This is a genomic window from Mesorhizobium sp. Cs1299R1N1 (genome assembly GCF_037179655.1).
In the GTDB taxonomy this organism is placed as follows: Bacteria; Pseudomonadota; Alphaproteobacteria; order Rhizobiales; family Rhizobiaceae; genus Mesorhizobium; species Mesorhizobium salmacidum.
This window is the reverse complement of record NZ_JAPYKR010000013.1, coordinates 1-53981: the sequence shown is the minus strand read 5'-3', so window position 1 is coordinate 53981 and position 53981 is coordinate 1. Positions and strand designations below refer to the sequence as shown.

Genomic DNA, 53981 nt, shown 5'->3' with positions numbered 1-53981 from the left:
GCGTTCCAGCAGCTTTCGTGGCCGGCCGCGCAAGCGGCGCAGGGCAGGGGGCCTCGGCCGGAGGTGCGCGTCGACATCGGCGCCCGCATGCGCGGCATGTGGAAATAGCCGAGGCCATGTCGCAGCCGCCGATCAGGATCGCCATATCAGGCGCGCTCGGCCGCATGGGACGCCAGATGGCGGATGCGGTGCGGGCCGATGCGCGCCTGGCGCTTGCCGCCCGCTTTCACCGCCCGGGCAGTGTCGGTGATGGGCTGGTGAGCCGCGACGAGGCGCTTGCCGTGGCCGATGTTGTCATCGACTTCACCACGCCGGCCGCCTCCGCCGACCTGGCCAGCTTCTGTGCGGAGCGCGGTGGACCAGCGCTGGTAATTGGCTCGACGGGTTTCGATGCCGCCGAACTGGCCACCATCGCCGCCGCCGCGAAAACCGTCGCCATTGTGCGGTCCGGAAGCTTCTCGCTCGGGCTCAACATGTTGGTCGGATTGGTCGGGCGGGCAGCGCGGGCGCTTGGCCCGCAAGACTGGGATGCCGAGATTTTCGAGGCGCATCATCGCCACAAGGTCGACGCTCCATCGGGCACGGCGCTGATGCTGGGGCAAGCCGTTGCCGGCGGACGCGGCGTCGAACTGGACGCGGTTGCCAGGCGCGTCCGCGATGGCGTCACCGGCACGCGGCCGGCGGGCGAGATCGGCTTCGCGGTGGCGCGCGGCGGCAGCATCATCGGCGAGCACAGCGTCAGCTTCTGCGCCGAGGGCGAAACCGTCACCGTGTCGCATGCGGGTGGCGACCGCATCATGTTCGCGCGGGGCGCCATCGCCGCGGCACTCTGGGTGGCGGGCCGCGCTCCCGGCGAGTACGACATGCGCGACGTGTTGGGGATGAGCGCTCGGGCGTGACGCTGCGAACCAATTTTTTGCCTCGCGGTTGAAAGCCAGCTGAAAGCTTGGGCATGCCATGACAGTTTTGCGGTGTCACCGCATGTCCGGCCCACGACGGTCGGCGAGGGAGGAATGCGGCGCGGCTTCATAGCGCGTCGCCCAAATGGAGGAAGTTTTGTGACCGGTTTCATCTCGAAGTGTGCCTTGCGCACCGCCGCCTTGACGCTTGCCATCACCGCCACGGGCGCCACAGTGGCATCGGCGGCCGACGAAAAGATTTCCATCATGGTGGGTGGCTATGAAAAGCAGATCTATCTGCCCGCCAAGCTCACCGAAGCCCTGGGCTACTTCAAGGACGAGGGCCTCGACGTCGAGTTGCTGAACGAACCGGCCGGCGTCGATGCCGAAAACGAGATGCTGGCTGGAGCCGTGCAAGGCGTTGTCGGCTTCTACGATCATTGCATCGACCTTCAGGCCAAAGGCAAATTCGTCGAGTCCGTTGTCCAGTTTAGCCAGGCGCCCGGCGAGGTCGAACTGGTTTCGACGAAGCATCCCGAAATCAAGTCGCCGGCCGATTTCAAGGGCATGAATCTTGGTGTCACCGGCCTCGGCTCGTCGACAAACTTCCTGACCGAATACCTTGCCGTGAAGAATGGCCTGAAGCTGGGTGAATTCACCTCAATCCCCGTCGGCGCCGGCGATACGTTCATTGCCGCGATGCAACAGGACAAGATCCAAGCGGGTATGACGACCGAGCCGACCATCACCCGGCTGCTCAAGACGGGTGAAGCCAAAGTCCTTATCGACATGCGTACGATAGAAGGCACCAAAGCCGCGCTCGGCGGCACATACCCGGCCGCCTCTCTTTACATGCAGACAGATTGGGTCGAGGCCCACAAGGATGTGGTGCAGAAGCTGGCCAATGCGTTCGTCAAGACACAGAAATTCATCAATAGCCATAGCGGCGCTGAAATCGCCGACAAGATGCCGAAGGACTACTATGTCGGCGACAAGGAAGGTTATGTGAAGGCCCTCAATGCCGGCAAGGCGATGTTCACCGCCGATGGCATAATGCCCGAGGGTGGCCCCGAGACGGTGCTGACTGTGCTGTCGGCCTTCAAGAAGGAACTGCAAGGCAAGCAGATCGACCTGTCGAAGACCTACACGACGGAATTCGTCAAGAACGCGAAGTAACCCGTCTGCCGGCGCGATGCACCGCATCGTGCCGGCAATCGTCTGGTTTTCATGTCCAGCGGCCCTGGCCGATGGCGGTTCTTCGTTCGAACCCGGAGTTAGCCCAGCATGGCACAAGAAAAAAGCGCACCGGCAATTGAGCTGATCAATGTCAGCCGCCGCTTCCTGTCACCAACCGGCAAGTCGCTGACCGCGATCCGTGATTTCACCATGACCGTAGAGCGGGGCGAATTCGTCGCCGTCGTCGGCCCGACCGGCTGCGGAAAGTCCACCACCCTCAACCTCGTCACCGGATTGGCGAGCCCAAGCGCGGGCGAGGTCCGGGTCATGGGCGCACCCGTCAAGGGCATCGATTCCCGCATCGGCTTCGTCTTTCAAAGCGACGCGCTGTTTCCATGGCGCACAGTGATCGAGAACGTCATGGCTGGGCCGCTCTTCCGTGGCAGGGCCAAGGCAGAAGCGATGGCGGCTGCGCGCGACTGGCTTGCGCGCGTCGGCCTGGGGCGCTTCGAACATCACTATCCGCACCAGCTCTCCGGCGGCATGCGCAAGCGCGTGGCACTGGCGCAGACCTTCATCAATGGCCCCGAGATCCTGCTGATGGACGAGCCGTTTTCCGCGCTCGACGTGCAGACGCGTGTTCTCATGCACGAGGAATTGCTGCGTCTTTGGTCCGAAGCCAAGGCCTCGGTCGTTTTCGTTACCCATGACCTGGAAGAAGCAATAGCGCTGGCCGACAAAGTCTATGTGCTGACCGCTGGGCCGGCTACGGTGAAGTCGGTCTACACCATCGACCTGCCGCGCCCGCGCGTCGTCGCCGACATCCGCTACGAGCAAAGCTTCATCGATTATTCGCGCACCATCTGGGCCGATCTCAAGGAAGAGGTCGAGACCAGCTATGCCCGCGCTGCCGCGTGAGGGAGGATACAATGACCGATGCCACCATCGACATCAGAGCAGGAAGCTTCAGGCCAGGAACCTCGGACGCCGAAATAGAAGCCGCCGCCGCCAAGGCTGCGCAGCATCGCCGCCGCACAGTGATCTTCTGGCGATACGCCATCCTCATCGTCTTCCTCGCCACCTGGGAAATCGCCGGGCGCAAGGCCTTGATCGATCCGTTCTTCTACGCCACGCCAAGTGCGATCGTGCAGAGGCTCTATGAATGGACGACGGAAGGCACGTCCGAAGGGCCTCTCTGGTACCATCTCTATGTCACGATGGAGGAGTCCGTCCTGGGCTTCGTCACAGGCTCGGTTGCCGGCATCATCATCGGCGTCGCGCTTGGCCGCAACCGCATGGCCGCCGACATCTTTTCCATCTACATCAAGGTGATCAACTCCATCCCTCGCGTGGTGCTGGCGCCGATCTTCATCATGATCCTCGGCCTTGGCCTTGCTTCGAAAGTGGCGCTGGCCTTCATAATGGTGTTCTTCGTCGTCTTCCACAACGCTTTCCAGGGCGTGCGCGAGGCCGACCGGGCGATGATCGCCAATGCCCGCATCCTCGGCGCCTCCGACTGGCAGCTGACCCGTTCGGTGATCGTGCCGTCGGCTATGAGCTGGATCTTCGCCAGCCTGCACGTCAGCTTCGGCTTCGCCATCATCGGCGCCATCGTCGGCGAGTTCGTCGGCTCACGCTACGGTATCGGGCTCTTGATCAACATCGCCAAGGGTTCCTTCGATGCCGCAGGCATGTATGCGGCGATCGTCATCATCATGGTGGTGGCGCTGGGCGCGGAATATCTGATGACCATGGTCGAGAACCGGCTGGCGAAATGGCGTCCGCAGCCACTGCACGAGACGCAGTAAGCAGATCCAACCGGGCAGTACCCTTAGCCGCCGGCCAATGGCAGGCGCACCTCGACCACCAGGCCGCCGGCCGCGCCATCCGCAAGGGTGATGCGGCCGCCGGCATTTTCCACCACCTCGCGCACGATGGCGAGTCCGAGGCCGCTGCCTTCGTCGGCCGCGCCGGCCAGCCGGTAGAAGCGCTCGAAGACATGGTCGCGCTCATCGGCGGGTATGCCTGGCCCGTCGTCGGTGACCGTCAGCACGGCCTCGCCATCGGCGGCGGCGAGTTTTACTGTGACGCTGCCGCCTGCCGGTGTGTAGCGCAGCGCGTTGTCGACCAGATTGACGATCATCTCCCGCAGCATCGTGCCGTCACCGATGACCTGCACGGCGCCGGTCTCATCGAGCCCAAGATCGATGTTGCGATCGATGGCCCTCGGCGCATGCGTTTCCAGCACTTGGCGCGCGGCTTGGGTCAGGTCGATGCGGTCGGCGCGCGGTCGCCGGCTGCCTGGTTCAGCACGCGATAAGGTCAGGAGCTGTTCGGCCAGTCGAGCCAATCGGGCGGAGCTTGCCTGCATGGCGACAAGCGCTTCGCGGCGCGCATCGACGGCGGTTTCGCGCAGCGCGTAGCTCGCTTGCGTCGACAACAGCGCCAGTGGCGTGCGCAGTTGATGCGCGGCATTGGCGATGAAACGGCGCTGCGCCGCCATCTGCGCCCGCACCCGTTCCATATAGGCGTTGAGCGCATCGACCAGCGGCCGGATTTCGCTCTGCGCACCGGCGACTTCGATGGGATCGAGTTCGCTGCGTTTCGGTGACCGCACTGCGTCGCGCAGCCTGATGAGTGGCGCCAACCCTCGCCGCAGGCCGAGCAGCACGAAGACACCGGCAATCGCCACCAGCGTCAGTTGCTGTGTGAAGGCGCTGAACCAGAGATGTCGCACCATCGCGTCGTGGCCGAAAAGCGTGACGCCAACGGTGACCGATATCGGTGAGTCTTCGCTGGCGCCGACCACCGCGTGTGTAAACGTCAGCAGCCGCAGCGCCTGGTCGCGATAGGTCGCTTCCATACTGGGGTGTCCGGGCGTCTTGGGCAGCCCGGGATAGCCAGTCAACAGCCGCCCACCCGCGGTCTCGACACCATAGTAGACTCTGTCGCGGTCGCCGGTGTCGAACATCTCGAGCGCTGCCGGCGGCACCGTGGCGTTGATCACTCCGTCGGTCATTGCGACCTGCTCGGCGATCATCCGTGCCGACCCGACCAGCATGCGGTCGGTGACCAGATCGGCGGTTGCCAAGGCATTGCCGTGGCTGGTCCACAGATTGATCGTGACAAGCCCCACCAGCGGCAGCACCACCCAGGCCAGCAATTGCAGGCGAAGACTGTTAATCCTCATGGCGCCAGGTCATCGTGGCGCAAGAGATAACCGAGGCCACGCAAAGTGGTGATCTGGACCCGCGAGCCTTCAAGCTTCTTGCGCACACGGTGCACATAGATCTCGATGGCGCTTGGATCGGCGTCGGTCTCGAAGTCATAGATCGCCGCGGACAAGGCGGCCTTGCTCACGGTGCGTCCCGCCTTGATCATCAACTGCTCGAGCACGGCATGTTCGCGCGGCGTCAATGCCAGCGTCTCGCCGCCGAGCGAAAACAGCCTGGTGTTGGTGTCGAAGATGAGGTCGCCGCAGGCAACGACCGGTGCCGTCCGGTCATTGGCGCGACGCAGTTGGACGCGGATGCGTGCTTCGAGCTCCTCGATCTGGAAGGGCTTCGGCAGATAGTCGTCGGCGCCTTCGTTGAGGCCTTTGACCCGGCCATCGAGGCTGGCATTGGCAGTCAGTACGATCACCGGCACCCGGTTGCCGCGTGTTCGCAGCATACGCAGCACTTCCAGTCCACCCATGCGAGGCAGCGCAAGATCGAGAATGACAAGCGCGTGGTTGCCGGCGGCGAGCGCATGCTCGACATCCTCGCCGTCATGGACGATGTCGACGACATAATTCGCCTGGCGCAAGGTCTTGCCTAGCCAGTCCGCCAGTTCGCGATTGTCCTCCACAAGCAGCAATCGCATGTCTATTGCCGTTCCAGCATCCGCCCACTTTTGGTCTCAAAGGCCGCCTCGGGCTCGATTGGCGGCCCATTCGGCAATCGGACCCGAAATGATCGATAGTCTCGATCGCAACGCAAGGCAAATGCGGCTTGGCCGCGGTCGGGATCCGATTTTTGCAGGCTCAGACACCCCGTTTTGAAGATTAAATCGAACCGAACGGTTCGGTTCTGGTTGACGGATTGTATCGCAAACGGTGAACAATGTCCTCCGATCTGCTCTGGCATGCGCCCGGGACGGAAACGCTAACCATCTGAAAACATGTGATAAAGAAGATTCAAAATGCTGCGGTGCAATATGCATTGTCCATAATGTAATGAAATGCTGCAAAACCGATGCGACTAGAAATACCAAAAGGCCTTTCCCATCTGGAGGTGGTCCGAGCGACGCGAAATCCTCCCAAGGGCACGCCACTAGACGGACAGAACAAAGAAATTCTGGAGTAAATAAAATGACCAAGATCGCTCTTGCCGCCGCCGTCATCCTCGTTGCCACGGGCACTGCTTTTGCCGGCAGCGACAATTATGGCTCGGCCAACGCCAACCAGCCTGCCGCCACTGTCGACCATTCGGTCACCGCTTCGACCTCGAAGTCGACGGCAGCGTCGGTCCAGGCTCCGCAGGGCGCTGACCGCAACCTCTTCGGCCGCTAATCGCGACTGCCAATCCATCCACCTTTGAATTCAGGAGTACTTGAAATGACCAAGATCGCACTCACCGCCGCCGCCATCCTCGTTGCCACGGGCACCGCTTTTGCCGGCAGCGACAACTACGGCTCCAACAACGCCAACCAGCCGGTTGCCAGCCAGTCGACCTCCAACGTCGACACCTTCCGCACCGGTTCGATCCTGAAGGCGGACAAGGCGCAGGCTGACGCCAATGCCAAGGTGCCTGCTCAGTCGGGCCAGGGCATCTGGGGCCGCTGATCCCTTCAAGCATCGCGTGACGACAAAGAGCGGTGGGCCTGGCCCGCCGCTCTTGTTTTTTGCCAGAGGGGCCGGTTGAGCCAACCGGGCCGGCCATGCCGGACAACCATCGAGCGGGCGCACCCCCGCGTGCTGATCACGGATCGAACCAATCGGTTCAATTAATGTTGACGAGCCGTGAGCGCAGCGCGAATCGAAGCTCGGCGAAATACAACGCAATGCCCCGTGAGATATTCAGTAACTATCTATTATTGCTGATGAAAATCGCATTATTTTCAAATTCCTTGTCGACCTTTGAGGTCCGGAATCGGGCCGTGAAGGAACATCTTCGTGATTGGAAGCCGGCGAACGAAAAACCCACTTGCAGGTGGTCCGAGCGACGCGAAATCCTCCCAAGGCACGCCACTTGACGGACAGACCAGAACTATTGGAGTAAAGAAAGTGAACAGGATCGCACTTACCGCCGCCGCCATTCTCGTTGCCACGGGCAGCGCCTTCGCCGGCAGCGACCACTATGGCTCGGACAACGTCAATCAGCCGGCTGTCACCGCGCCTGCGGACAGGATCGACCACAGCTATACGGCTTCGATCCGCAAGCCGGTCGAACACCGCGGTTTCAAACTGACGCCCGATTCCAATCAGCCGGACCCCGGCCAGGGCAACTGGGGCCGCTGATCCCGCGCGGGCCTCGACTAACTCGACGTCAAAGAGCGGTGGGCCTGGCCCGCCGCTCTTGTTTTTTTTTATGAGCCCTGGGCATTGGCCGTATCAGGCGATCCTCGCAGTCGGCAAAAACATTTCACGTTCAGGAATAAAACCAGGCTGCTTCTGGTCTTGTCCTCAGCGGAACCGTCCTCCCAAGACGCCGCCCAACGGATGAACCTGGAGATTGAAATGAACAGACTTGCTCTCGCTGCCGCCGCTATGCTCGTCGCAACCGGAGGTGCACTCGCCGGCAGCGACCATTATGGCTCGGACAATGCCAACCAGCCGGTCGCCCCGGTCGCCGGCGTGGACCACGCCGCCACCGGCGCCGTCGACAACAACACCAATATGACCAGGCACAAGGCTGCCGACACCAAGATCAACCCCGGCATCGACTGGCCGGAGCCCGGCCAGGGCATATGGGGCAACTGATGTCAGGGGTGCGGCAGGTCTGATCTGCCGCACCCGTCTAGCTCAGATCCTTCAGCCGCAGACAGTGCGTCAGCCGGGCGGCCGACAGGCCAGACCAATCGTGTTCAAAGACGAAGCGCGCGAGGGCTGCTGTCGGAAACTTTTGCTCGAGCCTCTTGCGCGCCTTCGCCTCCGATCCCGGTCCGGCAAGCTGTTTTGCCAGATCCTCCAGGCCTGGATTGTGGCCGAGAACCAGCAGGCAGCCGCTCGACGGGTCTGCTTTGCGTACCTGGCTCAGAATATCCGCCGCTGGGGCATCGTAAAGCGCCTCGGCAAACGCGACCCGAGGCTGCGCGGGCAGTTCCGCGGCCACCAACCGCCACGTATCGCGGGTGCGCAGCGCCGGCGACACCAATGCAAGGTCCGGCAGCCAGTCGCGCGCGGCAAGCTCGCGGCCGATCAATCGGGCTGCCTTCAACCCACGTTCCGCGAGCGGCCGGTCGAAATCATCGAGATCAGGATCATCCCAGCTCGATTTGGCATGGCGTAGGAGGAGCAGCTGTTTCATCGCCGTGTCCTCGGCTTAAGGCGTGATCCGCGCCAGATGCTCGAGGTCGGCTTCCTCGCGCAGCGGGTCGGGTGCCATCACCACCGAGGTGCCGTTGTCGGCATCGTCGGCGAAGTGGGCGAGCACGGCGCGGCCCGCCTCCATGCGCGCCTTGCCTTCGGCCACCAGTCCAAGCGCCAGCGGATAGAGCCGATGCTCGGCCTTCAGCACCCGGGCAGCCAGCGTATCGGTATTGTCGCCGACCATCACCGGCACCGCAGCCTGGGCGATGATGGGTCCGTCATCCATCTCGGGCGTCACGAAATGCACCGTGCAGCCATGAATGCGGATGCCGGCGGCCAGCGCGCGGGCATGGGTATCGAGCCCTTTGAAGGCCGGCAGCAGGGCAGGGTGGATGTTGATCATGCGGCCCTGCCATTTCTGGACAAAGCCGGGGGTCAGGATGCGCATATAGCCCGCCAGCGCCACGATGTCGGCATTGAAGGCCGCGAGTGCCGCGTCGATCGCCGCGTCATGCGCCTGCTTGCTCCCGTGGTCGGCGCGCGAAATGACTTGTGTGGCGATGCCGCGTGCCCTGGCGATGACGAGGCCGGCGGCGTCCGCCTTATCGGAGATGACGCCTGCGATCTCGGCCGGGAAGGACGGATCGCTGGCCGCCGCGATCAGCGCGGTCATGTTGGAGCCGCGCCCCGAAATCAGAACGACTGTGCGTTTCCTCCGCGCGCTCATAGGCCGATCGAGCCCCGATAGATGACGCCGGCGTCGCGGCGCGGCACGATGCGGCCGATCGGCGTCACCGTCTCGCCGGCTTCCTGCAGGACGGCCGCAACCTGCGCCGCCTGACCCGAAGCGACAGCCAAAATCATGCCGATGCCGCAGTTGAAGGTGCGCATCATCTCTTCCGGCGCCACGCCGCCGGTCTTGGCCAGCCAGGAGAACACCGGCGGCACGTCGATGGCTTCGAGGTCGAGCTCGGCCGAGAAATCCTTGGGCAGCACGCGCGGGATGTTTTCCGGGAAGCCGCCGCCGGTGATGTGCGCCAGCGCCTTGATGCCGTGCGTGTTGCGGATCGCCTTGAGGAGCGATTTCACGTAGATGCGGGTCGGCTCGAGCAGCGCCTCGGCCAGAGTCGCCTCGTCGTTGAACGGCGCCGGATCGCTCCACGCCAGGCCGCTCGCGGCAACGATGCGGCGCACCAGGGAAAAACCGTTGGAATGGAGACCGGAGGAGGCAAGGCCGAGCAGCACGTCGCCTTCGACGATGTCGTCCGTGGGCAAAAGCTGCCCGCGTTCGGCCGCGCCCACCGCAAAGCCGGCAAGGTCGTAGTCCTTGCCGTGATACATGCCGGGCATTTCGGCGGTCTCGCCGCCGATCAGCGCGCAGCCGGCCTGGCGGCAACCCTGCGCGATGCCGCCGACGATCGCGGCACCCTGTTCGGGATCGAGTTTGCCGGTGGCGAAATAGTCGAGGAAGAACAGCGGCTCCGCGCCCTGCACGACGATGTCGTTGACGCACATGGCGACGAGGTCGATGCCGATCGTGTCGTGCTTGCCGGCATCGATGGCGATCTTGAGCTTGGTGCCGACGCCGTCATTGGCTGCGACCAGCACCGGATCGGTGAAACCGGCGGCCTTGAGATCGAACAGGCCGCCGAAGCCGCCGATCTCGCCATCCGCGCCTGGTCGGCGCGTCGCGCGCACCAGCGGCTTGATCTTCTCCACCATGAGATTGCCGGCATCGATGTCGACGCCGGCCTCGGCATAGGTGAGCCCGTTTCTGCGCTTGGCCGTTTTGTTCTGGCCCGTTTTATGCTGGCCGGTTTCGCGCTTGCTCATCGCAATGTTCCTGCTCGTTTGCGGGCTCTTCGCATGAACGGTTTCGGTCCGCAAGGATAACGGCCGAACCGGGCGCCGTTTGGTCGACAAAAGCGTGGATAGCCAGCGCATCGCGCACTGCGTCTGCCGCTGGCCCGTCCTGCTTCTCCCTTGCCTCGGCCCTCCATCTCCCTCATCTATCCCGAGGCATAATACGGCGGGACAATGCGTTGACCATCCCCAACCTAATCACCATCCTGCGCTTTGTGCTGGTGCCTGCCGTGGTGCTGGCCATGTTGCAGGCACGTTGGGAATGGGCTTTTGCCGGCTTCGTCGTTGCCGGCGTTTCCGACGGTGTCGACGGTTTCATCGCGCGCCGCTTCAACCAGCAGTCCAGGTTCGGCGCCTATCTCGATCCGATCGCCGACAAGCTGCTTTTGGTTTCGGTGTTCGTCGTCATGGGCTTCATCGGGCAATTGCCGCTGTGGCTGGTCGTCACCATGGTGTCGCGCGACGCGCTGATCGTGTGCGCGGTCCTGTTGTCCACGGTGATCGGCCATCCCGTCGAGATAAAGCCGTTTCTGGTGTCGAAGGCCAATACCGCCATACAGATCGCGCTGGCGGCGGTTGTGCTGGGCGAACTCGCCTTTGCCGGGCACCTCGACCCTCTGCGGCCCACCCTCATATTGCTGTCCGGGGTCTTGACCGTGGCTTCGGCCGCGGCCTATCTCGTGGCTTGGCTGAGGCATATGAGCGGCTATGGCGAAGGCGGTAAATCAGGCTGACAAGCCCATCGACGGCAAGGCTGCCCGCAAGCCGGCCGCCCGCAAAGCGGTGGCGCGGGGCAAGACCGTGGACGACCAGACGGTCGTCGTCGTGCCGGCCGGCGAGACGGCGGCGGAGGCCGAGGCGTCGGCCACGTTCCGCCGCCAGATCTTCTTCTGGCTGGCGGGTGCCGCGATCCTGGCGCTTTTTCTTTATGTCTTCAGCGCCATCCTGTTGCCCTTCGTCGCCGGCATGGTGCTTGCCTATTTCCTTGATCCGGTCGCCGACCGGCTGCAACGGCTCGGCCTCAGCCGCTTCATGGCGACCGTGGTCATCCTCATCACCTTCCTCATCGTGCTGGTGCTGGCCTTCGTCATCCTCATTCCGGTGCTGGCGACGCAGATGGCCGATTTCGCCGGCAAGCTGCCGGAGTACCTGACGCGGCTGCAGAGCTTGATCACCTCCTTTGATCCGAAGTGGCTGGAACAGAAATTCGGCGTCAACGCCAATGGCCTGCGCGACGGGTTGAACTCGCTGCTGACCTCCGGTTTCGGCCTGCTCACCACGGTTTTCACTTCGATCTGGAGTTCGGGCGTGGCGCTGGTCTCGGTGGTCAGCCTGTTCGTGGTGACGCCCGTGGTTGCCTTCTACATGCTGCTCGACTGGGATCGCATGGTGGCGGTTATCGACAGCTGGGTACCGCGCGACAACGTGGCGACGGTCCGCGCCATCGCGCGCGACATCAACACCGCCACCGCCGGCTTCGTGCGTGGCCAGGGCACGCTCTGCCTGGTGCTGGCCGCCATGTATGCCACCGGCCTGACGCTGACGGGGCTGAACTTCGCCATCCTCATCGGCCTGTTCGCCGGGCTGATCTCCTTCATCCCCTATGTCGGCTCATTGACCGGGCTGGTGCTGGCCGTCGGCGTTGCCTTCGTCCAGTTCTGGCCGGACTGGACGATGATTGTCGCCGTTGCCGTGGTCTTCTTTATCGGCCAGTTCGTCGAAGGCAACATCCTGCAGCCCAGGCTGGTTGGCAAAAGTGTCGGCTTGCATCCGGTGTGGCTCATGTTCGCGCTGTTCGCCTTCGGCGCGCTGTTCGGTTTTGTCGGCCTGTTGATTGCCGTCCCTGCATCCGCGGCGGTTGCCGTTCTGGTGCGGTTTGCCATCGCCCGCTATCTGGAATCGCCGCTCTACAAGGGCCACGCGACAGCACCCGCGCCGCCGTTGCCGGCCGATCGCGGTGGCGGCCATCGCACGCAACCGCGTCGTTGACGTGACTGCCCAGCGAACAGATCCGCCGCGCCAACTGCCGCTCGATCTCGGCCACGGCACCGGTTATTCGCGCGACGAGCTGGTCGTCTCCGGCACCAACAACCAGGCGGCCGCATTGGTCGACCGCTGGCCGGATTGGCCAGCACCAGTGGTGGTGCTGGCAGGCCCCGCTGGTTCGGGCAAAACGCATCTGGCCTCGATCTGGCGTGCTCGCGCCAACGCGGTGGCCATCGACGCCAGGCGCATGGGTGACAGCATCGCCAATCTCGGTGCGCGGCCGGCGCTGATCGACGATGTCGATATCGGCGCGGTCGATGAGCAAGGCCTGTTCCATTTGATCAATACCGTGCGCGGTGCTGGCTCGACACTGCTTCTGACGGCGCGGCGCTTTCCGTCGGCCTGGGGCGTCAAGCTGCCTGATCTTGCCTCGCGGCTGAAGGCGGCGGCGACCGTCGAGATCCACGAGCCTGACGATCTCTTGCTCGCCGGCGTCATCACCAAGCTGTTCGCCGACCGGCAGGTCGAGGTCGAGCCGCATGTCGTGCAGTATCTGGTGCGGCGCATCGAGCGTTCGCTGGCAACCGCGATGCGTGTAGTGGAGCGCCTGGATCGCACCGCGCTGGAGCGCAAGATGCCGATCACAAGGGCACTGGCCGCCGAGACCGTGAGCGCCATGGACGAGGGGCAGGGTGAGTTCGAGATTTGATGGCTTCAGGGCTCCAGCGATTCTCCGTCTCCACCTCGGTCCCATTTTGGCACACAAGATTGGCACCGGTCTTGCAGCGTGAGGTTGCCGGCTGACCCCGGTCCTGATTGCGTTCCAAATCAGGTTGTAGGCTCGCCGGGAATGAGGGCGGTTGGGGTTCTCGCCCGGCGAGCTTGCCTTCAAGAATGTATCGAGCGGGTGCCGCCGCAGCGGACATTCACCCAACAACACGGACCACTCGCATCGTCGAAACATGTCGGAGCCGATTTTTCGAAAACCGATATCGAGGGTGTGCTCTGAACGTGGCACCGTCAGCCGGTGAGCTTGCGGTCACAGCCATAGCCTGACGAAATGCCGGACCACCACATAGACGGCGGAATGCGCGGCGATGTAACAGGCCGCGACCAGCACGAACATCCCGATGGTGGCGGGCCAGGAATGGGAGGCGGCTATGCCCGGGGCCAGCCTGGCCTGTCTGCGGCTCTCGCGATTGTTCCACATCGCCAGGGCCGCGCAGGCGATCGCCCACGTCACCATGAACGGAACCGTCACGCCCGCATAGGCAAAATAGGCCGGCCCGAACAGCGACACCCAAGCATCGATCCCAAGCACCGCAAATCCCCCGTTTGCCGCAGCTTAGGCCGGCAATGGCGAGGGACGCGAGCCTGAAATGGTGAAACGCGAATAGGGGCAAAACCCCTGCGGTGCCATCGGTATCGCATTTTAGAGAGAAATGGTCGGAGTGGAGAGATTCGAACTCCCGACCCTCTGGTCCCAAACCAGATGCGCTACCAGGCTGCGCTACACTCCGAACGGTCTGTTGCCTATTCATTTCGGTGCTACATGGCAAGTGCAAAAACCTTGCCGCCGGTGCCAATGCGCAGTAATGACGGCCTACGGGCGGCGACGCTGCCTCGCACAACAAAGAGGTGGCCATGTCCGCGCGCATTTTCAGCCCAGCCAAAACCGCGATGCAGTCCGGCAAGGCCAAGACCGGCCATTGGGTGCTGGAATTCGATCCCGAGATGCGCAAGAAGATCGACCCGCTGATGGGCTACACCACCTCGGGAGACATGAGAAGCCAGATCAGGCTCACCTTCGACACGCGCGAAGAAGCGGTTGCCTACGCCGAAAAGGAAGGGCTTGCCTTCCGCGTCGAGGAGCCGAAAGAGACCAAGCGCCGCCAGATTTCCTATGCGGAGAATTTCCGCTATGACCGCAGGACGCCCTGGACGCATTGACCGGCGGCCAGCGCCAAGTATTTCAGCCGGCCCATTGGCCGGCCAACGGTCCCGTAGCTCAGCTGGATAGAGCACCGGCCTTCTAAGCCGATGGTCACAGGTTCGAATCCTGTCGGGATCGCCACAATTTCAGTTACTTAGTGCCGCTGTGGGTGAAAAGTTCCAACTCGCTGCTGTTGTGGAACGTCCAGCGCGTGCCGATCAGGGTGGCGCAGCGCGCTGCGCCTTCCATGATGCGGTCTCGACCGCTGGCGGGCAGGCCGGGTCGGGCGCCATGCTCCCATTGCTTGAGGCGCGCCGGCCGATGCGCACCGGTCTCGGATCGAGCCTCGATTCCTACAAAGTCCGAGCTTCTTCAGGAACATTCCTCCTATCGCGGAGTTTGGGCAGTTGGCCCGCGATCGGGTGCCAACAGGTGATGCCGGCGGGCTTTTGGGAGAAAGCTATGATACGTGCCATCCCCTCACTCCACCTTTCTCGTCGGCGGGCATTGCAGTTTGGGCTGGGAGCCAGCCTCGCTGCGACGACGGGCGTGGCGCCAGTTTCTCGCGCCTATGCCCAGGAGAAAATGCAGGACGAAGACATTTTCCGTTTTGCGCTCAACTTGGAATACATGGAGGCCGAATACTACCTGCGCGGCACCACCGGAAAAGGCATTGACGCGGCCGATGCCGGTTCGAAACCCGGCGAGGTCGTTGGCGGAAAGAAGGTGTCGTTCGACACCCCAGCCATCGGCGAATTCATGCAGGAAGTTGCTGAAAACGAACTCGCGCACGTTCGGTTCTACCGCAAGACGCTGGGAAAGAACGCCGTCGACAGACCGGCCATCGATTTCGATGCAGGATTCAAGGCTGTCGCGGAGGCAGCTGGCCTTGGACCGGACTTCGATCCCTTCGGCGACGAAACCAACTTCGTTCTCGGCGGCATGTTGTTCGAGGATGTTGGCGTCACCGCCTATGCCGGTGCGGCGACGGTTCTGAAGAACAAGGAATTCCTCGCCGCCGCTGCCGGCATATTGGCGGTCGAGGCCTACCATATGGGAATGGCGCGTTCCACCTTATACCGGAAGGGAGAGAAGGCCTGGAAGGCCGCCAACGCTGTCTCCGATGCACGAGACAAGATCGACGGGCCGGAAGACAAGGACCAGGGCATCCAGGTGAATGGCAGAGCCAACATCGTACCCTCGACTCCCGACGCGATCGCGTTCACCAGAACGCCGCAGGAAGTGCTACGGATTGTGTATCTCACCGACAAGGACGGCGTGAGCAAGGGCGGCTTCTATCCGGAAGGAATGAACGGTACGCTGAAGAGCACCTGAGCCGCTCACGAGGGGATCAGATCGCGCAGGCGAGCTCAGGAGCGGCACTCGGGGCGCGCCTTCCTCATGGCGCCGCCGCTCAACCGCCGCCTGCCGATGTGAACACTGCGGCCATAACGTCACAATCATTCACCTGATCGCCAATTCCATACCGAACGGTTATGGGAAAACCAAGGGCGTCTAGCTTCGTCGCATAGTTCCAAGTTTCTTATTCTGTTCCACATGCTGCAGAGTGTCGCAAGTTGGAACACTGCTGAGAAAGGTTCATGTTCTTTCGACCTTCTAAGCCGATGGTCACCGGGTCGAATTCTGTCGGTATTGCTATTATTTCAATGACTTACGCCGCATGACTTCACGCGGCCGCTTGACCTTCACTCTTGTCTACCAGTGCTGCCACGCCGTGTGATGGAATCTGGAACACGAGTTCCGGGCCCGCCGGGCTCTGGAATTATTTCGTGATCTGGCCGTGTTGGAACCTTGGCCAAAACTGCGCGTTCGGGGCCTTGTATTCGTGGAGCCTCATAAAGGGCAATGTGCGGGCAAGCGAATGGGTGGGCAAAACAAGCACGGGTTGGGGGAGGAGAAACCAGGTTATGTCGAAACGTGAGATTGGAACGTCCCCTGCCTTGGGGCGGCGTATCGCCGAACTCAGGGCCCGAATGCAGGATGCCGAAATTTCCGGCCAAGAGATGAAAATCTTTCACAAGGTCGCGGCCATCATGGGATCCGGCGGCGATTCCTTGCAACTGGATGCCGACGACCTGATCGCGGCATCCTTCGTCGCCGAGGCGGTTGGGCCGGCGTCCAGCCGCTGACTTCGGAAATTCTCCCGGTCCGAAATGCGGAGAGTAAATTTGCTTCCATGACCGGGGCACGGCCGCCTGTTGGGCGATCGTGCCCCGGTAACTGGCCATCTGATCTCGTCTCCCCGTCATCCGATCTCGAATTGAAAGGAAAGTCTTATCATTTTGTTTGCGTTGGCACGTCATAGTAGGGACGGCTAACGGAGTGGAAGGGATGAAGCTGGACCTGTCGCCGACCAGCTGGGGCAGGGTGATCGCCGTCACCGGCACCGGCACGGCATTCTTTATTGGCGTGGCGTTTTTCGTCGATTCGTTCAATTTCCCCTATCTTTCGCCCGAGTCTGTCTGGCGCGCGAAGCTGACCGACCTACTGCTGCCCTTGGTGCTGGGTGGCTCGTTTCTGTTTTTCCTGATGTGGAAGATCCGCCAGCTGGCGATAGCCCAGCGCGACCTCAGCGTCATCGCCGCGACGGACAGCCTGACGGCGGTATTGAACCGCGGCGCCTTCTCGATGCTGGTCGAGGCCTATCTCGAGCAGACCCGCAAGCAGGAAGAGACCCGTTCCGGCGCGCTGCTGATCATCGATGCCGACCACTTCAAGTCGATCAACGACCGCCTCGGCCATGATTGCGGCGACCAGGCGCTCAAACTGATCGCGCAGGCGATCAAGGGCCAGCTGCGTGGCGGCGATATCGTCGGCCGGATCGGCGGCGAGGAGTTCGGCGTATTCCTTCCCGGTGTCGACCCCTCACAATCATGGCTGGTTGCCGAAGGCATCCGCCGACGGATACGCGAAATGGACTTTTCCCCGGGCGGCCGCTCCTGTCCGCTTTCGGTCAGCATCGGCGGCACCAGCTTCAGCGGGCCGACGACCTACGAGGCGATATTCTCCGCCGCCGACAGACGGCTCTATGCCGCCAAGTCGAACGGGCGCGATCAGGTCAGCTTCGATCCGGCGGAAGCCGCCCTGGTGTCTCTGCCCAGCATAGCTACCGTCCACTGACGGCGGCCTCGCAGCGAGCTCGCACCGGCCGCTTCCTTGACGCTTGCTTGTCTGTGTGCTTCCTCCGGGCAAGCAATGTAGGAAGTATCGCCGGAAATAGTCCTGCCTCTTAAACCCCTCGATCGTGCGGTTCGCGGGTACAGCACGACCCTTGGGTGCAGGCAATGAATGGCGAAACGCGCCGGGATAGAACCCAGTAAGCACCGCGATCATGATCCATTTATTCAACGGCTTTCAGAACCCGTTTGGCGGCAGTGAGCGCGAAACCCTGGAGTTGTATCGGCTGTTGAGCGCCGGCTCGCAGGTGCGCCTCTGGGCAACCTCGTCGCGCGTATGCGAAGACCTGATGCGGGAATTTCCGATACGCCGCGTCTCCCCGGCAACACGCAATGTGCCGGATGGCGGCACCTATGTCTTTCTTGGCGCGCATTGGCGCAACAAGATGTGGCCTTATCTGATCCCGCGGCCGCACCGGCTGATCTATGTCTTCAACACCTTTCATCCCAAGATCATCGCTCTGACGACACGCAGGCCGCGCCTGCTGGGTTGGCCCGCTGCCGAACTGGTGCTGATCTCCGACTTTCAGAGGCGCATGCTGGAGGTCGAAGGCGTCGTCCATGCCTCGCCGATCGATATCGAGCGCTTCTCGCCACTGCCGGCGAGGCCAAACGGTCCGTTCACCGTGGGGCGGCTGAGCCGCGACACGGCGGACAAGCATCACGCCGACGATGTGGCGCTCTATGAGGCATTGCTTGGCGATGGCATTGCGGTGCGGATTCAGGGTGGCATGCCACTCAAGGACAGGCTTGCGCCGCATCCGCAACTCGAACTCCTGCCGCAGGGTGAAATTGCCGCCGAACAGTTTCTGCCGACGCTCGACGTCTTTTATTATCGCACCGGCTCCCATCTGGAGACGTTCGGCCGTGTGGTGTTCGAGGCGATGGCCTGCGGTTTGCCCGTGGTCTGCCATGCGAATGGCGGCTACGCCGACCACATCAGGCATGGCGAAAACGGCTTCCTGTTTGAAACGACGCAACAGGCGGCACGGATCCTTGCGGGTCTCAAAGCCGATCCCGGCCTGCGGGCGACGGTCGGGCGCAAGGCGCGGCAGACGGTCGAGCAGCTGTTTTCACCGCAGGCGTTGCAGCAGCGGTTGGATTTCTATCGGCGTTAGCGGCACCCGCGCATCTGCCTTCAGATACTCTCCGCCAATAGTCACGTAGCCGTTTGGCATCAATCCCGACATCGCGCTAAAGCTGGGATCACGTGAATCGCGGGCGGCCGGCATCGGTGCGCGGACAGATCAAGCAGGGCTTCTACCGATGACATTGACGGGCGCCGCGGCACTGCTGATCCTGGTCCTCACCTATGCCGGAGTGGCCATCGGCCGAATACCTGGCCTACGGCTTGACCGGGCAGGCATTGCGCTGCTTGGCGGCGCCGCGATGATCGCCATCGGCGCGCTCAGCATGGAAGACGCCTATCGCGCCATCAATTTCGACACCATCACGCTTCTGCTCGGCATGATGATCGTGGTGGCGCATCTGAAGGTATCGGGCGCCTTTCGCGGTCTCGGCGCAATCGCCATCGAGCACGCGCATGCGCCGTTCATGCTCCTGGTGATGGTGACGCTCCTGACCGGCGTGCTGTCGGCCTTCCTGGTCAACGATGCCATCTGCCTGGTCATGGCGCCGATCGTCGTCCACGTCACCCGCGTCATCAACCGCAACCCGATCCCCTATCTGATCGCCACCGCCACCGCTTCGAACTGCGGCAGCGTCGCCACCATCACCGGCAATCCGCAGAACATGGTAATCGGCGCGCTATCTGGCATTTCCTATCCGGCCTTTTCGGCGGCGCTCGCGCCGGTCGCCTTGTTCGGCCTTGTCGCCGTCATCGTCATTGTGCGCATCGTCTATCGCGCCGAATTCACCCGCAACGGCGAACTGACGCCGCACATCTCGCGCGGCCGCATGCATCGCGGCCAGGTGCTCAAGGCGGTGGTCGTCTGCATCGGATTGGCGATCGCCTTCTTCGCCGGTGTTCCCGTAGCCAAGGCGGCGCTCATCGGCGGCGCCATTCTGCTGCTCACCCGCGCCATCAAGCCATCGCGCATCTACCGCGAGATCGACGGACCGCTGCTGTTCATGTTCGCGGGTCTGTTCGTGGTGGTTGCGGGCGCGGAAAAGACGCTGCTGACATCAGACATGATCGCCTCGGCCAAGAACATCGGGCTCGACGATGTCTGGAGGCTGTCGGGTTTCACCGCCGTGTTATCCAACATCATGAGCAATGTTCCGGCCGTGCTGGCGCTCAGGCCATTCATCCCCGGCCTGGAGAACCCCGAGCGCGCCTGGCTGGTGGTGGCCATGAGTTCGACGCTCGCCGGCAACTTCACCTTGCTCGGCTCGGTCGCCAACCTGATCGTCGCCGAACAGTCCAAGTCGGCAGGCACACCGTTGTCATTCGGTGCCTTCTTCAAGGTCGGCCTGCCGCTGACGCTGATCACGCTCGCGTTCGGCACTGCCTGGCTGGCGATGATGTCTTGACCGGTCCTGCGGCTGGACCGGTTCAGGGTGCCACATCGAGATGGCCCCTCATGTTCGGATGGAAGCGGCAGAAATAATCCACCGCCCCCGCTGTCTTGAGGGTCACTTGTCCCTTGGAGTTCGGCGGGATCATCACGTCCCAGCCACCCTTCACGGTAGCCGTGTGGGCGACCACGTCCTTGTTCACCCATTCGATCGTGTCGCCGACTTTGGCCTGGAGGCTTGCCGGCGAATAGACGAGCCTGTCGATCGTCACCTGGATGGTTGCGGCCGTCGCCGGCGCCGCCGCAAGGGTCAGCGCCAGCATTGCCAGCCACGCCAGATGATCCAAGGCGCCCGCTTTCATTTCAGCATGCCGGCGACGTGTTCGGCATGCTGCTCATGGCCCTGGAAGATCTTGAGGCCGGTCTCGAGCAGGCTCTTCAGCTCGGCATTGCTGGCCGAGGGGATGAGCAGGGTTTCGAGCGCGCCATCGACCTGCTTGTGATAAGCGACCTCGTTTTCGATATAGGCCTTGTCGAAGGCCGCGCCTTTCAGCTTGGCGAGCTTGGCGCGTTCCTCTTTCGCGGCCTTCGTCAGCGCCTGGCTGGTGGCGTTGTCCTCGGGCTTCACCTTGAGCTTCTTGACGAGGTCGAGCGCCTGCTTGTTCACCGCTTCGTGGTCGCGCTCCATGTCCTTGGCGAAATCGACGACCTCCTTGTTCTTCGATGTCTTGATCGCCTGCTTGGCCGCCTCGATATCGAGGACGCCTGCCGTATAGGCGATATGGGCGATCTGCGGGTCGGTCGGCTTGTCGGCGGCTTGCGAGACCGGGGCGGTGCCGACGAGAAGCAGGGCGGCAAGGGCAACGGTATATCGGGTGAACATGGCATCCTCCTTGGCCCGACCGCGAAGAGGCGCCGGGCTCAAATCTTTCAGTTGACGCCCATTGGATGCGGGGCGGAGAGAAACGTTCCCGAAAATCAGGACCGCATCATTCGAAGCCCAGCCGTTCCATCACCGCCCGGGTCAGTCGCTCGCAGCGCCGCCCGGCGAACGGGAAGGCATCGAGCAGCACAGGGCCGATTTCATCGTCCAGCGCCTTGCGTAGCAGGACACGGGCCCGGTGCAGCCTCGTCTTGATGGTCTCCGGCCGCACGCCAAGCAAATCGGCGGTTTCTTCCATGCTCAGGCCCTCGATGACGCGGGCGACGAAGACCATGCGGTAAATGTCGGGCAAGCTGTCGGTCGCCCGTTCGACAAGTGCGAGAATCTGCCGCTGCGCCATCGCGCGCTCCGGATCATCATTGGAATTGAGGGGAAACCGGATGATTTGCGCTTCCGGGTTGTCGGGCATCTCCACCATGCGACGCTTCTTGCGCAGGCGGCCAAGCGCTTCGTTGATGACGATGCGCGACAGCCAGGTGGCGAGCGTGGATTCGCCGCGAAACGCCGCAAGGCTGGCGAAGGCGCTGACATAGGCCTCCTGGACAACATCCTCGGCTTCGGCGTCGTTGCGCAGAATGCCGCGCGCGATGCGGTAGAGCCGCTGATTGTGTATTTTCATGATGGCGCGAAAAGCATTCGGCTCGCGCGCCTGTGCCTTGTGGACGAGCAGCATGTCGCCGGAAACGCTTTCGGCAACCATGGGTGCCGTGGCGGGCGTTGCGAGCTTGCTCATCGCGACCGGATCTCCCCGAATAGGCGCCTCTTCGAACAGGCGCGCCTCTTCGAACATGCGCTTGACTGTACGTTGGATGCGCCTGCCGGCAAAAGGTTCCCGGATCAGCGGGATCCGGGCTCGCTATTCTAGGCCGCCGCCAATCCTTTGTCTGCTGTCTGCACGCGTGCGGCGGCCGCCAACAGGTCGGTCTGCGTGATCAGGCCGAGAATGCGCCGCTCGCCGTCGACGATCACCACGGCATGGCTGCGGCCGTCGGTCAGCGCCGGAAGCAGGCTCATCGCCGGCGTCTCGGGCGAGGCGGTGCCGGCTTTTGCCATCACGCTTTTCACCGTGTCGACGGCTTTCGTCAGCTCGCGTAGGCCGACGGCGCCAACCAGCCTTGCTTCGGCATCAACCACCGGCAAGGTGCGGATATTGTGATCGAGCAGTTGCCGGCGTGCCTCGTCGGCGGTGGCCTGTTCGGGCACCGAAACCACGTCGCGCGACATGATGTCCTTGCACAGCAGCGTCCGGTGCGACCGCACCATGGCCTGCAATTCGACCTGTCGCAGCAGCCGTTCGAGGTCGTCGCGGTCGATATCGAAGGTCTCGTCGAGCGCCGTCAGCGCCGCGTCGATGTCCTCGGGCCGGAAACCGGCGCGCTGCTGAGCCGGGGGATCGGCGGTGCCGTGGCTGTTGGCGACCGGTGCCACGACATGCGGGTAGTTGCGCCGCGCCAGCTTGTGGAAAAGGAAACCCAGCGCCACCAGGATGGTCGAATTCAGGGCCACCGGCACGAACGGGAACAGGAAGCCCGCGCTGATGACGGCCGGCCCACCGAGCACCGCCGTCAGCGCGGCAGCGCCGCCTGGCGGATGCAGGCAGCGCGTGAACGACATCGCGGCGATGGCCAATGCCACCGCGAGACCCGAGGCCATCACCGGATCACGGATGAAATGCGCGACGGTCACGCCGACCAGCGCCGATATGGAGTTGCCGCCGATGATCGACCAGGGCTGCGCCAACGGGCTCGCGGGCACAGCGAACAGAAGCACGGCGGATGCGCCCATCGGCGCCACCAGTAGGGCCACATGCGGGCCGCCGCCCATCGCCAGTCCGCTGATCACGCCGGTCAGCGCGATGCCGATCGTGGCGCCGATACACGCCAGGATGCGTTCACGCAGCGTCGCGCCGGCTAGGATGGGGACAAAAAGACGAAAGGCCATGGAGAAACTTTGCGAGGAATGGATCTGTCGAGGATGCGTGCGGCACGCAATGCGGCCGAATTCGCCGATTTGAAAGTCAAACAAATCCGTAAAGTCGCGGCGCAGGAGAATAATATTGCGCGCCGGCTTTCGCCGGAGTGCTGGCTGCGGCTCCCGCTTTGTCATCAGCGTCAAGGGCTTGCGACCCTTTGCCGGGTCTGTCTGACGTCAGTCCGTGCGTGCCGCCGCCGTAAGCCCGCGCTGGATGTCGGCTTTCAAGTCGTCGACATCCTCGAGGCCGATCTGCAGGCGGATCAACGGACCTTCGTAAGGGCCTTTCGCAACGACGCGGTCGCCAAGCCAGACAGGCACAGCGAGGCTCTCATAGCCGCCCCAGGAATAGCCGAGACCGAAGATCTGCAACGCGTCCAGGAAAGCGTGCTGCTCCTTCTGGCCGCCGCCGGCAAGCACGATGGAAAAGATGCCGCTCGAACCGCGGAAGTCGCGTTTCCATAGGGCGTGATCCGGATGGCTGGGAAGGGCAGGGTGGAGCACGCGCGCCACGCCCTTCTGGCCTTCGAGCCACGACGCGATGGCGAGTGCGCTGCGCTGATGATGCTCGAGCCGCACGCCCATTGTGCGCAGGCCGCGCAGCACCTGATAGACATCGTCGGGGCCCGCACAGCAGCCAAGCGTGCAAAAGCTCTCGTAGAGCTGCTTCCAACAGGCCTCAGTGGCCGAGACCGTGCCGAGCAGCACGTCCGAATGTCCGGCCGGATATTTCGTCGCCGCGTGGATCGAGATGTCGACGCCATGGTCCAGCGGCCGGAAATAGAGCGGCGTCGCCCAGGTGTTGTCCATCATCACGATGGCGCCGGCCGCATGCGCCGCCTTGGCGATTGCCGGGATATCCTGCACCTCGAACGTATTGGAGGCCGGCGATTCGGTGAACACCACTTTGGTGTTCGGCTTGATCAACGCCGCGATGCCGGCGCCGACATTGGGAGCATAATACTCGACCTCGGCGCCCAACCGCTTCAGCATCGTGTCGGCGAAGTTTCTCGTGGGGTGATAGACGGAATCGACGATCAGCAGATGGTCGCCCGCCGATAGGAAGGCGAGCAGCGGAATGGTTACCGCCGCCAGGCCCGATGGCACCACGATGGTGCCGGCGGATCCCTCCAGCGCATCGATCGCCAGTGCAAGGGCATCGGTCGTCGGTGTGCCGCGCGTGCCGTAGGTGTATTTCTGGTTGCGTGCGGCCATCGCGGCGGCATTGGGGTACAGCACGGTCGAGGCATGCACCACCGGCGGATTGACGAAGCCGAAATAGTCGTGCGGGTTGTTGCCCGAATGGGCAAGCCGCGTGTTGATGCCCACCTTGCCGGAACCCTGCTCGCTGCCGTCTTTCGCCATTCTTGGTCGCCTTGTTTGATAGGGCGGTAGCCATAGTGCGGCGTCGTGGGCCGTGCAACAGCCCACTGTCCGCCAGGAATGGACTTCGAATATGCCAATTCTCGGTCTGGGGGACATCGCAGCCAGGCTCGGATTCTGAAACCGGCCGACCGTGTGGCAATGTCTTGTTGGCAATTTCGATAGCTAGCCGATCTACCTATTGTAGCCGGCGGTGAAAGTTATATAATAAACTTCTAATATTAATCGCCGGACTGCCTCGATCAGATGCTGCCGGATGATTGTTGCCGGTTGACCGCCTGGTCCTCCCGATCCGGGTATCGCGCTTACCGAGCGCGGCAAAGGGAGGAATGCCATGCCTGATGTCAAATGGACAATGAAGGCGCGCGAATTCGTCAGCTGCAATTGCGCCTATGGTTGCCCTGCCAGTTCAATGCCTTGCCGACCCATGGTTTCTGCCAAGCCGTTGCCGGCATGGAGATCGAGACCGGTCACCATGGCGACACCAGGCTCGACGGGCTACGGCTTGTCGGGATCTTCCGCTGGCCGGGCGCTATCCACGAGGGCAAGGGCGAAGCGGCTGTGATCATCGACGAGCGGGCGACCGAAGCCCAGCGCAACGCGTTGCTGCGCATTTTCGGCGGCCTTGACACCGAGCCCGGCGCAACCATGTTCGAGGTGTTCTCGACCACGCTGGAGAAGTTCCATGACCCGATCTTCGCCCCGATCGATTTCGCGGTCGACGTCGACGCGCGAACCGGGCGGCTGCATGTCAATGGCATAACCGATGGCCAAGGCGAGCCGATCAAGAATCCGGTCACCGGCGCCCGGCACAGGGCGCGCATCGACCTACCGCGCGGCTTCGAATACGCGATCGCCGAAATCGGGCGCGGCTGGACCAAGGCAACGGGCCCGATCAAGTTCGAGGTAGCCGATACGCACAGCCATTTCGCCAATCTGCATCTCACGCAGAGCGGCGTCGTGCATTGAGCTGATCCAATGGGCGATACGGCACTCAATGCGGTGCTGCGGCGCGACCATGCGGTCGTGACGGGCGCGCTCGTCGTGATTGTCGCGCTCGCCTGGGCCTATATCCTTTGGCTCGCTGCCGTTATGATGCCTGGTGCCCCTATATCGGGCGGCGACATGGCCGGATTGTACATGTCGAACATAGATATGGGTGCCGCCGTGGCGCCGGGTTTCCGGGCTTGGGCATCGGCCGATTTCGTTTTCATCTTCACGATGTGGGCTGTGATGATGATCGGCATGATGACGCCGTCGGTCGCGCCGATGTTGCTGCTCTATGCCGGCGTCGGCCGCAAGGCGCTGGCGGATGGCCGCCCTGTCGCTTCGACGGCATGGTTTTTTGCCGGTTATCTCATCGTCTGGGTCGTCTTCAGCATCGTGGCCACCGGTGCGCAATGGCTGCTCGCCCGTTTCGCCTTGCTCAACCCCGCGATGGCGACCGGCAGTGCCGTAGTAGGTGGCCTCGTCCTCATCGCCGCCGGCCTTTATCAATGGACGCCGATCAAGGGCGTCTGCCTGCGCCAATGCCAGGCGCCGATCGCGTTCCTGGCGAGCCATGGCGGGTTCCGCACCACCGCGTCCGGCGCGCTTCGGCTCGGCATCGATCACGGCGCATATTGTCTCGGCTGCTGCTGGGCGCTGATGGCCCTGCTGTTTGTCGGCGGTGTCATGAACCTCTTGTGGATCGCCGGCATCGCCTTCCTTGTTCTCCTGGAGAAGGTGGTCCCAACTGGGCAATTGATCCCGCGGGTCTCCGGTGCATTGATGGTTGCGGTCGGCGCCTTTCTCATCTTTCCGGCGCTTTGAGAGTGCGCGCCAACTTTGTCCACAAGCAATATTGGCCGGCAATCAGGGGGTATCGTCGGCCGAAGGGTATCACGCAACGTCAATGCATTTCGTGCTGAGGGCAGTAACGCTAAGGTATAGCCCGGAACGGATTTTACAGCACCGGCTCACATCCGCGTCAAATGAGCTTTGCCGAGCAAATTTGCGCTTCTGACTAAATCGCGGGCGCATCTGTCTGCAATTCAGGCATTTCAGGCAATCGATTTTCAAACCCGTTGCAATTCGGTCATTTTCCTTGACCTCACGGGAATTATCGCCTTCGATGCTGTTCGTGAATGGGAGGCGGCGCGTCGGTTTGCGATGCGGGGTTTCGGGAATGGGCCGGGATGGGAGCTGCGTTCACAAGGGAAAAAAGATCAGGGTTTTGCCTGAAAAAACAGAAAAGGGTCTGTGGGTTATGAAACACATTGCTATCGGCATTCTTGGCGTCGCCACGCTCGGACTGATGGCGTCGGCCGCGTCAGCCGCGACGCTCGACACCGTCAAGGCGAAGGGCTTCATCCAGTGCGGCGTCTCGACCGGTCTGGCCGGCTTTTCCGCGCCGGACGACAAGGGCGACTGGCAAGGCATCGACGCCGATTTCTGCCGCGCGGTTGCCGCCGCCGTTTTCGGTGACGGCACCAAGGTCAAGTTCACGCCGCTCAGCGCCAAGGAGCGCTTCACCGCGCTGCAGTCCGGTGAGGTCGACATCCTGTCGCGCAACACCACCTGGACGATCAACCGCGACACCGCGCTCGGCCTGAATTTCATCGGCACGACCTACTATGACGGCCAGGGCTTCATGATCAACGCCAAGAAGCTGCCGGGCGTCAATTCGGCGCTGCAGCTTTCGGGCGCCGCCGTCTGCGTGCAGAGCGGCACGACCACCGAACTCAACCTCGCCGACTATTTCAAGGCGAACAAGATGGAATACAATCCGGTCGTCTTCGAGAAATTGGAAGAGGTCAACGCCGCCTATGATGCCGGCCGCTGCGACGTCTACACCACCGACCAGTCGGGCCTTTACGGCATTCGCTTGACGCTCGGCTCGCCGGCCGATCACGTCGTGCTGCCCGAGATCATCTCGAAAGAGCCGCTCGGACCTGCCGTTCGCCAGGGCGACGACCAGTGGTACCACATCGTCAAGTGGACCTATTTCGCTCTGCTCGATGCCGAGGAACTCGGCATCACCAAGGCCAATGTCGACGAGATGAAGAACTCCGCCAGCCCGGAGATCAAGCGTGTGCTCGGCCAGGAAGCCGATACCAAGATCGGCACCGATCTCGGCGTCTCCAACGACTGGGTCGTCAATATCGTCAGGGCTGTCGGCAATTACGGCGAAATGTTCGACCGCAATGTCGGCTCGGGCAGCCCGCTCAAGATCGCCCGTGGCATCAATGCGCTGTGGACCAAGGGCGGCCTGCAATACGCGCCGCCGATCCGCTGATCGAAATGTGATCCGGAAGGCAGGCACCTGCCTTCCGGTTTCTCTTTCACAGGGGACGTGACATGGCATCGCAGGAAATCCTACGCGAGGAGCCGAGCCGCGGCTCCTTCGTCAATGATCCGAGAATACGCAGTCTCTTCTTCCAGACGCTGGTCGTCGTCTTGTTGTTCGGCTCCATCTGGTGGATCGTGCAGAACGTCATCGACAATCTGCATCGCCTGCACATCGCCTCCGGCTTCGGCTTCCTCAAGGGGCGCGCCGGATTCGACATATCGGACACGCCGATCGCCTATACGTCGGACTCGACCTATGGCCGCGCCATCATCGTCGGCCTGATCAACACCATCATCGTTGCCGCCGCCGGCATCATCACCGCCACCATCATCGGCTTCGTCATCGGCATCGGCCGCCTGTCGCAGAACTGGCTGATCCAGAAGATCTGCACGGTCTATGTCGAGATTTTCCGCAACATCCCGCCGCTGCTGGTCATCTTCTTCTGGTATTCCGGCGTGCTCGCCGTACTGCCGCCGCCGCGCGACTCCTATCATCTGCCTTTCGGCTCCTTCCTCAACCAGCGCGGCTTCTATTTTCCCCGCCCGGTCTGGGGCGACGGCTCCTGGCTGATCCTGGTCGCCCTTGTCGTGGGCATCGCCATGTCCTGGTTCGTCGCCCGCAAGGCGCGTCAGCGGCAGATGGCGACAGGCCAGCAATTTCCGGTGTTCTGGACGTCCGCCGCGCTGATCGTCGGCCTGCCGCTGCTCGCTTACGTGCTGAGCGGCTTTCCGCTGAGCTTTGATTTGCCGAAACAGTCGACCTTCAACCTGACCGGCGGCTTCCAGGTCAAGCCGGAATTCCTGTCGCTCTATCTGGCGCTGTCCTGCTACACGGCGGCCTTCATCGCCGAAATCGTGCGCGCCGGCATCAGGGGCGTCAGCAAGGGCCAGACCGAGGCGGCGGCGGCACTTGGCCTGCGATCCGGGTCGATCTTGCGGCTGGTCGTGGTGCCGCAGGCCATGCGCATCGTGATCCCACCGCTGACCAGCCAGTATCTCAACCTGACCAAGAACTCCTCGCTGGCGATCGCCATCGGTTATCCCGACCTGACGGCGACAGCCGGCACGGTTCTGAACCAGACCGGGCAGGCGGTCGAAGGCGTGCTGATCATGATGATCGCCTATCTCATACTCAGCCTTGTGACCTCGGCTGTCATGAACGTGGTCAACGCCAGAATGGCGCTGGTGGAGAGGTAGAGCCATGCAGGAACATGACATGTCCTGGGTGCGTACCGAGATGGCGCTCGCGCAGCCCGCGCCGGCGAGCGTCAGCGGCCCCATCGCCTGGGTGCGCAGGAACCTGATCGGTTCGGTCGGCGACACCATCCTCACCATCCTCGGCATCGTCATCGTCGCCTGGATTCTGCCGCAGGTCATCAACTGGGCGTTCATCAACGCACAGTGGACCGGGCCGGATCGCACGGTCTGCGCGACCGTTGCGCAAGGCGGCATTCAGCCCGACGGCTGGAGCGGAGCCTGCTGGGCTTTCGTCAACGCCAAGTTCGGCCAGTTCATGTTCGGCACCTATCCGGTCGAGGAGCGCTGGCGGCCGATCCTGGTCGCCATCCTGTTCGTGGTACTGCTGGTGCCGATGCTGATGCCGCGTGTGCCGCGCAAGGGGCTGAATGCCATCCTGCTCTTCCTGGTGCTGCCGATCGTTTCCTTCTTCCTTCTGGTCGGCGGCATATTCGGCCTGCCGCATGTCGAAACCTCGCGCTGGGGCGGGCTGCTGATCACGCTGAGCCTGTCCTTCGTCGGCATCGCCGTGTCGTTGCCGCTGGGGACCGTGCTGGCGCTCGGGCGGCGATCGAAGATGCCGATCGTCAAGATGCTGTGCGTTATCTTCATCGAAGCCGTGCGCGGCATACCGCTGATCACCGTTCTGTTTTTCGTCAGCGTCATGCTGCCGCTGTTCCTGCCGGCCGGCGTCACTTTCGACAAGTATCTGAGGGCGCTGATTGGTGTGTCGCTGTTTGCGGCGGCCTATATGGCCGAAGTGGTGCGCGGCGGCCTGCAGGCGATCCCCAAGGGCCAGTATGAAGGCGCCGATTCGCTCGGCCTCGGCTACTGGCAGAAGATGGGGTTGATCGTGTTGCCGCAGGCGCTGAAGCTGGTCATCCCCGGCATCGTCAATACCTTCATCGGCATGTTCAAGGACACCAGCCTGGTCCTCATCATCTCGATGTTCGACCTGCTCGGCATCGTCAAGCAGAACTTCTCGGATGCCAATTGGGCAACGGCGCAGACCGCGAAATCCGGCCTGGTCTTCGCGGCCTTCGTCTTCTGGCTGTTCTGCTTCGGCATGTCGCGCTATTCAATGTACACGGAACGCCGGCTCGACACCGGCTACAAACGCTAAACAAAAGAACAAGGGGACCCCAGCCATGGCCACCGAAAACGCCGTCAGCGCGGAAGAGATCAAGGTCAACGCCGCCAAGATGCAGATTTCCACCACCGATGTCGCCATCGACATCATCGCCATGCACAAATGGTATGGCGAGTTCCATGTGCTGAAGGACATCAATCTGAAGGTGATGCGCGGCGAGCGCATCGTCATTTGCGGACCGTCCGGGTCTGGCAAGTCGACCATGATCCGCTGCATCAACCGGCTGGAGGAGCACCAGAAGGGCAAGATCATCGTCGACGGCAAGGAACTCACCAACGATCTGAAGAAGATCGACGAGGTGCGCCGCGAGGTCGGCATGGTGTTCCAGCACTTCAACCTGTTCCCGCATCTGACCATCCTGGAGAACTGCACGCTGGCGCCGATCTGGGTGCGCAAGACACCGAAGAAGCAGGCCGAGGAAATCGCCATGCATTTCCTCAAGCGGGTCAAGATTCCCGAGCAGGCCAACAAATATCCGGGCCAGCTTTCCGGCGGCCAGCAGCAGCGCGTGGCGATCGCCCGCTCGCTGTGCATGAACCCGCGCATCATGCTGTTCGACGAGCCGACCTCGGCACTCGACCCCGAAATGATCAAGGAAGTGCTGGAGACCATGGTTGGACTGGCCGAAGAAGGCATGACCATGCTCTGCGTCACCCACGAGATGGGCTTTGCGCGGAAAGTCGCCAACCGGGTGATCTTCATGGATCAGGGCCAGATCGTCGAGCAGAACACGCCGGCCGAGTTCTTCGACCATCCGCGCCACGAACGCACGAAACTGTTCCTGTCGCAGATCCTGCACTGAACGCTCCGACGCCGATTCGAAAAAGCTCGGCCGCGCCATGCCGGGCTTTTTTGCGTCTGGCTCGTCAGGTAATGATCTTCTCCATTGAGCCGCGAACGGAATCGCGAAGCCGCACCGATGAGAAAACTCCTGCGTTTCCTGGCCTTGCTGATTGCGGCAGTGGTGCTCGCCGTGGCGCTCGGCACGCTGGTGCCGCGGCCGCTCTGGCCGGCGGCCGCCGCGGGTGAGGGCACGCGGCGCATATTGGTGCTGAAGAACGCGATCCACACCGACATCGCCATTCCGGTGGACGACGAGATGCGCCGGCGCTTCCGTTTCCTGACCGATGCCGGCCTGCCTTCGGACGCACCTGAAGTGCGCTACATCGTCTTCGGCTGGGGTGGGCGGGCCTTTTACCTGGAAACGCCGACATGGTCGCAAGTGAAGACCCTGCCGGTATTCAAGGCGCTGACGCTCGACGCTTCGGTGATGCATGTCGACCTCGCCGGCGATATCACCGAGGCGCACCCCGATGTCGCCGGCTTCGACGTGGACAAGGACCGTTTCGCCGCATTGCTCGACTTCATCGACGCGAGTTTTCAGCAGGGACCGAGCGGCCCGATCGTCATCGACAATGCCGCCTACTCCAATTTCGACCGTTTTTATGAGGCCAATGGCCGTTTCAACGCGCTGATCGGCTGCAACACCTGGACGGCGGCGGCACTGCGCACCGCCGGCCTGCGCACCGGCTGGTGGAACCCGCTGCCGGCATCGCTTGGGCTGTCGATGCGGCTGTATAATTGATGGCTGAGCGTTCTAGACTAGCTGGGATGTAGTCAGTCTACGCCAAGTCACAGCTCGCCGCCAAAACTCCTCGCTCAGTTCTGGTATATCGCTGGTATCGACATCACCTTCGAGCCGAGCCTTCAGCTTGGCGATTTCCGCCTTTTGGCTTTCCGTCAGCGGCGGCGGGTTCGCCGGATCCATCCCATATCGGATGACTTTGCTCATAGGCGTATTCTATTGTCTGCGGCGGTCGTTGTCGAACACGAACGTTTTGCTCTTTCGCAGCGCCGATCTATCGAGCTTCATTGTCGCGACTGCGTTTTACCGCCTTACAATCTTTCTCGCCTCCCACCCATAAAGCCAATCCAAATCCGCCGCGAGCTTCTCTCCCGGCCGCGTCGCCAGGAGGAGATTGCGCGCCAATGCCACCGGTCCCCGGGCGTGCCAGGCGAGGCGGTTGAGCGCGCCGCGTTTCAGCACCTTTTCGATGCGCGGTCGTCTCAGCTTCTCCCAGATGGTGAGGCTTTGCGTCAGGTCGCCGGGGAAGTCGGCAATGAAATCAGCAAGCATCGCGGCGTCCTCGATCGCCATGGCGGCACCTTGCGCCGCGAACGGGGTCATCGCATGTGCGGCGTCGCCGATCAGCGCGATGCCGGCTGGCATCGTCCAGGGCTGTTTCCGTTCGACTGTATGGAGTGGCCAGGTCAGCCATGGGCCAGCCAATTCCACCAGTCTTGCAAGGCCCGCGGCCGTGCCACGCATGGCGCTGGCGAGGATGCCGGGATCGGTGTGTCCGGACCAGCCCTCGGCAATGCGCTCGCCTTCGGTGAAAGCGACAAGGTTGAACGCGTCACCCTTGCTCACGGGATAGGCCACCAGATGAAAGCCGGGGTGCAGGAAGGTGGTGACGCAGTCGGGGGCGCCGATCGCGGCAAAGGCTCGCCCGGCTTCACTGTCCGCGCTCACCGTCGCGCGCCAGGCCAGTTCGCCGGAGAATTGGCTGTTCGCGAGGCCGGCTCCGCCGCCTGGGCCGGCAAGCCTCCGCACCGACGACCAGACGCCGTCGGCGCCCACCAAAAGGAAACCCGCTGCCTGGACGGGCTTGCCGTCCATCTCGGCGGTCACGGTGACGCCGTGCGTGCCGGCGGCGATGTTGCCGACGCGCGCGCCGGTGGTGAGCTGGATGCCGGGCATTTGCGCGACGCGCGCCATCAGGGCGTCTTGCAGATCCGCCCGGTGCGCCACGAGATAGGGCGCCCCCCAGCGTTCCTCGCCGGCGCCGCCAAGCGGCACGCGTGCCAGTTGGCGCAGGCTCGCGGCGTCCTTCAGCACCACGGCTTCCGGCTTGACGGCATTGGCGAGAAGCGTGTCGAGGACGCCAAGCCGGCACAGAATGCGCGTCGCGTTTGGCGAGAGCTGGATGCCGGCGCCCGCCGCGTCGAGGCGCTTGGCCTGTTCGAACACCCTCACGGGGTAGCCGCGTTCGGCGAAGGCGATCGCTGCCGTCAGCCCGGCGATGCCAGCCCCGGCAATCACGACCTGCCGGGACCGCGTCTCGCTCATGATCGAGAGGTCAGGCGGCCTGGTCGATGTAAAGGCAGCCCGCCGGCAGCGTTTCCGTCGGCTTCAGCTTCGGCGAATAGCGGTAGAGGGTCGAGCAGTAGGGGCAGACTTTCTCATTGTCGTCGCCCATGTCCAGAAACACGTGCGGATGATCGAAAGGCGGGTTGGCGCCCGTGCACATGAATTCCTTGACCCCGATGTCGATTGCCGGATGGCCCGCATCGTTCTGGAAATGGGGAATGGAACCGCCTGCCATCGTCGTCTCCTTAACGCAGTCTCTTCTGCATCTGGATCATATCAAACCTCTTTGCAAGTTCGATGAAATCAAACTGTCGCAAAAGCCTGTCAGAGAACTGTCGCAAAAGCCTGCCACAGGATAAGTTAAGCCGGTTAACCGGCCGAGGCGGGCGGAAGAGCAGGAATCATGAACGAACTGAAGCCGGTACAGAGCGAATTCAACAACATCACGGCAGCCAGCCCGGAAGGCAATCCGGACCGTTTCGTCAACCGCGAGTTCTCCTGGCTGCAGTTCAATCGCCGCGTTCTCGAAGAATCGCTGAACACCCATCACCCGCTGCTGGAGCGCGTCCGCTTCCTGTCGATCTCGGCCGCCAATCTCGACGAATTCTTCATGGTGCGTGTCGCCGGCCTTGCCGGCCAGGTGCGCGAGGGCATCGTGCTGAAGAGCCCTGACGGACGCACCCCAGAACAGCAGCTCGAACAGTTGCTGCGTGAGGTCGAGCGGCTGCAGGAGGACCAACAGAAGAGCCTTTCGGCACTCACGGTGCTGCTCAACAAGGAAGGGATCGAGAGCATCACCCGTGATGCGCTGACCAAGGACGAGAAGGCTTGGCTGGAAGAGCATTTCCAGGACCAGGTGTTTCCGGTGCTTACGCCGCTGTCGATCGACCCGGCGCATCCGTTCCCGTTCATTCCCAATCTGGGCTTCTCGATGGCGCTGCAGCTTCGCCACCGCAAGAATGGCGAGGAGATGAGCGCGCTGCTGCGCCTGCCGGTGGCGTTGAAGCGCTTTATCCGCCTGCCGGACCGCAAGAACCATGTCCGCTTCATTCCGCTGGAGGAGGCGGTCGGCCTTTACATCGGAAAGCTGTTCCCGGGCTACGAGGTCAAGGGCTCCGGCACGTTCCGCATCATCCGCGACAGCGACATCGAGGTCGAGGAAGAATCGGAAGACCTGGTGCGGTTGTTCGAAACCGCGCTGAAGCGTCGCCGCCGCGGTTCGGTCATCCGCATCGAATTCGACATGTTGATGCCGGGAGAATTGCGCGATTTCGTCGCCGGCGAGCTTGGCGTCTCATCGAGCCGCATCAGCGTACTCACGGGCCCGCTGGCGCTCAGCCAGATATCCGAGATCGTCTCCGTTCCCCGCGACGACCTGAAATTCACGCCCTACAATCCGCGCTTTCCCGAGCGCATCCGCGAGCATGGCGGCGACTGTTTTGCCGCCATCCGCGAGAAGGACATCGTCGTCCATCACCCCTACGAGTCGTTCGACGTGGTGGTGCAGTTCCTGCGCCAGGCAATGGCCGACCCCGAAGTGGTGGCAATCAAGCAGACGCTCTATCGCACCTCCAATGACAGCCCGATCGTGCGTGCGCTTGTCGACGCGGCCGAGGCCGGCAAGTCGGTGACGGCGCTGGTCGAGCTCAAGGCCCGTTTCGACGAGGAGGCCAACATCCGCTGGGCGCGCGATCTCGAACGCGCCGGCGTGCAGGTCGTGTTCGGTTTCCTCGAACTCAAGACCCACGCCAAGATGTCGCTGGTGGTGCGGCGCGAGGACGGCAAGCTGCGCAACTACGTCCATCTCGGCACCGGCAACTACCATCCGGTGACGGCGCGCATTTACACCGACCTTTCCTTCTTCACCACCGACCCGACGATCGCCCGCGACGTCGCCCAATTGTTCAATTTCATCACCGGCTATGCCGAGCCGACCGCCGAAATGCGGCTGGCGATCTCGCCGTTCACGCTGAGGAGCCGCATCCTCAAGCACATTTCAGACGAGGTCACCCATGCGTTGGAGGGACGGCCGGCGCGCATCTGGATGAAGATGAACTCCCTTGTCGATCCCATCATCATCGATGCGCTCTACGACGCCAGCCGCGCCGGTGTGGAAATCGACCTTGTGGTGCGCGGCATATGCTGTCTGCGGCCGCAGGTGCCGGGCCTGTCGGAGAACATCAGGGTCAAGTCGATCGTCGGCCGGTTCCTCGAGCACAGCCGCATCTATTGCTTCGGCAACGGCCATGGCCTTCCCTCGGACGAGGCGATTGTCTACATCTCCTCGGCGGACCTGATGCCGCGCAATCTCGACCGCCGTGTCGAGACCATGGTGCCGATCACCAATCCAACTGTGCATGAACAGATCCTGGGCCAGATCATGCTGGGCAACATCATGGACAATCAGCAAAGTTTCGACGTATTGGCTGATGGAACCTCCCGGCGCGTGGTGCTGGAGGAGGGCGAGGAACCGTTCAACGCGCAGGAATATTTCATGACCAATCCGAGCCTGTCGGGACGGGGTGACGCGCTGAAATCGCATGCGCCCAAGCGTATCGCGCAGTTCAAGCGCCGCAAGAAGAACGCCGCCAGCTGATGCTGTCCAATTCCCAGGGCCGGCTGCAGGACCGCCGACCGCTGTCCATCATCGACATCGGATCCAATTCGATCCGTCTTGTCGTCTATGAGGGGCTGGCGCGTTCGCCGACCATGCTGTTCAACGAAAAGATGCTGGCGGGCCTCGGCCGCGGCATCGTGTCGACGGGGAAGCTCGACCCCGAGGGGGTGGCGCGCTCGATGGAGGAGTTTCGCCGTTTCCGCGCGCTCTCCGACCAGGCCGGTGCCGAACACATGTACGTGCTGGCAACCGCCGCGGCCCGTGAGGCGATCAACGGTCCCGATTTCATCCATCGCGCCGAGGATGTGCTCAAGACCGAAATCCGCGTGCTCTCCGGCCGCCAGGAAGCGCATTACTCCGCGCTTGGCGTCATCTCCGGTTTCCATCCGGCCAACGGCATTGCCGGCGACCTTGGCGGCGGCAGCCTGGAGCTTATCGACATCGACGGCGAGGCGATCGGCGACGGCATCACGCTGCCGCTTGGCGGCCTGCGCCTGCAGGACATGGCGAAGAACTCGCTCGTCCAGGCGCAGAAGATCGCGCGCCAGGAATTGGCCCGGGCCAAGCTCTTGAAGGGTGGGCAGGGCAGGACTTTTTACGCTGTCGGCGGCACCTGGCGAAATCTTGCCAGGCTGCACATGGAGATGAACAACTATCCGCTCGGCGTCATGCACCACTACGAAATATCGGCCGAAAGCGCTCAAACCTTCCTCAGGCAAGTGGCCAGGGGCGAGGTCGAAAAGGTGAGGGGTATCGAGGGCGTGTCCAAGAACCGCCGCTCGCTGCTGCCATACGGCGCTCTCGTGCTGCAGGAAATCATGACTGCGATGCAGCCGTCCAGGATCGTCGTTTCGGCGCAAGGCGTACGCGAAGGTTTTCTCTATTCGCTGCTCGACGCGGCCGAGCAGAAGGCCGATCCGCTGATCTCGGCCGCCGAGGAGCTTGCGCTTTTGCGCTCGCGTTCGGTCCATCACGCGCATGATCTGGTCGAATGGACCGGCAAGGCCTTCAAGGCGTTCGGCATCGACGAGACGGAAGACGAAGCGCGCTATCGCCACGCCGCCTGCCTGCTCGCCGATATCGGCTGGCGCGCTCATCCGGAATATCGCGGCAAGCAGTCGCTCAACATCATCGCACATGCGTCCTTCATCGGTGTCGATCATCCCGGCCGCGCCTATCTGGCGCTGACCAACGCCTACCGTCATGACGGCGTCTTCAATGAATTGGTGGCGCCCGAAATCAAGGCGCTGGCGCCGCCGCGGCTGTTGGAGCGCGCCCGCGTGCTGGCGGCGATGATGCGCGTCGTCTACCTGCTGACGGCCGCGATGCCCGGCATCATGCCGAGGCTGAAATGGGAAAGCCGCCCCAACGGCGCGCTGGCGCTGGTTCTGCCGGCTTCGCTTTCCGACCTCTACGGCGAGCGCCCGGCCGGCCGGCTGGCGCAGCTGGCGCGCATCACCAACCGCCGCCTGGAACTGGCGGTCGAGGGCGGGCAGAGCGTGTCGGTCAAATAGTCAAGTCACGTCGGCGCCGATGCCGAAGCCTCGCCCGTCGGCCGACCATGCGCCGGCGCCGGCCATGGCAAGCGCCAGGAAGCCGCCCGCGATGGCGATGTCCTTCATCAGCATCTGCTGATGCATGAAGGCGAGCGTCGCATCGCCGGCGCCTTGGCCGTAATGGCCGATGAAGCCCGCCACGATGCAGAAGGCGGCCAGCAGCAGCGCCACGATCCGTGTCTGGAAGCCGACCAGGATCAGCAGCCCCGCGATCAGTTCGAACAGGCCGGTGCCCCAGGCGGCCAGCGCGGGCAGCGGCAGGCCAAGACCGGAGAAATAGCTGGTGGTCCCGGCAATGTTGGCGAGCGCCTGGAAGCCGGACGGCACGAACAGCACGGCAAACAGCAGCCGCGAAACCATAAGCAATGCATTGCGACCCATGGCACCCTCCTTGCCGGCAGGGTCACCGGCGACCATCGCAGTCTACGCCCATGATCACACAACGAAAAAGCGGCGCGAAAAATTCCGCGCCGCTTGTTGCGGGTTCTTGGAAGGAAAAGTCTTAGCCGCGCCTGGCGTCGATCGAATACGCGCCGGCACCCGAGGAGGCCAGCAGCAAGAAGCCGCCGGTGATGGCGACGTTCTTGAGAAACTGGATCATCTGCATCTGGTCGGCCCAGCCGGTGTGGGCGACCAGACCGGTTGCGATCGTGAAGATCGCGAGCACCCAGGCGGCGATCCTGGTCTGGAAACCGACGAGGACGGCAAGGCCGCCAAGCAGCTCGATCAGGCCGACGATGACGGCTGTCGCCGTCGGTGCCGGCAGGCCGAGGCCACCGAAATAGGCGGCCGTGCCGGAAATGGCGGATAATTTGCCGAATCCGGAAAGCAGGAAAATGACTGCGAGCAGGATACGGCCGAGCAGGATGGTGACAGAACTGTTGGACGCGGTGCCGGCGGCGGAAGTGTTGATGGACATGGTGGCTCTCCGATTGGTTTGAATGGCCACTCAGATAGACGATGCCGACTGTTCACCAAAGACAGCTATGCGGCGACACATTGTTCACGGGACATACATTTCCGTGATCGGGCAGGAGGCGCGAAATTCGTGTCGGACGACGCGGTGGCGGGAGTAAATTCTCCCGCCGAAAAATGTCAGCCGAGGTCCGACGCAATTCCGGACGGAAAACCGCTTTGCACTTTTCCTGGAATCGCTTCATCCCGGATGGGTCATGTCCTCCGGCCGCACCAGGCGGTCATAGTCGGCCTCGCTGACCAGTCCGGTTGCCAGTGCTTCTTCGCGCAACGTCGTGCCCTTCTTGTGCGCGGTCTTGGCGATCTTGGCGGCGTTGTCGTAGCCGATGGTGGGCGCAAGCGCCGTCACCAGCATCAGCGAACGGTCGAGGGCCGCCTTGATGTTGTCCTCTCGCGCCTCGATGCCGATTACGCAATTGTCGGTGAAGGAGACCGATGCGTCGGCCAGCAGTTGCACCGACTGGAGGAAGTTGTAGGCCATCAGCGGATTGTAGACGTTGAGCTCGAAATGGCCCTGGCTGCCGGCGAAGGTCAGCGCCGCATTGTTGCCGAAGACCTGCACGCAAACTTGCGTCATCGCCTCGCACTGCGTCGGGTTGACCTTGCCCGGCATGATCGAGGAGCCGGGCTCGTTTTCCGGCAGCGACAATTCGCCGAGGCCAGAGCGCGGGCCGGAGCCGAGAAAGCGGATGTCGTTGGCGATCTTGAACAGTGCCGCCGCCGCCGCGTTGATGGCGCCGTGCGAGAACACCATGGAATCGTGCGCCGCCAGCGCTTCGAACTTGTTCGGCGCGGTGACGAAGGCGATGCCTGATATGGCGGCGATACGATCGGCCACCCGCTCGGCGAAACCGACCGGCGCATTGAGGCCGGTGCCGACGGCAGTGCCGCCTTGCGCCAATTCCTGCAGGCCGGGCAGCGTCAATTCGATGCGTTTGATCGACGATGCGACCTGCGCCGCGTAGCCGGAGAATTCCTGGCCCAGCGTCAGTGGCGTGGCGTCCTGCGTATGGGTGCGGCCGATCTTGATGATGTGATTGAAGTCCCGGCTCTTGGCGGCGAGCGCCTTATGCAGGTGCTTCAGCGCCGGCAAGAGGTCGTGCACGATCCGCTCGGCGCAGGCGATGTGCATGGCCGTCGGATAGGTGTCGTTCGACGACTGGCTCATATTGACGTGGTCGTTGGGGTGCACCGGCTTTTTCGAGCCCATGACGCCGCCCAGCATTTCGATCGCGCGATTCGAGATCACTTCGTTGGCGTTCATGTTGGACTGCGTGCCCGAACCAGTCTGCCAGACCACCAGCGGGAAGTGGTCGTTGAGCTTGCCGTCGATGACCTCTTGCGCGGCCTCGATGATTGCCTTGCCGATGGCCGCATCGAGCCGCTTGAGCTCCATATTGGCTTCCGCCGCCGCCCGCTTGACGATACCCAGCGCGCGCACGATCGAAGCCGGCTGCTTTTCCCAGCCGATCTTGAAATTGCCCAGGGAACGCTGCGCCTGGGCGCCCCAATACCGGTCGGCGGCAACCTCGATGGGGCCGAACGTATCGGTTTCGGTTCTGGTTTTTTCAGCGCTCACTGGGTCTCTCCTGTCGAAGCCGGCAACGGCGTATCGCGTTGCAGAACGGGCTTCAAGCGGAGAATGCGGGCGACTGAGATGCAAATCGGTTGAAGATGCTTCCGATCTCCCCACTGGAAGCCTTGGAGGAGAGATCGGCAGCTTCGCGTTCTCAACTCAAGGGCGGACCGACAATGTCGATGCCATTTTCCGCGCAGATCCGCACCAGAGCCTCGATCATCTGCGGCGTCGGCTCCGACAGCGGCGGCAATTGCGGCTGTTGGGCGGGACGGCTGGTCTGACGCAGCATCGTCTCGAAATCGGAGCCGCGCGTGATGGTCAAGGTGCGCGCGCCGTCTTGGGATTCGACCCTGTATGTGTGCGGCAGGCCTTTCGGCGCGATGATGATTTCGCCAGGACCGGCGATCTGGTCGTGGCCGTCGATCCGAAAGCGCAGCTGTCCCTCCAGGACATGAAACACCTCGTCCTCGTGCCGATGCACATGCAGCGGCGGAGAATCGCCATGGGGCATGCGGTGCTCGACGACACAGATGCCGTCCTCGCCCTCCGCCGAGGAGAGCCGAATGGCAACCAGTGTGTTGTTGAACCAGAGGAGTTCCTTGCCTGCGATCGTGCTGTTGATCATTGTCATGACGGCTCTCCCTTGTGCTTGCGGTGCCGACCGAGCGGCGTCTGCGGCTACATGACCAAGGATTGGCGGGCGATGGAAATCGAATGATCGTATGGGGCGGATTGATGCCATGAATTTAAATGCGCTCGACCTCAATCTCGTCAGGGTGCTCGATGCGCTTTTGCGTGAACGAAGCGTGACGCGCGCCGGCGAGCAGATCGGGCTGAGCCAGCCCGCCGTGAGCGCGGCGCTCAATCGCCTGCGTCATCTCCTCAACGACCAGCTGTTTGTGCGGAGCGGCAACGACATGGTGCCGACCCCGCGCGCCAAAAGCCTGACGGAGCCGGTGCGCGCGGCACTGCGCGAGATCGAACGCGTTTTCCAGACTGGCAAGGACTTCGATCCTGCCGGATTGGAGCGAACCTTCACCTTCATGGGCGCGGATTTTTTCTCCATGCTGCTGATGCCGCCGCTGGCGGCGCGCATCGCGGCGATGGCGCCCGGCGTGTCGTTTCGCTTTCTGGACAGCGCGCGCGGCGACGTTTCGAGGTTGCTCCAGGACGATGAAATCGACGCTGCCCTCGAACGCCCGCTGGAGGTTCCCGACTGGGTCTCCAGCACGCCACTGTTCCATTCGCCATTCGCAATCATTGCCGCGAGGGACAATACCGCGATCAAACAAGCCGGGATCGCGGACGGCGAGCCTTTGCCGATAGAGCTTTTCTGCGAATTGCCGCATGTTCTTCGCTCCATCGACGGTTCGATGTCGGGCTCTACCGACGCGGCGCTGGACAAGATCGGGCTGAAGCGCCGGGTGAGCCTCGCCTTGCCGCATTTTCAGGCAGTCGCACTGGCGGTAGCCAGTGGAAACCACCTTGCCGCCGTTCCCAGGCAGTTCGCGGTAGCAGCGGTCAAGAGCTTGCCGGTCGTGATCTACCAACCGCCGTTCGCGATTGCGGTGCCGGAAGTCAGGATGTACTGGCACGCCCGCCATGACGATGAGCCGCCGCACCGCTGGATTCGCAATCAGATCCTCGAAGCTGTCGAGGCGCTCGGCTTCAGGGATCTCGACGGCGATGAAACGACCGGTTCCCGGACCTAGGCTTCATCCAGCCGTGTATCCGCCATCCACCGCAAAAATCACCCGTGGGTGGTCGAGCGCTTTTGGGTTGCCAGCCGCGCGGCGACATAGCCCTTGACCTGCCGGATCGCCTGTTCGCGCGAGACGCTGCCCGGCTGAAGGCCAAGGCGAAGCCAAAGTCCGTCGATCAAGGCCGTGACGCCAAGCGCGATGTCGTCGGCCTCGCTGGATGAGGCGAGGCCGCGCAGGCCAGATAACAGGTTCGAGCGCATGCGCCCGTGGATCACCTTCTGGATGCGCGCCAGCTTTTCATCGCGCGGCACCTCGGCACAGAGCGAAAGCCAGGCATGGCAAAGAGGGGGCAGGAAGAGATGCTCCTCGAAATTTCCCTCGATCACCGCATCCAGGCGTTCCATCGATGTCCGTGCCTGGCGAAGCCTTGCGACCACCGCATCGCACAGGACCGCATTGGCTTCGCGCATCGCATGCTCGAACAATTCCTGCTTGTTGCGGAAATAGTGCAGCACGATGCCTTTGGAGGCGCCGGCATGGGCAGCGACCTTTTCCAGCGTCGCCCCCGCAATGCCCTCGCGCTCCAGGACCGCGAAAGCAGCCTGCCGCAATTCCTTGCGGCGTATGTCGCCAAGGCGCTTCAGTTTCACGAGATTGTTCCATGCATCACGAATCCACGTTGACATTTTCGTCCCGCGAGATCAATCATTGACCGACAGGACAATAAAAAGACCAATTGGTCAATTTAGCAATGAGGAGAACGGAATGTTGCGCATCCTTGCAAGTGGTGCCTGTCTTGCCGCGCTGGTCTTGGCCTCGCAAGCGGCCCAGGCGGCGGACCCCGAGCAATGCCGGGCGGTCCGCATGGCCGAGCCCGGCTGGAACGATCTCGCTTTCACCACGGGGGTGGGCAACGTGCTCCTGCAAGCGCTCGGCTATCAGCCACAGAGCGAGGTGCTCGGCATCAACGTCATCTACGAAGGCATGAAGAACCGGGATCTCGACCTGTTCCTGGGTTACTGGGACCCGGCGATGGTCACTTACTACGAGCCCTACAAGAAGGACGGCTCGATCGAGAATGTGCGCGTCAATCTCGTCGGCGCGAAATACACCTTCGCCGTGCCGACCTATGTCTGGGAGGCAGGGGTCAAGGACGTCTCCGACCTGCACAAGTTCGCCGACAAGTTCGGCAAGAAGATGTATGGCATCGAGCCCGGCTCCAACCAGTTGATGATGGATGCCATCGCCGATCCGGCCTTCGGCCTCGATGGCTGGCACGTGGTCGAGTCCAGCGAAGCCGGCATGCTGTCGGAGGTCGGTTACGAGATCAAGGAGAAGCAGTTCATCGTCTTCCAGGGCTGGGCGCCACATCCGATGAACACCATGTACGACTTCAAGTACCTGACCGGCGGCGACAAGTTCTTCGGCCCGAATTTCGGCGCCGCGACGGTGACGACGCAGGTGCGCAAGGGCTACCTGCAGGAATGTCCGAACGTGGCGCAGTTCCTCAGGAACCTAGCCTTCGACATCGACTTCGAGAATGTCGGCATGGGCTACCTCATCAATGACGGCATGAAGCCGGAGGACGGGGCGCTGAAGGCGATCACGCTGAACAAGAACCGCCTCGATGCCTGGCTCGCCGGTGTCACGACTTTCGATGGCAAACCTGGTCTTGCCGCCGTCAAGGAAAAGCTCGGCCTGTGAGACCGCCGGATGCCTTGCCCATTGCCGGAGTGGAACAGGACGCCTGGGCTGGCCGCAAGCAATGGATCAATGCCGGCGATCTCGACATCGCCTATGTCGAGATCGCCGGCGCCGGGCCGCCGCTGTTGCTGCTTCATGGTTTCACGGATACCAGCCGCAGCTTTTCGCTGCTGGCGCCGCACCTGGCCGGACGCCGGCTGATCATGCCCGACCTGCGCGGCCATGGTGCCTCGCAGGCGGGCGACGGCTGCAGCGTCGCGGATTTCGCCGAGGATATCGCCGGGTTGATCCGGCACCTGCGGTTGGACCAGCCTGTCGTCGTCGGTCATTCCCTGGGCGGCATGGTGGCGATTGCATTGGCCGCGCGGCAGCCGGACCTCATCGGTGGCCTGGTCGTGCTGGCCAGCGCGCTGACGCCCGGTTTCACGCCGGACCATCCGCTGCCGGTCGGCATCCAGGATTTGCGCGACCCGCTATCGCCGGCCGACCCGTTCTACGACTGGTGGCATGCCTGCCGGTCCTCGGTGCCGCGGCCGTTCCTGGCTGGCCTGGCGACGGAAGCTTCCGCCATGCCGGTGGCCCGCTGGCGCGCCATTCTGGAGGAAGTCCGCATCACGGACCTTACTGCCGAGGCGCGGGCCGTGCGGGCCAGGGCGCTGATCATCGCCGGCGCCTGCGACCCGCTTTTCGGCGAAGCGCACCAGCAGGCTTTGGCCGAGGCGCTGACCGGATCCCGTCTCGTCTGGGCACCAAATTGCGGTCACAATCCGCATTGGGAGGATCCGGCCTTTGTCGCCTCCGCGATCTCGGGGATGTTGTCCGGCCGCTGATCACCTCAACAGCGATCGGGCCGTGGGCACCAGCCGCAACGTCTCGGCCGGCTTCGCGCTGACGGCTTGCATGCTCTGGCCGAGCGCCCCCCACGCCGGCGAAACGGCGAGGCGATGGCTGGCATCGGCGTTGTGGAAGGCGGTAACGGCGATGAAGACGTTTTCTCCGGCGCGCACGGGAAGTCGAGGGAACGTGTTTGCGGCCGGCTCCGTCAGGAAGGCGCCGAGCAGACGCGCGCCGTTCTGGGCAAGCCGCGCAACCATCTCCGCCCGGAAACGCCCGGCGAAGTCGGCGCCGGTGCCCGGCAGCAAATGATGAATCGAAATCTCAACCAGACCAGGCAACCGATTCCGATCGCCTGTGCTTTTGGCCGCCGTTGGCCGGCGCGGTCCTGACAGTTCGAAGCCGGCGTCCGGCCAGGCCGGTCGCAGCAGCAACACATCGTCGGAATCGATCATCGTCGCATTGGCGGCATCACGGTGCGCCGCCCATACAGGGCCGTCATAGAATGGGCCGAGAGCATCCTTTCGGGCATCCATGCTCTCGAAGCCGCGCATCCAGACGAACATGTCGGGGCGATCGAGGTCGCGGAATTGGCCAATAATCGTCATCCCCGCGTCTTCCTGGCTTTCGATGAACTTCGTGTCGAAGATCTCGATCAACGTTTCGCGCCGGCCGGGTTTCAATGTGTACTGGCGCAATTCAACGATCGGCGAGGCGAGTGCAGCGGGCTTCGGCATGGCATTCGGGGTCGGCTTCATCCGGCGTTCTCCAAAACAGGTTGATCATCCTGTTTATAAACAGACCGGTTGCCCTGTTTTGTCAACATGCTATCCTTCGGCAATGTCAGCAGAGATAAACGTCCGGCCAAGGCGAGCCCGAGGCAAACGCATCAACGATCCCGAAGGCATGCGCCGGAAAGTGCTCGATGTCGCGGAAGTCGCGTTTCAGGCACGCGGCTATCATGCTTCCAGCCTGGGCGACCTGATGACGGCGGCAGGCGTCAGCGGTGGCGCGCTGCATCATCATTTCCCGACCAAGAAGGCATTGGCGCTGGCGGTCATCGACGAGCGCGTGGCGGCGGCGGTCGAGGAGATGTGGATAGCGCCGGTGCGGCAGGCGGCTTCGGCGCGTGAAGGCGTGCGTCACGTGTTCGAAGCCGTGGCGGCGGAACTGGAACGGCAAGGTTTCGTACGCGGCTGCCCGCTCAACAATCTAGCGCATGAACTCTCGCTCGCCGATCCCGAATTCCGGATTGCCCTTGCCGGTATTTTTGCGGCATGGCGCCAGGCGATCGCCGACAAGATCAGGGCCGACCAGCGGGAGGGCAGGGAGCAAGGCACGGATCCCGGGCATTTTGCGCTGGTTGCCGTCGCCACCTATTCCGGCGCCATGTCGCTGGCCAAGACAGAGCAGCACGCCGGCCCGTTGCGCGATTGCCTTGCGGCGTTCGACCGGAGCGCCGCGCAAGCGCAATCATCGCAGGGCGATCCGGGGGCGAGGCGACGTCGCAGAGTGCTGCGGCGGTTCGGCGGCACTTGAGGGCAAGCTACAGCCGAGCTTGCCGCCGATGCCGCGACGAGCGTGGAAAGCCGGTTGCTACTCGGCTAATGACTTGATCGTCTCGTAACAGCTGAACTTTACTGCCGCCCGCTCTCCATGCTGAAATTCCCCAATGATGAATCGCCCTTCGTCCCTTTTGCTGTCGCGCCGTGGTTTTCTGTTGCAGGCCGCTGGTCTTGCCGCGGCCAGTGCGCTTCCGCGCCAGGCGCTCGGTCAGACCGGGCAGCGCATCCAGCCCGTCGACGCCACCTTCCTGTTCGTCGCCGATGTCCATGCCTGCCGCATGGCGAGCGGTTTGAGCCCCAATTGCCAGCAGGAAGGCAAGACGGACGCGGCGCTGCTGCGCAATGTCGCGGCGTTGAACGCCATCGGTGACAAGCAGTGGCCGGCCGAGATCGACGGCGTCGCCACGGGCTTGCGGTCGGCCGGCAGCCGTATCGGCACGCCGCTCGGCCTTGCCGTCGGCGGTGACATCACCGACGATGGCGGCGGCCAGATCACCGAGCCCAGCGAAGGCACCCAACTCCTGCAGTTCAGCCAGCGCTATCAGCAAGGCATGGGCCCCGACCGCGTGCATGTTCCGGTTTATGTCGGGCTCGGCAATCATGACCTCGATCAGAACGGTCCGCCACATCATGTCGACTGGTACCGGCGCGAAATGCGCGATTATGTCGAGGTCAATCACCGCGCCGGCGTGTTCTTCAAGCCGCCGGTGCCGGCCACCAGCTACGACGTCGACACCGACTGCTATTCATGGGACTGGGGTGGCCTGCATCTGGTGCAGACCCATCGTTTCGCCGGCGACACCGGCCATGGCGCCGACAACAGCCTGCCTTGGCTCAAGCAGGATCTGGCGACCTACGCGGCGGACGGCCGCCCGGTCATCCTGTTCCAGCACTATGGCTGGGACAGTTTTTCGATGGAGCGGTGGGATACCGTCAAGAGAGTATTCGACGACGGCGGCAAGGGAGCGTCGCATTGGTGGAGCGATGCGGACCGCCAGGCATTGCTGGCGGCCCTGAAGGGCTACAACGTCGTTGCCGTCTTCCATGGTCATCAGCACGAGGTGCCGATGATCTATCAACGCGACGGCCTCGATCTCTTCAAGCCGAAAGCGGCCTACATGGGCGGCTTCGCTCTGGCACGTGTCACCGACGACAGCCTGGACGTCGTGTTGGGGCAAGCCAGCGACGATCATGGCGACGTGATTTTCACCAACGCCTTCAGCAAATCGCTGAAGACGTGAAAAGGGCCGCTCGATGCGGCCCTTCACAGCGATCAAACAGATTTCTTGACCTTGTCCTTCACGTCGCCATAGGCCTTCTGCACCTTGCCTGTGGCCTTGTCGGCCATGCCTTCGGTCTGCGTCCGCCTGTCGCCGGTCGCCTTGCCGGCGGCTTGCTTGACCGAGCCTTTCACCTGCTTGGCCACGCCGGCGACCTGATCCTTGTTCACCATTTCCGCATCTCCCGGATCTTGTTCGCTTGAGCAAACGAGCCGGCACGGTTTCGGTTCCAGCAGCCGCTCCCTGTGTCGGCAAACAGTGCCTTTCGGCGGCCGGGCCGGCGGGCTAGGGTGCCGGCCGGCGCAGTTCGCAAGGAGCAACCGCGAAGGGGGACAGATGTCGGAATTCACGCTCTACATCGGCAACAAATGCTTTTCGTCCTGGTCGCTCAGGCCCTGGGTGGCGATGCGGCACCTGGAGATACCGTTCGAAGAAGGATTCGTGCGGCTGCGCACGCCCGAGACTTTTGCCAATCTGGCGAAAGTTTCGCCGACCGGTCAGGTGCCCGTCCTGGTTCACAAGCCCTTGAATCACGATGGCAGGATGGTCTGGGAAACCCTTGCCATCCTTGAATATCTCGCCGACCTTTTTCCTGGGAAAAAGCTCTGGCCGGCCGATATCGGCGCCCGGGCGCTGGCGCGTTCGGCGGCGACCGAGATGCATTCCGGTTTTCGCGAAGTCCGCTATGGCTGGCCGATGAATTTGCGCCGGCCAAAGGGGCACAAGCCGCTCGATGCCGAGGGCGAGGCCCAACGTGCCCGCATCGAGGCGCTGTGGCGCGAGTGCCGTGAGAAACATGGCAAGGGCGGCCCGTTTCTGTTCGGTCATTTCACCGCGGCCGATGCCATGTATGCGCCTGTCGTCACCCGTTTCGACACCTATGGCGGGGAGCTGGCGCCCGACACCAGGGCCTATGTCAACGCGGTTCTGGCAACACCGGCCATGCGCCAATGGTATGCCGAAGCCGCCGAGGAGACATGGCCGGAGCCGGGTCCCGACGAATAGGGCTGTCCGTGAAGCGGTCTTACCTAGGGATCGGGACGGGCGCGTGAGGTGCTTTCAACTGACGGATTTCGGGCCGATAGCGCAATATTTGACAGGCGGCTGAAACACGGGTAGAAGAAATCTGTCGATATTTGTTTGACTGACTTTTGTTATCCGCGCTTTCGAGCGCGCCTTTGACGAACTTCCCACATCAAAAATCGAGACAAACGACGTTGTGCATCCGCACGGCGGCGAACGAATATTTGCCATGGAAAGGGTTCGTCATGAGCACCGGCACAGTTAAGTGGTTCAACGCCACCAAGGGTTTTGGTTTTATTCAGCCTGACGACGGCTCCGCCGACGTTTTTGTCCACATCTCGGCCGTGGAACGCGCCGGCATGCGCGACATCGTCGAGGGCCAGAAGCTCGGCTACGAGATGGTCCGCGACAACAAGTCGGGCAAGATGTCCGCCGACCAGTTGAAGGCGGCCTGAAGAAAGAATTCAGCCGTCCCGGTGACCACGGATGTACTGGCACCGGTGAATGGCGAATTCGGACGCACGGCCATGGGGACCTGAGTTTCCAAGGTTTGTGATGCCCATCAGGAGCTAGCCTTGTGCATCCAGATGGATGCGCGGCGCTCCCAGGGAAGGTCAGGCGGTGCCTGGCCTTTTTCATTTTCCGCTTGTTGCCGCTGAAAATGCGCTGCGCATTGGGCTGAACGTGCTAAGGGACGCTCCAGCAATTTGAATCCGCTGCCGCATTGCTTTGTGCATGGTCCCGACCGAAGACCCGGTCTCGCCCTATCGGCACCAGGCTCCTGACAGGAGAAGATTTTGACCGCCCATTCGAAGACAGCCGTCGATCCGGCCGTGTCGCTGTTCAGCAAGACGCAAACCCAGTCGATGTCGCTCAACCGCATCATTTCCGAGCGCGATGCCGTCAGCCAGGCGCGGGAAGCCAAGACCGCGCGCTTGCGCGAGTTGCGGCTGGAGAAAGAGGCCGACGAGATGGCCGCCGCCGCAGCACTCGCGTCGCTGCCGAAACGAGCCGGAAAACGTTGATGGCCACCAAGCGCGTACCGTCAACGCCGATCGCCGCCGATGCGACCATCGCCGACATGGTCGAAACCCTCGACAAGCCGGTCGAATATGTCCGTCGCGTGCTGGAGAAACTCGAACGCTGCAAGCGCGCCCACGGCGATGCCCAGGTGCGCATCGGCGTGCGCGGCCGTGCCGAGTGCCCGAACTACCTCATCGAATATGTCCGCGAAGACGCCAAGACCCACGAGCGGGTGACCTATCAGGATGCCGCCTATAGCGGCAGCACGCATCGTGAGCTGGCGGTGCATCACATCGCGGAAGCCAGGAACTGGTCGCCCGAGGAAATGAACATCACGGCGGTTTCGGCGCTGATCGGCCGCCTGCGCAATCCGCGCGCACCATCATCGCGTTTCGCCGACGAGGACTGACATGGCCATAAAATTCTCCGCCAAGGACCAGCCGGCAGCGCCGGCTTCCGCCGCAAAGCCGGCCAAGCCGGTTGCCGCGCCAAAGGCGGCCGAGGCAGCGACCGATCTGTTCAAGTCGCCGGCGGACGCACCGAAGGGCAAGACCGGCAAGAAGAAGTAGCGCCTTGCCTGGGGACGCCGATCGCAATGTTGCCGCTTCGAAGCCGTTTGCCGTGGCAGCCGCGACCAGCCAGCCGTCGTCTCAACCGGGCATCGCTCCCGTGTTCGATTGCCAGAGCTGCGGCGCGTGCTGTTCCTATTCGGCCGAATGGCCGCGCTTTTCGACCGAGGACGATGCCCAGCTCGACCGCATCCCGGAAAAATACGTGGCGGCCGACCTGTCGGGTATGCGCTGTGACGGCGTGCGCTGTTCGGCCCTGTCCGGCGAAGTCGGCAAGTCGACCGCTTGCACCATCTACGAAATGCGACCGGATGTCTGCCGCGCCTGCATGCCTGGCGATGACGAGTGCCTGATGGCGCGCCGGGCGCTCGGATTTTCCACCGTTTAGCGCGCCCTCCTGGCGGCGGCGCCCGTGGCTTGTGCGCACCCCACTTGCTGGCTAGGCTGCGTCAGGGCAGGGCGCTGGAGGAGATCATCGTGAGCATCGAATTTCTATTGACGTCGCTGATCGTCGTGGCTTCGCCCGGCACCGGCGTTCTCTACACGCTGAGCGCCGGACTTTCGCGCGGTGCGCGGGCCTCGATCATTGCCGCCTTCGGCTGCACGCTCGGCATCATCCCACATATGGCCGCTGCCATCACCGGTCTGGCGGCGCTGCTGCACACCAGTGCGGTCGCCTTCGAGACGCTGAAATATCTCGGTGTCGCCTATCTGCTCTACATGGCCTGGAACACGCTGAAGGAGAAGGGCGGCCTGAGCGTCGAGGAAAATGTCGCGCCACGCTCGGCCGGCAAGGTGATCGCCACCGGCATCCTCGTCAATGTGCTCAATCCGAAACTGTCGATCTTCTTCTTCGCCTTCCTGCCGCAATTCGTCAGCACCACCGAGCCCAACGCGCTGTCGAAGATGCTGGAGCTCAGCTCGGTCTTCATGCTTTTGACCTTCGTGGTTTTTGTCGGCTACGGCATCTTCGCGGCGTCGATCCGCAGCCATGTCGTGTCGCGACCGATGGTGCTGACCTGGATGCGCCGGACGTTTGCCGGCGCCTTCGTCATGCTCGGCGCCAAGCTGGCACTGGCGGACAGGTGATCGCGCGGCTTACAGCATGTCGCGGCGAATAGGGTTCGCCCGACCTGCTGTAAGCTTCTCATTTTATGCACGTCCCGGGACCGAGGACACTTCCGGGCGACATGCATTAGCCCTTGACGTAACCCATGGCCTCGACGATCCGCCCGTCCGCGACGCGCATCAGGTTGACGCCGCGCAGCGAATTGCCGTCGGCCATCCAGTAGCGCCAGCGAATCGTGGCGCGGTCGCCGGCCACGAAAGTCTCTTCGAGGTCGAAGCGCGTACCGGGTGCGGTGGCGATCGCCGACCACAGCTCGACACAGGCTGCCTTGCCGGCGCGGCGCGCGCCACATGGCGCCGGCGTGGTGTTCTCGATCACGCAGTCCTGCGCCACCAACTCGTCGAGAGCCGAGGGGTCGTGACGCTGGAACACGTCGTTATAGCGCCGCATGATTTCAGCCGTTTCGCCGGATCGGTTGGCCGCGGCGATGTCGATGATCGATTCCTGGGTCATCGGATTTTCTCCTTCCGTTCTTAGTGAGTTATGAGGTTCGCTTTCAGGGTGATCGCGGCGACGCCGGCCAGCGCCCGCGAGACGAGGCATCCCGCCTTGGCCGACTGCGCCAGCCGCTCGAAGTCGGCGGCGGCGAGACCGGCGACGTTCGCCTCCGTCTTGAGCTCGATGCGGGTAATCGTCGGCCCGGCCGCGGTGGCGCCCAGATGTACCTTTGCGATCGTGTGGATATCGCTTGCGATATGACCTTCGCTGCCGAGAATGGCGGTGAGCGCCATTGAGAAGCAGCCGGCGTGGGCGGCCGCGATCAGTTCCTCCGGATTGGTTCCGGGGCCGTTCTCGAAGCGGGACGGAAACGAGTAGGCGCCTTCGAAAACGCCGCTGCCCAGCCTTAGCCGGCCGGATCCTTCCTTGAGCGTGCCGTGCCATTCGGCCGATGCGTCGCGAATTGTCATTGCTCTCTCCTTTGGTTGATGAATAGGGGCTCACGCGCCGTCGATAACGACCTTGCCGAACACGTCGCCCTGCATGAAATGCCGATATGCCTCGCGCGCTTCGGTAAACGGGAAGACCTTGTCGATGGCGGGCTTCAAGCGATGCGCCGCGACGGCGGCGAGCATTGCCTCCAGGCCGTTGCGGCTGCCGACGAAGACGCGGCCGATGGTGACAAGACTGCGCTGGTAGACGGCGGCTGGGATCTCGACCGATCTACCCTTCTGGTCCTGGACCGTCAGCAGTACGATGCGTCCGTAGAGGGAGCTTGCGATCAGCGATTGCGTAAAGGTCGCCGGCCCGCCGGTCTCGACGGTCAGATCGATGCCGCCCGTCGCCTCGCGCAGCTTGGTGCCCCAATCCGGCGTCTCGGCCGTTGCGATCACGAGGTCGGCGCCGAGCGCGCGCAACCGGTCGGATTTTTCGACGCGCGAGGTGACAGCCGCCACGCGGCAGCCCATCAGCTTGGCAAACTGCAGCGCAAACAGCGCGACGCCGCCCGAGCCGATAATCAGGACCCATTGCCCCGGTTTTGGGACCTCGGCGCCCGTCAGCGCGCTCCAGGCCGTCAGCCCCGCGCAGCTGAATGTCGCGGCTTCATGCCAGTCGAGATGCTCAGGCAGCCGCACCGCCCATTGCTCGTCGAGCAAGGCATATTCACCGAGCATGCCGTCCAGCGTGCAGCCGAGCTGGTCGATGAGCCCGGCGTTGATGCGGCCATCGATCCAGCGCGCGAAATAGCTGCCGGTGACGCGGTCGCCGACGGCAAGGCGGGTCACACCATCGCCGATGGCCACCACTTCGCCGGCGCCATCGCTCAGCGGCACGACGCCGGCCCGCGGCGCCAGCGGATAGGCGCCGTTGAGGATCATCGTGTCACGGCGATTGAGCGAGGTGGCGCGCACCCGCATCAGGATCTGACGCGGACCCGGCTGGAGGACCGCTTCCTCACGCATCACCAGTCTATCGAGGCCGCCGTCCTGTCCTTCCAGCCGATACTTTTGCATTATTGCCTCCGAAATAGGTAGACCGATTTACATATTATGTAGACCGATTGTCATATTCCGCGCAAGCCCTATAATGCGCACTCCTGACAGAGGTTGACATGGCGACGGACACACGCACGCGGATGATCGAGGCGACGGCACTGCTTTTGCGGCGGCGCGGCTATCACGGCACTTCGCTGAACGACATTTTGAGTGCCAGCGCCGCGCCGCGCGGCTCGCTCTATTTCCATTTCCCAGGCGGCAAGGACCAACTGGTCATCGAGGTGACGCGCGCCAGCGTGGCCGACGTGACCGAGCGGCTGGGTGCCCAACTGGAGGCGGAAAGCGATCCGGCGGTGGCCGTCCACCACATTTACCAGTCCGTCGCCCGCATGCTGGAGGACAACGAGTTTTCGCTCGGCTGCCCGATCGCGCCGGTCGTGCTCGATGCGCCGAACGACGTGCCCGACCTCGAAGAGATCTGCCGCTCGGCTTTCGAGCAGTGGATAGGCTTGCTGCGGGATGCCTTCATCAGGGCAGGGATCCCGGAGCGTCGCGCGCAGGCGCTGGCGCTGCTGGTCGAATCTTCGCTGGAAGGCCTGATGGTGATTGCCCGCGCCACCCGCGACCGCGCCCCGCTGCTGGCAGTGGCTGACGAGGTCGGGGCCCTGATCGAGCAAGCGGTGCTCGCCGGCAAGGTGGCACGGCAGGCGGAGACTGTTGCTGTCTGACGCTGGTTCCAACCAACCGCGGTGGAGCACCAGCCTCAACAGCAAAGAAAAGGGCGACCTCTCGGCCGCCCTTCGATAATTTTGCGAGGATGGCTGGATTAGAAATCCATGCCGCCCATGCCGCCCATGCCGCCGCCGCCCATGCCGCCAGGCATGCCGCCGCCAGCCGAGTCCTTCTTCGGAGCTTCGGCGATCATGGCTTCGGTGGTGACGAGCAGGCCGGCGACCGATGCCGCGTCCTGGAGGGCCGTGCGCACGACCTTGACCGGATCGACGATACCCATGACGATCATATCGCCATATTCGCCGGTCTGGGCGTTGTAGCCGAAGGTCGCGCCTTTGTTCTCGAGGATCTTGCCGGCGACGATCGATGCTTCCGCACCGGCGTTGGCCGCGATCTGGCGGGCCGGAGCCTGCAGTGCACGACGAACGATGTTGATGCCGGCGGCCTGGTCGGCGTTGACGCCGGTCACCTTGATGTTGGCCGAAGCGCGCAGCAGGGCAACGCCACCGCCGGCAACGATGCCTTCTTCCACGGCCGCGCGGGTCGCGTTGA

65 protein-coding genes, 2 tRNA genes and 1 pseudogene (1 of these 68 running past the window's edge) are annotated in these 53981 nt (G+C 63.0%); 42 read left to right on the top strand and 26 right to left on the bottom strand.

The window, feature by feature from the left end:
- The 5 genes from O7A70_RS25780 to O7A70_RS25760 form a co-directional block, all read left to right on the top strand.
- Nucleotides 1-108 carry the 3' portion of an ATP-dependent helicase gene (locus O7A70_RS25780; RefSeq protein ID WP_337142901.1) on the top strand. The gene continues 1986 nt to the left of window position 1, outside the view, so 108 of the gene's 2094 nt are visible here — the last part of the coding sequence; the start codon falls outside the window, past its left edge; its stop codon occupies nt 106-108.
- Nucleotides 109-116: 8 nt separating this feature from the next.
- Nucleotides 117-899 (top strand): 4-hydroxy-tetrahydrodipicolinate reductase, encoded by a 783-nt coding sequence (gene dapB, locus O7A70_RS25775; protein ID WP_337142900.1) that lies wholly within the window; start codon nt 117-119, stop codon nt 897-899.
- A gap of 171 nt (nt 900-1070) precedes the next feature.
- The gene (locus O7A70_RS25770) at nt 1071-2075 is read left to right on the top strand and encodes an ABC transporter substrate-binding protein (RefSeq protein ID WP_337143005.1); all 1005 of its coding nucleotides are present in this window, start codon (nt 1071-1073) and stop codon (nt 2073-2075) included.
- A 108-nt stretch (nt 2076-2183) separates the two neighbouring features.
- Nucleotides 2184-2993 carry an ABC transporter ATP-binding protein gene (locus O7A70_RS25765; protein WP_337142899.1) on the top strand — a complete coding sequence of 270 codons (810 nt, stop codon included), beginning with the start codon at nt 2184-2186 and terminating at the stop codon, nt 2991-2993.
- A gap of 11 nt (nt 2994-3004) precedes the next feature.
- Nucleotides 3005-3883 (top strand): ABC transporter permease, encoded by an 879-nt coding sequence (locus O7A70_RS25760; RefSeq protein WP_337142898.1) that lies wholly within the window; start codon nt 3005-3007, stop codon nt 3881-3883.
- Between the two features lie 23 nt (nt 3884-3906).
- Here O7A70_RS25760 and O7A70_RS25755 read toward each other — a convergent pair whose 3' ends face one another.
- Together O7A70_RS25755 and O7A70_RS25750 are read right to left on the bottom strand one after the other, a co-directional pair.
- A complete protein-coding gene (locus O7A70_RS25755; RefSeq protein ID WP_337142897.1) occupies nt 3907-5265 on the bottom strand; it encodes a sensor histidine kinase in 1359 nt (452 codons plus the stop codon).
- Nucleotides 5262-5939 carry a response regulator gene (locus tag O7A70_RS25750; RefSeq protein ID WP_337142896.1) on the bottom strand — a complete coding sequence of 226 codons (678 nt, stop codon included), beginning with the start codon at nt 5937-5939 and terminating at the stop codon, nt 5262-5264. Before O7A70_RS25750 ends, O7A70_RS25755 begins: the two co-directional genes overlap by 4 nt.
- 487 nt (nt 5940-6426) lie before the next feature.
- Between O7A70_RS25750 and O7A70_RS25745 the strand changes: the two genes are divergently transcribed.
- The 4 genes from O7A70_RS25745 to O7A70_RS25730 all read left to right on the top strand — a co-directional run bounded on the left by O7A70_RS25745 (nt 6427) and on the right by O7A70_RS25730 (nt 8037).
- Nucleotides 6427-6627, top strand: a complete 201-nt coding sequence (locus tag O7A70_RS25745) for a DUF680 domain-containing protein (RefSeq protein ID WP_337142895.1) — start codon at nt 6427-6429, stop codon at nt 6625-6627.
- A 45-nt stretch (nt 6628-6672) separates the two neighbouring features.
- Nucleotides 6673-6900 (top strand): DUF680 domain-containing protein, encoded by a 228-nt coding sequence (locus O7A70_RS25740; RefSeq protein ID WP_337142894.1) that lies wholly within the window; start codon nt 6673-6675, stop codon nt 6898-6900.
- A 441-nt stretch (nt 6901-7341) separates the two neighbouring features.
- Entirely contained in the window at nt 7342-7575 is a 234-nt protein-coding gene (locus tag O7A70_RS25735; RefSeq protein WP_337142893.1) for a DUF680 domain-containing protein, read from the top strand.
- A 219-nt stretch (nt 7576-7794) separates the two neighbouring features.
- The gene (locus O7A70_RS25730) at nt 7795-8037 is read left to right on the top strand and encodes a DUF680 domain-containing protein (protein WP_337142892.1); all 243 of its coding nucleotides are present in this window, start codon (nt 7795-7797) and stop codon (nt 8035-8037) included.
- Nucleotides 8038-8074: 37 nt separating this feature from the next.
- On the opposite strand, the gene O7A70_RS25725 is transcribed toward O7A70_RS25730, so the two are convergent.
- The 3 genes from O7A70_RS25725 to purM are packed head-to-tail and all read right to left on the bottom strand — an operon-like array spanning nt 8075 to nt 10419.
- Nucleotides 8075-8584, bottom strand: a complete 510-nt coding sequence (locus tag O7A70_RS25725; protein WP_337142891.1) for a SixA phosphatase family protein — start codon at nt 8582-8584, stop codon at nt 8075-8077.
- A 15-nt stretch (nt 8585-8599) separates the two neighbouring features.
- A complete protein-coding gene (gene purN / locus O7A70_RS25720; protein ID WP_337142890.1) occupies nt 8600-9313 on the bottom strand; it encodes a phosphoribosylglycinamide formyltransferase in 714 nt (237 codons plus the stop codon).
- A complete protein-coding gene (gene purM / locus O7A70_RS25715) occupies nt 9310-10419 on the bottom strand; it encodes a phosphoribosylformylglycinamidine cyclo-ligase (protein ID WP_027144488.1) in 1110 nt (369 codons plus the stop codon). The genes purN and purM overlap by 4 nt, the downstream gene beginning before the upstream one ends.
- A gap of 209 nt (nt 10420-10628) precedes the next feature.
- Here purM and O7A70_RS25710 point away from each other — a divergent pair, with 209 nt between their 5' ends.
- From O7A70_RS25710 to hdaA, 3 genes are read left to right on the top strand one after another with little or no spacing between them, the layout of a single operon-like run.
- Nucleotides 10629-11183: a CDP-alcohol phosphatidyltransferase family protein gene (locus O7A70_RS25710; protein ID WP_337142889.1), complete on the top strand. Its 555-nt coding sequence runs from the start codon at nt 10629-10631 to the stop codon at nt 11181-11183.
- Entirely contained in the window at nt 11158-12438 is a 1281-nt protein-coding gene (locus O7A70_RS25705; RefSeq protein ID WP_337107979.1) for an AI-2E family transporter, read from the top strand. The genes O7A70_RS25710 and O7A70_RS25705 overlap by 26 nt, the downstream gene beginning before the upstream one ends.
- 1 nt (nt 12439) lies before the next feature.
- Nucleotides 12440-13144, top strand: a complete 705-nt coding sequence (gene hdaA, locus O7A70_RS25700) for a DnaA regulatory inactivator HdaA (protein WP_337143004.1) — start codon at nt 12440-12442, stop codon at nt 13142-13144.
- 330 nt (nt 13145-13474) lie between these two features.
- On the opposite strand, the gene O7A70_RS25695 is transcribed toward hdaA, so the two are convergent.
- Together O7A70_RS25695 and O7A70_RS25690 are read right to left on the bottom strand one after the other, a co-directional pair.
- A complete protein-coding gene (locus tag O7A70_RS25695; RefSeq protein WP_337142888.1) occupies nt 13475-13756 on the bottom strand; it encodes a hypothetical protein in 282 nt (93 codons plus the stop codon).
- Between the two features lie 122 nt (nt 13757-13878).
- A tRNA-Pro gene (locus O7A70_RS25690) sits at nt 13879-13955 on the bottom strand.
- Nucleotides 13956-14079: 124 nt separating this feature from the next.
- On the opposite strand from O7A70_RS25690, the gene O7A70_RS25685 reads away from it, so the two are divergent.
- The 7 genes from O7A70_RS25685 (at nt 14080) to O7A70_RS25655 (ending at nt 20058) form a co-directional block, all read left to right on the top strand.
- Complete coding sequence (locus O7A70_RS25685; protein ID WP_015318428.1) at nt 14080-14385, top strand: ETC complex I subunit; 306 nt, start codon at nt 14080-14082, stop codon at nt 14383-14385.
- Between the two features lie 47 nt (nt 14386-14432).
- Nucleotides 14433-14509: transfer RNA gene (locus O7A70_RS25680), tRNA-Arg, on the top strand.
- Between the two features lie 321 nt (nt 14510-14830).
- Nucleotides 14831-15703, top strand: a complete 873-nt coding sequence (locus O7A70_RS25675; RefSeq protein WP_140507448.1) for a ferritin-like domain-containing protein — start codon at nt 14831-14833, stop codon at nt 15701-15703.
- 593 nt (nt 15704-16296) lie between these two features.
- Nucleotides 16297-16518, top strand: a complete 222-nt coding sequence (locus tag O7A70_RS25670) for a hypothetical protein (RefSeq protein WP_337143003.1) — start codon at nt 16297-16299, stop codon at nt 16516-16518.
- Nucleotides 16519-16720: 202 nt separating this feature from the next.
- Nucleotides 16721-17509 carry a GGDEF domain-containing protein gene (locus tag O7A70_RS25665; protein ID WP_337142887.1) on the top strand — a complete coding sequence of 263 codons (789 nt, stop codon included), beginning with the start codon at nt 16721-16723 and terminating at the stop codon, nt 17507-17509.
- 211 nt (nt 17510-17720) lie between these two features.
- Complete coding sequence (locus O7A70_RS25660; protein ID WP_337142886.1) at nt 17721-18683, top strand: glycosyltransferase family 4 protein; 963 nt, start codon at nt 17721-17723, stop codon at nt 18681-18683.
- Nucleotides 18684-18831: 148 nt separating this feature from the next.
- Nucleotides 18832-20058, top strand: a complete 1227-nt coding sequence (locus tag O7A70_RS25655) for an anion transporter (RefSeq protein WP_027144480.1) — start codon at nt 18832-18834, stop codon at nt 20056-20058.
- Between the two features lie 22 nt (nt 20059-20080).
- On the opposite strand, the gene O7A70_RS25650 is transcribed toward O7A70_RS25655, so the two are convergent.
- From O7A70_RS25650 to O7A70_RS25630, 5 genes are all read right to left on the bottom strand, one after another.
- Nucleotides 20081-20404, bottom strand: coding sequence for a cupredoxin domain-containing protein (locus O7A70_RS25650; RefSeq protein WP_337142885.1), 324 nt, complete (start codon nt 20402-20404; stop codon nt 20081-20083).
- The gene (locus O7A70_RS25645; protein WP_337142884.1) at nt 20401-20925 is read right to left on the bottom strand and encodes a DUF4142 domain-containing protein; all 525 of its coding nucleotides are present in this window, start codon (nt 20923-20925) and stop codon (nt 20401-20403) included. Before O7A70_RS25645 ends, O7A70_RS25650 begins: the two co-directional genes overlap by 4 nt.
- A 106-nt stretch (nt 20926-21031) precedes the next feature.
- Entirely contained in the window at nt 21032-21718 is a 687-nt protein-coding gene (locus O7A70_RS25640; protein WP_337142883.1) for an RNA polymerase sigma factor, read from the bottom strand.
- A gap of 128 nt (nt 21719-21846) precedes the next feature.
- Nucleotides 21847-22926: an HPP family protein gene (locus O7A70_RS25635; RefSeq protein WP_337142882.1), complete on the bottom strand. Its 1080-nt coding sequence runs from the start codon at nt 22924-22926 to the stop codon at nt 21847-21849.
- A gap of 207 nt (nt 22927-23133) precedes the next feature.
- Nucleotides 23134-24321 (bottom strand): cystathionine beta-lyase, encoded by a 1188-nt coding sequence (locus O7A70_RS25630; protein WP_337142881.1) that lies wholly within the window; start codon nt 24319-24321, stop codon nt 23134-23136.
- A 352-nt stretch (nt 24322-24673) separates the two neighbouring features.
- Between O7A70_RS25630 and O7A70_RS25625 the strand changes: the two are divergent.
- The 8 genes and pseudogenes from O7A70_RS25625 to O7A70_RS25590 all read left to right on the top strand — a co-directional run bounded on the left by O7A70_RS25625 (nt 24674) and on the right by O7A70_RS25590 (nt 31640).
- A pseudogene (locus tag O7A70_RS25625) lies at nt 24674-25308 on the top strand (DUF1326 domain-containing protein).
- Nucleotides 25309-25317: 9 nt separating this feature from the next.
- Nucleotides 25318-26151, top strand: a complete 834-nt coding sequence (locus O7A70_RS25620) for a DUF2182 domain-containing protein (protein ID WP_337142880.1) — start codon at nt 25318-25320, stop codon at nt 26149-26151.
- Between the two features lie 168 nt (nt 26152-26319).
- Nucleotides 26320-26562, top strand: coding sequence for a hypothetical protein (locus O7A70_RS25615; RefSeq protein WP_337142879.1), 243 nt, complete (start codon nt 26320-26322; stop codon nt 26560-26562).
- 25 nt (nt 26563-26587) lie between these two features.
- Nucleotides 26588-27616 carry an amino acid ABC transporter substrate-binding protein gene (locus tag O7A70_RS25610; protein ID WP_337142878.1) on the top strand — a complete coding sequence of 343 codons (1029 nt, stop codon included), beginning with the start codon at nt 26588-26590 and terminating at the stop codon, nt 27614-27616.
- 62 nt (nt 27617-27678) lie between these two features.
- Entirely contained in the window at nt 27679-28866 is a 1188-nt protein-coding gene (locus O7A70_RS25605) for an amino acid ABC transporter permease (protein ID WP_027144473.1), read from the top strand.
- Between the two features lie 4 nt (nt 28867-28870).
- A complete protein-coding gene (locus O7A70_RS25600; RefSeq protein WP_337107966.1) occupies nt 28871-30028 on the top strand; it encodes an amino acid ABC transporter permease in 1158 nt (385 codons plus the stop codon).
- 79 nt (nt 30029-30107) lie between these two features.
- Nucleotides 30108-30857, top strand: coding sequence for an amino acid ABC transporter ATP-binding protein (locus tag O7A70_RS25595; RefSeq protein WP_031213892.1), 750 nt, complete (start codon nt 30108-30110; stop codon nt 30855-30857).
- A gap of 117 nt (nt 30858-30974) precedes the next feature.
- Nucleotides 30975-31640 (top strand): TIGR02117 family protein, encoded by a 666-nt coding sequence (locus O7A70_RS25590; RefSeq protein WP_337142877.1) that lies wholly within the window; start codon nt 30975-30977, stop codon nt 31638-31640.
- Between the two features lie 12 nt (nt 31641-31652).
- On the opposite strand, the gene O7A70_RS25585 is transcribed toward O7A70_RS25590, so the two are convergent.
- From O7A70_RS25585 to O7A70_RS25575, 3 genes are all read right to left on the bottom strand, one after another.
- Nucleotides 31653-31847: a hypothetical protein gene (locus tag O7A70_RS25585; protein ID WP_337142876.1), complete on the bottom strand. Its 195-nt coding sequence runs from the start codon at nt 31845-31847 to the stop codon at nt 31653-31655.
- 96 nt (nt 31848-31943) lie between these two features.
- Nucleotides 31944-33185 (bottom strand): FAD-dependent monooxygenase, encoded by a 1242-nt coding sequence (locus O7A70_RS25580; protein ID WP_337142875.1) that lies wholly within the window; start codon nt 33183-33185, stop codon nt 31944-31946.
- Nucleotides 33186-33195: 10 nt separating this feature from the next.
- Nucleotides 33196-33441 carry a zinc-finger domain-containing protein gene (locus O7A70_RS25575; RefSeq protein ID WP_337142874.1) on the bottom strand — a complete coding sequence of 82 codons (246 nt, stop codon included), beginning with the start codon at nt 33439-33441 and terminating at the stop codon, nt 33196-33198.
- A 168-nt stretch (nt 33442-33609) separates the two neighbouring features.
- Between O7A70_RS25575 and O7A70_RS25570 the strand changes: the two genes are divergently transcribed.
- Both O7A70_RS25570 and ppx read left to right on the top strand, forming a co-directional pair.
- Complete coding sequence (locus O7A70_RS25570) at nt 33610-35802, top strand: RNA degradosome polyphosphate kinase (protein WP_337142873.1); 2193 nt, start codon at nt 33610-33612, stop codon at nt 35800-35802.
- Nucleotides 35802-37337, top strand: coding sequence for an exopolyphosphatase (gene ppx / locus O7A70_RS25565; protein ID WP_337142872.1), 1536 nt, complete (start codon nt 35802-35804; stop codon nt 37335-37337). The genes O7A70_RS25570 and ppx overlap by 1 nt, the downstream gene beginning before the upstream one ends.
- Here the strand turns inward: ppx and O7A70_RS25560 are convergent, their stop codons facing one another.
- The 4 genes from O7A70_RS25560 to O7A70_RS25545 all read right to left on the bottom strand — a co-directional run bounded on the left by O7A70_RS25560 (nt 37338) and on the right by O7A70_RS25545 (nt 40564).
- A complete protein-coding gene (locus tag O7A70_RS25560; RefSeq protein WP_027144466.1) occupies nt 37338-37760 on the bottom strand; it encodes a DoxX family protein in 423 nt (140 codons plus the stop codon).
- A 121-nt stretch (nt 37761-37881) separates the two neighbouring features.
- A complete protein-coding gene (locus O7A70_RS25555; protein WP_140507418.1) occupies nt 37882-38298 on the bottom strand; it encodes a DoxX family protein in 417 nt (138 codons plus the stop codon).
- Nucleotides 38299-38535: 237 nt separating this feature from the next.
- Entirely contained in the window at nt 38536-39933 is a 1398-nt protein-coding gene (gene fumC / locus O7A70_RS25550) for a class II fumarate hydratase (RefSeq protein WP_337142871.1), read from the bottom strand.
- A 151-nt stretch (nt 39934-40084) separates the two neighbouring features.
- The gene (locus tag O7A70_RS25545) at nt 40085-40564 is read right to left on the bottom strand and encodes a cupin domain-containing protein (protein WP_027144463.1); all 480 of its coding nucleotides are present in this window, start codon (nt 40562-40564) and stop codon (nt 40085-40087) included.
- Nucleotides 40565-40673: 109 nt separating this feature from the next.
- On the opposite strand from O7A70_RS25545, the gene O7A70_RS25540 reads away from it, so the two are divergent.
- A complete protein-coding gene (locus O7A70_RS25540; RefSeq protein ID WP_337142870.1) occupies nt 40674-41645 on the top strand; it encodes a LysR family transcriptional regulator in 972 nt (323 codons plus the stop codon).
- Between the two features lie 38 nt (nt 41646-41683).
- Here the strand turns inward: O7A70_RS25540 and betI are convergent, their stop codons facing one another.
- Nucleotides 41684-42322 (bottom strand): choline-binding transcriptional repressor BetI, encoded by a 639-nt coding sequence (gene betI / locus O7A70_RS25535; protein ID WP_337142869.1) that lies wholly within the window; start codon nt 42320-42322, stop codon nt 41684-41686.
- Nucleotides 42323-42401: 79 nt separating this feature from the next.
- Between betI and choX the strand changes: the two genes are divergently transcribed.
- Nucleotides 42402-43340 (top strand): choline ABC transporter substrate-binding protein, encoded by a 939-nt coding sequence (choX, locus tag O7A70_RS25530; RefSeq protein WP_337142868.1) that lies wholly within the window; start codon nt 42402-42404, stop codon nt 43338-43340.
- A complete protein-coding gene (locus tag O7A70_RS25525) occupies nt 43337-44170 on the top strand; it encodes an alpha/beta fold hydrolase (protein WP_337142867.1) in 834 nt (277 codons plus the stop codon). The genes choX and O7A70_RS25525 overlap by 4 nt, the downstream gene beginning before the upstream one ends.
- On the opposite strand, the gene O7A70_RS25520 is transcribed toward O7A70_RS25525, so the two are convergent.
- Complete coding sequence (locus O7A70_RS25520; protein ID WP_337142866.1) at nt 44171-44932, bottom strand: NIPSNAP family protein; 762 nt, start codon at nt 44930-44932, stop codon at nt 44171-44173. It lies immediately after the preceding gene.
- A 148-nt stretch (nt 44933-45080) separates the two neighbouring features.
- Between O7A70_RS25520 and O7A70_RS25515 the strand changes: the two genes are divergently transcribed.
- Together O7A70_RS25515 and O7A70_RS25510 are read left to right on the top strand one after the other, a co-directional pair.
- Nucleotides 45081-45713, top strand: a complete 633-nt coding sequence (locus O7A70_RS25515) for a TetR/AcrR family transcriptional regulator (RefSeq protein ID WP_337142865.1) — start codon at nt 45081-45083, stop codon at nt 45711-45713.
- A 133-nt stretch (nt 45714-45846) separates the two neighbouring features.
- The gene (locus O7A70_RS25510; protein ID WP_337142864.1) at nt 45847-46980 is read left to right on the top strand and encodes a metallophosphoesterase; all 1134 of its coding nucleotides are present in this window, start codon (nt 45847-45849) and stop codon (nt 46978-46980) included.
- Between the two features lie 32 nt (nt 46981-47012).
- Here O7A70_RS25510 and O7A70_RS25505 read toward each other — a convergent pair whose 3' ends face one another.
- Nucleotides 47013-47192, bottom strand: a complete 180-nt coding sequence (locus tag O7A70_RS25505) for a CsbD family protein (RefSeq protein ID WP_337142863.1) — start codon at nt 47190-47192, stop codon at nt 47013-47015.
- Between the two features lie 163 nt (nt 47193-47355).
- Here O7A70_RS25505 and O7A70_RS25500 point away from each other — a divergent pair, with 163 nt between their 5' ends.
- The 7 genes from O7A70_RS25500 (at nt 47356) to O7A70_RS25470 (ending at nt 50723) form a co-directional block, all read left to right on the top strand.
- The gene (locus tag O7A70_RS25500; protein ID WP_337142862.1) at nt 47356-48024 is read left to right on the top strand and encodes a glutathione S-transferase family protein; all 669 of its coding nucleotides are present in this window, start codon (nt 47356-47358) and stop codon (nt 48022-48024) included.
- Nucleotides 48025-48287: 263 nt separating this feature from the next.
- Nucleotides 48288-48497, top strand: coding sequence for a cold-shock protein (locus O7A70_RS25495; protein WP_010915421.1), 210 nt, complete (start codon nt 48288-48290; stop codon nt 48495-48497).
- A gap of 342 nt (nt 48498-48839) precedes the next feature.
- Entirely contained in the window at nt 48840-49067 is a 228-nt protein-coding gene (locus O7A70_RS25490) for a hypothetical protein (RefSeq protein WP_337142861.1), read from the top strand.
- Complete coding sequence (locus O7A70_RS25485) at nt 49067-49474, top strand: hypothetical protein (RefSeq protein WP_027144452.1); 408 nt, start codon at nt 49067-49069, stop codon at nt 49472-49474. Before O7A70_RS25490 ends, O7A70_RS25485 begins: the two co-directional genes overlap by 1 nt.
- 1 nt (nt 49475) lies before the next feature.
- The gene (locus tag O7A70_RS25480) at nt 49476-49634 is read left to right on the top strand and encodes a hypothetical protein (RefSeq protein ID WP_140507392.1); all 159 of its coding nucleotides are present in this window, start codon (nt 49476-49478) and stop codon (nt 49632-49634) included.
- Between the two features lie 52 nt (nt 49635-49686).
- Nucleotides 49687-50022 (top strand): YkgJ family cysteine cluster protein, encoded by a 336-nt coding sequence (locus O7A70_RS25475; RefSeq protein WP_337143002.1) that lies wholly within the window; start codon nt 49687-49689, stop codon nt 50020-50022.
- 89 nt (nt 50023-50111) lie between these two features.
- Entirely contained in the window at nt 50112-50723 is a 612-nt protein-coding gene (locus O7A70_RS25470) for a LysE family translocator (RefSeq protein WP_135863877.1), read from the top strand.
- A 106-nt stretch (nt 50724-50829) separates the two neighbouring features.
- On the opposite strand, the gene O7A70_RS25465 is transcribed toward O7A70_RS25470, so the two are convergent.
- The 3 genes from O7A70_RS25465 to O7A70_RS25455 are packed head-to-tail and all read right to left on the bottom strand — an operon-like array spanning nt 50830 to nt 52715.
- Nucleotides 50830-51216, bottom strand: coding sequence for a nuclear transport factor 2 family protein (locus tag O7A70_RS25465; protein ID WP_337142860.1), 387 nt, complete (start codon nt 51214-51216; stop codon nt 50830-50832).
- Between the two features lie 20 nt (nt 51217-51236).
- Nucleotides 51237-51671 carry an OsmC family protein gene (locus tag O7A70_RS25460; RefSeq protein ID WP_337142859.1) on the bottom strand — a complete coding sequence of 145 codons (435 nt, stop codon included), beginning with the start codon at nt 51669-51671 and terminating at the stop codon, nt 51237-51239.
- A 30-nt stretch (nt 51672-51701) separates the two neighbouring features.
- Nucleotides 51702-52715, bottom strand: coding sequence for a zinc-dependent alcohol dehydrogenase family protein (locus O7A70_RS25455; protein WP_337142858.1), 1014 nt, complete (start codon nt 52713-52715; stop codon nt 51702-51704).
- A gap of 98 nt (nt 52716-52813) precedes the next feature.
- Here O7A70_RS25455 and O7A70_RS25450 point away from each other — a divergent pair, with 98 nt between their 5' ends.
- A complete protein-coding gene (locus O7A70_RS25450; RefSeq protein WP_337142857.1) occupies nt 52814-53425 on the top strand; it encodes a TetR/AcrR family transcriptional regulator in 612 nt (203 codons plus the stop codon).
- A 98-nt stretch (nt 53426-53523) separates the two neighbouring features.
- On the opposite strand, the gene O7A70_RS25445 is transcribed toward O7A70_RS25450, so the two are convergent.
- The coding region (locus tag O7A70_RS25445; RefSeq protein WP_337142856.1) for a TCP-1/cpn60 chaperonin family protein at nt 53524-53981 on the bottom strand (458 nt) is incomplete at its 5' end.

Excerpts from the sequence above, each read along its gene's own strand:
- dapB (WP_337142900.1), top strand. The coding sequence starts at position 117 with ATGTCGCAGCCGCCGATCAGGATCGCCATATCAGGCGCGCTCGGCCGC.
- O7A70_RS25765 (WP_337142899.1), top strand. The coding sequence starts at position 2,184 with ATGGCACAAGAAAAAAGCGCACCGGCAATTGAGCTGATCAATGTCAGC.
- O7A70_RS25760 (WP_337142898.1), top strand. The coding sequence starts at position 3,005 with ATGACCGATGCCACCATCGACATCAGAGCAGGAAGCTTCAGGCCAGGA.
- O7A70_RS25755 (WP_337142897.1), bottom strand. The coding sequence starts at position 5,265 with ATGAGGATTAACAGTCTTCGCCTGCAATTGCTGGCCTGGGTGGTGCTG.
- O7A70_RS25750 (WP_337142896.1), bottom strand. The coding sequence starts at position 5,939 with ATGCGATTGCTGCTTGTGGAGGACAATCGCGAACTGGCGGACTGGCTA.
- O7A70_RS25745 (WP_337142895.1), top strand. The coding sequence starts at position 6,427 with ATGACCAAGATCGCTCTTGCCGCCGCCGTCATCCTCGTTGCCACGGGC.
- O7A70_RS25740 (WP_337142894.1), top strand. The coding sequence starts at position 6,673 with ATGACCAAGATCGCACTCACCGCCGCCGCCATCCTCGTTGCCACGGGC.
- O7A70_RS25730 (WP_337142892.1), top strand. The coding sequence starts at position 7,795 with ATGAACAGACTTGCTCTCGCTGCCGCCGCTATGCTCGTCGCAACCGGA.
- O7A70_RS25725 (WP_337142891.1), bottom strand. The coding sequence starts at position 8,584 with ATGAAACAGCTGCTCCTCCTACGCCATGCCAAATCGAGCTGGGATGAT.
- purN (WP_337142890.1), bottom strand. The coding sequence starts at position 9,313 with ATGAGCGCGCGGAGGAAACGCACAGTCGTTCTGATTTCGGGGCGCGGC.
- purM (WP_027144488.1), bottom strand. The coding sequence starts at position 10,419 with ATGAGCAAGCGCGAAACCGGCCAGCATAAAACGGGCCAGAACAAAACG.
- O7A70_RS25705 (WP_337107979.1), top strand. The coding sequence starts at position 11,158 with ATGGCGAAGGCGGTAAATCAGGCTGACAAGCCCATCGACGGCAAGGCT.
- O7A70_RS25685 (WP_015318428.1), top strand. The coding sequence starts at position 14,080 with ATGTCCGCGCGCATTTTCAGCCCAGCCAAAACCGCGATGCAGTCCGGC.
- O7A70_RS25675 (WP_140507448.1), top strand. The coding sequence starts at position 14,831 with ATGATACGTGCCATCCCCTCACTCCACCTTTCTCGTCGGCGGGCATTG.
- O7A70_RS25670 (WP_337143003.1), top strand. The coding sequence starts at position 16,297 with ATGTCGAAACGTGAGATTGGAACGTCCCCTGCCTTGGGGCGGCGTATC.
- O7A70_RS25665 (WP_337142887.1), top strand. The coding sequence starts at position 16,721 with ATGAAGCTGGACCTGTCGCCGACCAGCTGGGGCAGGGTGATCGCCGTC.
- O7A70_RS25660 (WP_337142886.1), top strand. The coding sequence starts at position 17,721 with ATGATCCATTTATTCAACGGCTTTCAGAACCCGTTTGGCGGCAGTGAG.
- O7A70_RS25655 (WP_027144480.1), top strand. The coding sequence starts at position 18,832 with ATGACATTGACGGGCGCCGCGGCACTGCTGATCCTGGTCCTCACCTAT.
- O7A70_RS25650 (WP_337142885.1), bottom strand. The coding sequence starts at position 20,404 with ATGAAAGCGGGCGCCTTGGATCATCTGGCGTGGCTGGCAATGCTGGCG.
- O7A70_RS25645 (WP_337142884.1), bottom strand. The coding sequence starts at position 20,925 with ATGTTCACCCGATATACCGTTGCCCTTGCCGCCCTGCTTCTCGTCGGC.
- O7A70_RS25640 (WP_337142883.1), bottom strand. The coding sequence starts at position 21,718 with ATGAGCAAGCTCGCAACGCCCGCCACGGCACCCATGGTTGCCGAAAGC.
- O7A70_RS25635 (WP_337142882.1), bottom strand. The coding sequence starts at position 22,926 with ATGGCCTTTCGTCTTTTTGTCCCCATCCTAGCCGGCGCGACGCTGCGT.
- O7A70_RS25630 (WP_337142881.1), bottom strand. The coding sequence starts at position 24,321 with ATGGCGAAAGACGGCAGCGAGCAGGGTTCCGGCAAGGTGGGCATCAAC.
- O7A70_RS25620 (WP_337142880.1), top strand. The coding sequence starts at position 25,318 with ATGGGCGATACGGCACTCAATGCGGTGCTGCGGCGCGACCATGCGGTC.
- O7A70_RS25610 (WP_337142878.1), top strand. The coding sequence starts at position 26,588 with ATGAAACACATTGCTATCGGCATTCTTGGCGTCGCCACGCTCGGACTG.
- O7A70_RS25605 (WP_027144473.1), top strand. The coding sequence starts at position 27,679 with ATGGCATCGCAGGAAATCCTACGCGAGGAGCCGAGCCGCGGCTCCTTC.
- O7A70_RS25600 (WP_337107966.1), top strand. The coding sequence starts at position 28,871 with ATGCAGGAACATGACATGTCCTGGGTGCGTACCGAGATGGCGCTCGCG.
- O7A70_RS25595 (WP_031213892.1), top strand. The coding sequence starts at position 30,108 with ATGCAGATTTCCACCACCGATGTCGCCATCGACATCATCGCCATGCAC.
- O7A70_RS25590 (WP_337142877.1), top strand. The coding sequence starts at position 30,975 with ATGAGAAAACTCCTGCGTTTCCTGGCCTTGCTGATTGCGGCAGTGGTG.
- O7A70_RS25585 (WP_337142876.1), bottom strand. The coding sequence starts at position 31,847 with ATGAGCAAAGTCATCCGATATGGGATGGATCCGGCGAACCCGCCGCCG.
- O7A70_RS25580 (WP_337142875.1), bottom strand. The coding sequence starts at position 33,185 with ATGAGCGAGACGCGGTCCCGGCAGGTCGTGATTGCCGGGGCTGGCATC.
- O7A70_RS25575 (WP_337142874.1), bottom strand. The coding sequence starts at position 33,441 with ATGGCAGGCGGTTCCATTCCCCATTTCCAGAACGATGCGGGCCATCCG.
- O7A70_RS25570 (WP_337142873.1), top strand. The coding sequence starts at position 33,610 with ATGAACGAACTGAAGCCGGTACAGAGCGAATTCAACAACATCACGGCA.
- ppx (WP_337142872.1), top strand. The coding sequence starts at position 35,802 with ATGCTGTCCAATTCCCAGGGCCGGCTGCAGGACCGCCGACCGCTGTCC.
- O7A70_RS25560 (WP_027144466.1), bottom strand. The coding sequence starts at position 37,760 with ATGGGTCGCAATGCATTGCTTATGGTTTCGCGGCTGCTGTTTGCCGTG.
- O7A70_RS25555 (WP_140507418.1), bottom strand. The coding sequence starts at position 38,298 with ATGTCCATCAACACTTCCGCCGCCGGCACCGCGTCCAACAGTTCTGTC.
- O7A70_RS25545 (WP_027144463.1), bottom strand. The coding sequence starts at position 40,564 with ATGACAATGATCAACAGCACGATCGCAGGCAAGGAACTCCTCTGGTTC.
- O7A70_RS25540 (WP_337142870.1), top strand. The coding sequence starts at position 40,674 with ATGAATTTAAATGCGCTCGACCTCAATCTCGTCAGGGTGCTCGATGCG.
- betI (WP_337142869.1), bottom strand. The coding sequence starts at position 42,322 with ATGTCAACGTGGATTCGTGATGCATGGAACAATCTCGTGAAACTGAAG.
- choX (WP_337142868.1), top strand. The coding sequence starts at position 42,402 with ATGTTGCGCATCCTTGCAAGTGGTGCCTGTCTTGCCGCGCTGGTCTTG.
- O7A70_RS25520 (WP_337142866.1), bottom strand. The coding sequence starts at position 44,932 with ATGAAGCCGACCCCGAATGCCATGCCGAAGCCCGCTGCACTCGCCTCG.
- O7A70_RS25515 (WP_337142865.1), top strand. The coding sequence starts at position 45,081 with ATGCGCCGGAAAGTGCTCGATGTCGCGGAAGTCGCGTTTCAGGCACGC.
- O7A70_RS25510 (WP_337142864.1), top strand. The coding sequence starts at position 45,847 with ATGATGAATCGCCCTTCGTCCCTTTTGCTGTCGCGCCGTGGTTTTCTG.
- O7A70_RS25505 (WP_337142863.1), bottom strand. The coding sequence starts at position 47,192 with ATGGTGAACAAGGATCAGGTCGCCGGCGTGGCCAAGCAGGTGAAAGGC.
- O7A70_RS25500 (WP_337142862.1), top strand. The coding sequence starts at position 47,356 with ATGTCGGAATTCACGCTCTACATCGGCAACAAATGCTTTTCGTCCTGG.
- O7A70_RS25495 (WP_010915421.1), top strand. The coding sequence starts at position 48,288 with ATGAGCACCGGCACAGTTAAGTGGTTCAACGCCACCAAGGGTTTTGGT.
- O7A70_RS25485 (WP_027144452.1), top strand. The coding sequence starts at position 49,067 with ATGGCCACCAAGCGCGTACCGTCAACGCCGATCGCCGCCGATGCGACC.
- O7A70_RS25480 (WP_140507392.1), top strand. The coding sequence starts at position 49,476 with ATGGCCATAAAATTCTCCGCCAAGGACCAGCCGGCAGCGCCGGCTTCC.
- O7A70_RS25465 (WP_337142860.1), bottom strand. The coding sequence starts at position 51,216 with ATGACCCAGGAATCGATCATCGACATCGCCGCGGCCAACCGATCCGGC.
- O7A70_RS25460 (WP_337142859.1), bottom strand. The coding sequence starts at position 51,671 with ATGACAATTCGCGACGCATCGGCCGAATGGCACGGCACGCTCAAGGAA.
- O7A70_RS25455 (WP_337142858.1), bottom strand. The coding sequence starts at position 52,715 with ATGCAAAAGTATCGGCTGGAAGGACAGGACGGCGGCCTCGATAGACTG.
- O7A70_RS25450 (WP_337142857.1), top strand. The coding sequence starts at position 52,814 with ATGGCGACGGACACACGCACGCGGATGATCGAGGCGACGGCACTGCTT.